The sequence below is a fragment of the Novosphingobium sp. PASSN1 genome (assembly GCF_002278815.1).
Window position 1 is genome coordinate 1 of record NZ_NKIS01000017.1, and the last position, 57,671, is coordinate 57,671.

General features: G+C 65.0%; 44 protein-coding genes, 3 tRNA genes, 1 other RNA gene and 2 pseudogenes (1 of these 50 running past the window's edge). 23 read left to right on the forward strand and 27 right to left on the reverse strand.

Annotated elements, in window-relative coordinates:
• The 5 genes from CFE35_RS20455 to CFE35_RS20475 all read left to right on the forward strand — a co-directional run.
• On the forward strand, positions 1–675 hold a 675-nt coding region (locus CFE35_RS20455; protein WP_292933497.1), incomplete at its 5' end, for a hypothetical protein.
• A 221-nt stretch (positions 676–896) separates the two neighbouring features.
• Positions 897–2,552 (forward strand): M10 family metallopeptidase C-terminal domain-containing protein, encoded by a 1,656-nt coding sequence (locus CFE35_RS20460; protein ID WP_292933498.1) that lies wholly within the window; start codon positions 897–899, stop codon positions 2,550–2,552.
• 122 nt (positions 2,553–2,674) lie between these two features.
• Positions 2,675–2,836: a hypothetical protein gene (locus CFE35_RS20465; protein WP_292933500.1), complete on the forward strand. Its 162-nt coding sequence runs from the start codon at positions 2,675–2,677 to the stop codon at positions 2,834–2,836.
• 146 nt (positions 2,837–2,982) lie between these two features.
• Complete coding sequence (locus CFE35_RS20470; RefSeq protein WP_292933502.1) at positions 2,983–3,888, forward strand: site-specific integrase; 906 nt, start codon at positions 2,983–2,985, stop codon at positions 3,886–3,888.
• Positions 3,889–3,892: 4 nt separating this feature from the next.
• The gene (locus CFE35_RS20475; protein WP_292933504.1) at positions 3,893–5,086 is read left to right on the forward strand and encodes an IS91 family transposase; all 1,194 of its coding nucleotides are present in this window, start codon (positions 3,893–3,895) and stop codon (positions 5,084–5,086) included.
• Positions 5,087–5,642: 556 nt separating this feature from the next.
• Here CFE35_RS20475 and CFE35_RS20480 read toward each other — a convergent pair.
• Positions 5,643–8,717 carry an efflux RND transporter permease subunit gene (locus tag CFE35_RS20480; RefSeq protein WP_292933506.1) on the reverse strand — a complete coding sequence of 1,025 codons (3,075 nt, stop codon included), beginning with the start codon at positions 8,715–8,717 and terminating at the stop codon, positions 5,643–5,645.
• 10 nt (positions 8,718–8,727) lie between these two features.
• Positions 8,728–9,693, reverse strand: coding sequence for an efflux RND transporter periplasmic adaptor subunit (locus CFE35_RS20485; protein ID WP_292933508.1), 966 nt, complete (start codon positions 9,691–9,693; stop codon positions 8,728–8,730).
• 243 nt (positions 9,694–9,936) lie between these two features.
• On the opposite strand from CFE35_RS20485, the pseudogene CFE35_RS20490 reads away from it, so the two are divergent.
• Positions 9,937–10,089 (forward strand): annotated as a pseudogene (locus tag CFE35_RS20490) (IS3 family transposase); the annotation flags it as partial.
• Here CFE35_RS20490 and CFE35_RS20495 read toward each other — a convergent pair.
• The 3 genes and pseudogenes from CFE35_RS20495 to CFE35_RS20505 form a co-directional block, all read right to left on the reverse strand.
• Positions 10,085–10,543: pseudogene (locus CFE35_RS20495) on the reverse strand (IS21 family transposase); the annotation flags it as partial. The pseudogenes CFE35_RS20490 and CFE35_RS20495 sit on opposite strands and share 5 nt — an antisense overlap.
• A gap of 62 nt (positions 10,544–10,605) precedes the next feature.
• Positions 10,606–11,790 (reverse strand): site-specific integrase, encoded by a 1,185-nt coding sequence (locus tag CFE35_RS20500; RefSeq protein WP_292933510.1) that lies wholly within the window; start codon positions 11,788–11,790, stop codon positions 10,606–10,608.
• A 207-nt stretch (positions 11,791–11,997) separates the two neighbouring features.
• Positions 11,998–12,083 (reverse strand) — tRNA-Tyr (locus tag CFE35_RS20505).
• A gap of 198 nt (positions 12,084–12,281) precedes the next feature.
• Between CFE35_RS20505 and rlmB the strand changes: the two genes are divergently transcribed.
• Both rlmB and CFE35_RS20515 read left to right on the forward strand, forming a co-directional pair.
• The gene (gene rlmB / locus CFE35_RS20510) at positions 12,282–13,106 is read left to right on the forward strand and encodes a 23S rRNA (guanosine(2251)-2'-O)-methyltransferase RlmB (RefSeq protein WP_292933512.1); all 825 of its coding nucleotides are present in this window, start codon (positions 12,282–12,284) and stop codon (positions 13,104–13,106) included.
• Positions 13,107–13,145: 39 nt separating this feature from the next.
• On the forward strand, positions 13,146–14,048 hold the full coding sequence (locus tag CFE35_RS20515) for a hypothetical protein (RefSeq protein WP_292933514.1): 903 nt from the start codon (positions 13,146–13,148) through the stop codon (positions 14,046–14,048).
• Positions 14,049–14,145: 97 nt separating this feature from the next.
• Here the strand turns inward: CFE35_RS20515 and CFE35_RS20520 are convergent, their stop codons facing one another.
• From CFE35_RS20520 to CFE35_RS20540, 5 genes are all read right to left on the reverse strand, one after another.
• Positions 14,146–14,418, reverse strand: coding sequence for an HU family DNA-binding protein (locus tag CFE35_RS20520; RefSeq protein WP_292933516.1), 273 nt, complete (start codon positions 14,416–14,418; stop codon positions 14,146–14,148).
• A 259-nt stretch (positions 14,419–14,677) separates the two neighbouring features.
• The gene (lon, locus tag CFE35_RS20525) at positions 14,678–17,083 is read right to left on the reverse strand and encodes an endopeptidase La (protein WP_292933518.1); all 2,406 of its coding nucleotides are present in this window, start codon (positions 17,081–17,083) and stop codon (positions 14,678–14,680) included.
• A 186-nt stretch (positions 17,084–17,269) separates the two neighbouring features.
• Positions 17,270–18,289 carry a VacJ family lipoprotein gene (locus tag CFE35_RS20530; protein WP_292933520.1) on the reverse strand — a complete coding sequence of 340 codons (1,020 nt, stop codon included), beginning with the start codon at positions 18,287–18,289 and terminating at the stop codon, positions 17,270–17,272.
• A gap of 163 nt (positions 18,290–18,452) precedes the next feature.
• The gene (locus tag CFE35_RS20535; RefSeq protein ID WP_292933521.1) at positions 18,453–18,788 is read right to left on the reverse strand and encodes a YbaB/EbfC family nucleoid-associated protein; all 336 of its coding nucleotides are present in this window, start codon (positions 18,786–18,788) and stop codon (positions 18,453–18,455) included.
• Positions 18,785–20,668: a DNA polymerase III subunit gamma/tau gene (locus CFE35_RS20540; RefSeq protein WP_292933522.1), complete on the reverse strand. Its 1,884-nt coding sequence runs from the start codon at positions 20,666–20,668 to the stop codon at positions 18,785–18,787. Before CFE35_RS20540 ends, CFE35_RS20535 begins: the two co-directional genes overlap by 4 nt.
• Positions 20,669–20,764: 96 nt before the next feature.
• On the opposite strand from CFE35_RS20540, the gene CFE35_RS20545 reads away from it, so the two are divergent.
• A complete protein-coding gene (locus CFE35_RS20545) occupies positions 20,765–21,256 on the forward strand; it encodes a DUF4188 domain-containing protein (protein ID WP_292933524.1) in 492 nt (163 codons plus the stop codon).
• Here the strand turns inward: CFE35_RS20545 and ffs are convergent.
• The 3 genes from ffs to hrpB all read right to left on the reverse strand — a co-directional run bounded on the left by ffs (position 21,252) and on the right by hrpB (position 24,299).
• An RNA gene (gene ffs / locus CFE35_RS20550) (signal recognition particle sRNA small type) lies at positions 21,252–21,346 on the reverse strand. The genes CFE35_RS20545 and ffs overlap by 5 nt on opposite strands.
• Before the next feature lie 111 nt (positions 21,347–21,457).
• On the reverse strand, positions 21,458–21,736 hold the full coding sequence (locus CFE35_RS20555; protein WP_292933525.1) for an ETC complex I subunit: 279 nt from the start codon (positions 21,734–21,736) through the stop codon (positions 21,458–21,460).
• A gap of 82 nt (positions 21,737–21,818) precedes the next feature.
• Positions 21,819–24,299 (reverse strand): ATP-dependent helicase HrpB, encoded by a 2,481-nt coding sequence (hrpB, locus tag CFE35_RS20560; RefSeq protein ID WP_292933527.1) that lies wholly within the window; start codon positions 24,297–24,299, stop codon positions 21,819–21,821.
• 70 nt (positions 24,300–24,369) lie between these two features.
• On the opposite strand from hrpB, the gene CFE35_RS20565 reads away from it, so the two are divergent.
• The 3 genes from CFE35_RS20565 to CFE35_RS20575 all read left to right on the forward strand — a co-directional run bounded on the left by CFE35_RS20565 (position 24,370) and on the right by CFE35_RS20575 (position 27,615).
• Positions 24,370–24,522, forward strand: coding sequence for a hypothetical protein (locus CFE35_RS20565; RefSeq protein ID WP_292933528.1), 153 nt, complete (start codon positions 24,370–24,372; stop codon positions 24,520–24,522).
• A 46-nt stretch (positions 24,523–24,568) separates the two neighbouring features.
• Positions 24,569–26,491 carry a DUF4153 domain-containing protein gene (locus CFE35_RS20570; RefSeq protein ID WP_292933529.1) on the forward strand — a complete coding sequence of 641 codons (1,923 nt, stop codon included), beginning with the start codon at positions 24,569–24,571 and terminating at the stop codon, positions 26,489–26,491.
• Between the two features lie 107 nt (positions 26,492–26,598).
• Positions 26,599–27,615: an aldo/keto reductase gene (locus tag CFE35_RS20575; RefSeq protein ID WP_292933530.1), complete on the forward strand. Its 1,017-nt coding sequence runs from the start codon at positions 26,599–26,601 to the stop codon at positions 27,613–27,615.
• A gap of 49 nt (positions 27,616–27,664) precedes the next feature.
• Here CFE35_RS20575 and CFE35_RS20580 read toward each other — a convergent pair whose 3' ends face one another.
• Positions 27,665–28,678, reverse strand: coding sequence for a polyprenyl synthetase family protein (locus CFE35_RS20580; protein WP_292933531.1), 1,014 nt, complete (start codon positions 28,676–28,678; stop codon positions 27,665–27,667).
• Positions 28,679–28,780: 102 nt separating this feature from the next.
• Between CFE35_RS20580 and CFE35_RS20585 the strand changes: the two genes are divergently transcribed.
• Positions 28,781–29,071, forward strand: coding sequence for a chorismate mutase (locus tag CFE35_RS20585; RefSeq protein ID WP_292933533.1), 291 nt, complete (start codon positions 28,781–28,783; stop codon positions 29,069–29,071).
• Positions 29,072–29,073: 2 nt separating this feature from the next.
• Positions 29,074–30,105 (forward strand): aromatic ring-hydroxylating dioxygenase subunit alpha, encoded by a 1,032-nt coding sequence (locus CFE35_RS20590; protein ID WP_292933534.1) that lies wholly within the window; start codon positions 29,074–29,076, stop codon positions 30,103–30,105.
• Between the two features lie 7 nt (positions 30,106–30,112).
• Here CFE35_RS20590 and CFE35_RS20595 read toward each other — a convergent pair whose 3' ends face one another.
• The 5 genes from CFE35_RS20595 to CFE35_RS20615 all read right to left on the reverse strand — a co-directional run bounded on the left by CFE35_RS20595 (position 30,113) and on the right by CFE35_RS20615 (position 38,522).
• Positions 30,113–33,160, reverse strand: a complete 3,048-nt coding sequence (locus CFE35_RS20595; protein WP_292933536.1) for a hypothetical protein — start codon at positions 33,158–33,160, stop codon at positions 30,113–30,115.
• A gap of 217 nt (positions 33,161–33,377) precedes the next feature.
• Positions 33,378–35,066, reverse strand: coding sequence for a calcium-binding protein (locus CFE35_RS20600; RefSeq protein WP_292933538.1), 1,689 nt, complete (start codon positions 35,064–35,066; stop codon positions 33,378–33,380).
• Between the two features lie 106 nt (positions 35,067–35,172).
• A complete protein-coding gene (locus tag CFE35_RS20605; protein ID WP_292933540.1) occupies positions 35,173–37,509 on the reverse strand; it encodes a serine/threonine-protein kinase in 2,337 nt (778 codons plus the stop codon).
• Positions 37,506–38,024, reverse strand: a complete 519-nt coding sequence (locus CFE35_RS20610) for an ECF-type sigma factor (protein ID WP_292933542.1) — start codon at positions 38,022–38,024, stop codon at positions 37,506–37,508. Before CFE35_RS20610 ends, CFE35_RS20605 begins: the two co-directional genes overlap by 4 nt.
• Positions 38,025–38,054: 30 nt before the next feature.
• Complete coding sequence (locus tag CFE35_RS20615) at positions 38,055–38,522, reverse strand: Lrp/AsnC family transcriptional regulator (RefSeq protein ID WP_292933544.1); 468 nt, start codon at positions 38,520–38,522, stop codon at positions 38,055–38,057.
• A gap of 282 nt (positions 38,523–38,804) precedes the next feature.
• On the opposite strand from CFE35_RS20615, the gene CFE35_RS20620 reads away from it, so the two are divergent.
• The 3 genes from CFE35_RS20620 (at position 38,805) to CFE35_RS20630 (ending at position 41,726) form a co-directional block, all read left to right on the forward strand.
• Positions 38,805–40,571: a histidine kinase dimerization/phospho-acceptor domain-containing protein gene (locus CFE35_RS20620; protein WP_292933546.1), complete on the forward strand. Its 1,767-nt coding sequence runs from the start codon at positions 38,805–38,807 to the stop codon at positions 40,569–40,571.
• Between the two features lie 17 nt (positions 40,572–40,588).
• The gene (locus CFE35_RS20625) at positions 40,589–41,602 is read left to right on the forward strand and encodes a polysaccharide deacetylase family protein (protein WP_292933547.1); all 1,014 of its coding nucleotides are present in this window, start codon (positions 40,589–40,591) and stop codon (positions 41,600–41,602) included.
• A gap of 48 nt (positions 41,603–41,650) precedes the next feature.
• Positions 41,651–41,726: transfer RNA gene (locus CFE35_RS20630), tRNA-Ile, on the forward strand.
• Between the two features lie 21 nt (positions 41,727–41,747).
• On the opposite strand, the gene CFE35_RS20635 is transcribed toward CFE35_RS20630, so the two are convergent.
• Both CFE35_RS20635 and CFE35_RS20640 read right to left on the reverse strand, forming a co-directional pair.
• The gene (locus CFE35_RS20635) at positions 41,748–42,605 is read right to left on the reverse strand and encodes a PhzF family phenazine biosynthesis protein (protein WP_292933548.1); all 858 of its coding nucleotides are present in this window, start codon (positions 42,603–42,605) and stop codon (positions 41,748–41,750) included.
• Positions 42,606–42,693: 88 nt separating this feature from the next.
• Entirely contained in the window at positions 42,694–43,761 is a 1,068-nt protein-coding gene (locus CFE35_RS20640) for a carbohydrate porin (protein WP_292933549.1), read from the reverse strand.
• A 442-nt stretch (positions 43,762–44,203) separates the two neighbouring features.
• Between CFE35_RS20640 and CFE35_RS20645 the strand changes: the two genes are divergently transcribed.
• The 4 genes from CFE35_RS20645 (at position 44,204) to katG (ending at position 49,424) form a co-directional block, all read left to right on the forward strand.
• Positions 44,204–44,878 (forward strand): TetR/AcrR family transcriptional regulator, encoded by a 675-nt coding sequence (locus CFE35_RS20645; protein ID WP_292933550.1) that lies wholly within the window; start codon positions 44,204–44,206, stop codon positions 44,876–44,878.
• Positions 44,879–45,094: 216 nt separating this feature from the next.
• The gene (locus CFE35_RS20650) at positions 45,095–45,337 is read left to right on the forward strand and encodes a cytochrome c (RefSeq protein ID WP_292933552.1); all 243 of its coding nucleotides are present in this window, start codon (positions 45,095–45,097) and stop codon (positions 45,335–45,337) included.
• Complete coding sequence (locus tag CFE35_RS20655; RefSeq protein WP_292933554.1) at positions 45,334–46,956, forward strand: FAD-binding oxidoreductase; 1,623 nt, start codon at positions 45,334–45,336, stop codon at positions 46,954–46,956. The genes CFE35_RS20650 and CFE35_RS20655 overlap by 4 nt, the downstream gene beginning before the upstream one ends.
• 302 nt (positions 46,957–47,258) lie before the next feature.
• Entirely contained in the window at positions 47,259–49,424 is a 2,166-nt protein-coding gene (gene katG / locus CFE35_RS20660; RefSeq protein WP_292933574.1) for a catalase/peroxidase HPI, read from the forward strand.
• A gap of 69 nt (positions 49,425–49,493) precedes the next feature.
• Here the strand turns inward: katG and astD are convergent, their stop codons facing one another.
• Both astD and CFE35_RS20670 read right to left on the reverse strand, forming a co-directional pair.
• On the reverse strand, positions 49,494–50,897 hold the full coding sequence (gene astD, locus CFE35_RS20665) for a succinylglutamate-semialdehyde dehydrogenase (protein WP_292933555.1): 1,404 nt from the start codon (positions 50,895–50,897) through the stop codon (positions 49,494–49,496).
• 84 nt (positions 50,898–50,981) lie between these two features.
• The gene (locus CFE35_RS20670) at positions 50,982–51,173 is read right to left on the reverse strand and encodes a hypothetical protein (protein WP_292933557.1); all 192 of its coding nucleotides are present in this window, start codon (positions 51,171–51,173) and stop codon (positions 50,982–50,984) included.
• A 159-nt stretch (positions 51,174–51,332) separates the two neighbouring features.
• On the opposite strand from CFE35_RS20670, the gene CFE35_RS20675 reads away from it, so the two are divergent.
• Positions 51,333–51,409, forward strand: a tRNA-Pro gene (locus tag CFE35_RS20675).
• Positions 51,410–51,611: 202 nt separating this feature from the next.
• Here CFE35_RS20675 and CFE35_RS20680 read toward each other — a convergent pair.
• Positions 51,612–52,712: a glycosyltransferase gene (locus tag CFE35_RS20680; protein ID WP_292933559.1), complete on the reverse strand. Its 1,101-nt coding sequence runs from the start codon at positions 52,710–52,712 to the stop codon at positions 51,612–51,614.
• Entirely contained in the window at positions 52,709–53,800 is a 1,092-nt protein-coding gene (locus CFE35_RS20685; RefSeq protein ID WP_292933560.1) for a glycosyltransferase family A protein, read from the reverse strand. The genes CFE35_RS20680 and CFE35_RS20685 overlap by 4 nt, the downstream gene beginning before the upstream one ends.
• A gap of 226 nt (positions 53,801–54,026) precedes the next feature.
• On the opposite strand from CFE35_RS20685, the gene CFE35_RS20690 reads away from it, so the two are divergent.
• The gene (locus tag CFE35_RS20690; RefSeq protein WP_292933562.1) at positions 54,027–55,187 is read left to right on the forward strand and encodes a hypothetical protein; all 1,161 of its coding nucleotides are present in this window, start codon (positions 54,027–54,029) and stop codon (positions 55,185–55,187) included.
• Here the strand turns inward: CFE35_RS20690 and CFE35_RS20695 are convergent.
• Both CFE35_RS20695 and CFE35_RS20700 read right to left on the reverse strand, forming a co-directional pair.
• Positions 55,172–56,911, reverse strand: coding sequence for an NAD(P)/FAD-dependent oxidoreductase (locus tag CFE35_RS20695; protein ID WP_292933564.1), 1,740 nt, complete (start codon positions 56,909–56,911; stop codon positions 55,172–55,174). The genes CFE35_RS20690 and CFE35_RS20695 overlap by 16 nt on opposite strands.
• Before the next feature lie 36 nt (positions 56,912–56,947).
• Positions 56,948–57,671 carry the 3' portion of a TonB-dependent receptor gene (locus CFE35_RS20700; protein WP_292933566.1) on the reverse strand. Its footprint extends 1,562 nt past the window's final position, so the window shows 724 of its 2,286 coding nt (coding positions 1,563–2,286); its start codon lies beyond the right edge, outside the window; its stop codon occupies positions 56,948–56,950.

Here is a 57,671-nt window from a genome sequence, read left to right on the forward strand (position 1 = left end):
ACGGCGCCGCTCGGGCCCCGAAAATACCGTCACCTGACCCACCGACCGCTCCAAAGCACACTCTTAAGAGCACGCTTAAGAGCGCTCGCTACCTACCCGCGCAAGGCGGCCCCCGCCGGATGGATACCCACCCGGACGACGACGGATGACTGCATCCGCATCGCGCTGCCGGACCTGAAGCGCCTCGACATGATCAAGCGGCACTGCATGAACCGCCGCACCCTGACGTGGACCAGCGACGGGCGCATCGTTGCGCAGCTCACGCTGGTCTCGGATGTGGACTGCCACGAGCCCTACCCATACCTCAAGATCACCGGCCACGCTCACGGCAGCCGGGTCGACTGCCTCGTGTGGCTCGACAACGCCCCCATGCGCTTCGGCGGCGAGCAGTGGTACGCGCTGTGCCCCCACACGGGCAGGCAATGCACCACGCTGGTGCTGCTGCCGGGCAAGACGCACTTCGCGTCCGTGCGCGGCTGGGGCGTGGCCTACGGCTCGCAGCGGGAGTGCGAGGTGCGCCGGGCCTACCGCGCCATCGACAAGGCCTCCCGCCGCCTGCGGGGGCTGTCCAAGTACGCACGCAAGCCGACGCGCGAGCGGCTGAAGGCGAGGCTGTTGGCAAAGCACCTCTTGGTGGAGGATGGGCTGGACCGGCTGGCGCGTGGGATTTGGTGAGCCTGCAACACGCTGCTGCTGTGGCCAGTAAACTCTAACCATGGGCGGCTCGAAAAATGATGCCGCATCACTGCCATCGATTGACGTGCCGGAATGCAGCCATGCCATTCTAAAACATGGTTAATGTAACCAAAGTATCACATCTCTCCTGTTGGTCATGTGCAGAGTGGTTGGTAAGCGTTTGCGAGTCGCGCCCAGCCTTTTTTGCAAGGGCACGGATAATGAGCAATCTCTACAAATTCATCGTCAGCGGTACGGCTATCCAGCAGTTTGAGTTTGACGACGGCACCTGGAAGCCGGAAGATCTGCACCGCAACGAGACGATCACCATCGACCCTGTGACGCTTGATGTCGTTGTGACCTCGACTTTCGAGACCTTTACCAAAGTCGAAACCTACGGCCAAACGCCGGATATGACTGACGACGCATCGGTCTACCTGCGCACCAGCCGAGTGTTTACCTCGCGCGATGGCACGGTCATCCCAAGCAGCTCGGGCGGTAGCGAGAGCGGTGACGACCATGGCGGCGGCAATGGTGGCAACGGCAGCGACGACCTCTACAAGTTCGAGATCAGCGGCACGACCGTGGCGGGTTTCGAGTTCGATGATGGCGCTTGGAAGCCTGAGCATCTGCGCCGCAACCAGACTATCAGCGTTGATCCCGCAACTCAGAACGTCGTGATCACCTCGACCTTTGAAACCTTCATCAAGGTGGAAACCTACAGCCAGACCCCGGACGTTGCTGACGACGCGTCGCTCTATGTGCGCACAAGCCGGGTGTTCACTGCTCTCGATGGCACGGCTCTGCCTACCGACCCGCGCGACAGCAGCCGCGATGAAGCCCGCGACGGAACTAGCGGTAAGGATCGTTTTGACGGCGGTCGTGGCAATGACCGTTTGGACGGCGGTGATGGCAACGACAAAATTGGCGGCGACGAAGGTGATGACGACCTTATTGGCGGCAACGGCAACGACACGATTGCAGGCGGCGCAGGTTTGGATGTGATCACCGGAGATGACGGCAACGACAAGCTCGGCGGCGGCGCGGACGATGATGTGATTGATGGCGGCGCTGGAAAGGATAGCGTAACCGGCGGTACAGGCGATGATACGCTTAACGGCGGGAGTGGTAGCGACGGAATCAAAGGCGGATCCGGTGAGGATGATATCAATGGCGACGACGGCGACGACACTTTGGGCGGCGACGACGGCGACGACACGTTGCTGGGCGGCCTTGGCAACGACAAGCTCGACGGCGGCAAGGGCAACGACCATCTGCTTGCCGGTGAGGATGCTGGCAACGACAAGCTCGGCGGTGGCGCCGGAGAGGACGTAGTTGATTACTCCGCTGCTAGCACCGGCTTGACCATCGATCTCGGCATCGGTGTTGCCTTCGGAACTAGCACTACTGCCGCTTCAGGCGCCGACAAGCTCATGGGCATCGAAGATGTACTTGGCAGCACGTTCGATGACGTGATCATCGGAAGCAAGGACAGCAATAAGCTGGCCGGTGGTGACGGCAACGACACGCTGACCGGCAGCAAGGGTGCGGATACGCTGACCGGCGGCGCAGGCAGCGACGTGTTCGCCTTCACCAGCGTTAAAGACAGTGATCTCAAGAAGACCGACGTGATCACCGACTTCACCGCAGGCGCAGACAGCATTAACTTGTCGGCAATCGACGCTGTAAAGGGCGTGTCCGGCAGCGCTTTCACCTTCTCCAACGCAGCGCCGGTCGAAGGCGAAGCGGCGGGTGTCGTTTGGTTCAATTCCGCGACGCACACGCTGTACGCAAGTATTAACGCCGACGCCAAGGCGGAAATCGCGATCTCCCTTACCGCCGTGGACGCGGTCACCGCTGCCGATCTGGTGCTTTGATCTAAAGTGACGGGGTTTTGTGCCCCGTCACCCTTGCGATCGCGTGACCTGCCACAAAACCTTCTTCCAGCTCTGATTGGGCTCGCTGAGGTTAGAGTTACCACTCGCAGCGGGAGTGTGAGGTGCACCGGGCCTACTGGGCCATCGACAAGGCCACCAGCCGCCTGCGGTGGCTGTTCAAGTACACCCGCAAGCCGACGCGCGAGCGGCTGAAGGCGAGGCTGTTGGCGAAGCACCTCTTGGTGGAGGAGGAGCTGGACCGGCTGGCTCGCCGGAGCTGGTGACCTGCGTTTCGTCTGTAAACGACCAGTGCACGAACCCGCTCCGCGGGAGTGTCGCTTGGGGTGATGTAGCGTAGTATTGTTCAGGCTTTGCGAGCGGCGATGTCGCCTTGCGACCGTGGAGTTCCTTCAACGGAAAGGAACTCACCATGGATGCCATCACTTCCCCGACCCCGAACAATTCTCTGCGCGAGCGTATGTTGCAGGACATGACGATGCGTGGGTTCGGGGAGCACACGCAGAAGGACTACATCCGCCATGTTCGGCGCTTCGCTACCTTTCTCGGCAAGCCCCCTGATTTCGCCACTGTTGAAGACCTCCGGCGCTTTCAGATTGATCAGCATGAACGCGCCGTTGGTCCGGCAACAATCAATGGGGCCGTATCTGCACTGCGTTTCCTGTTCGGTATAACCCTCAAGCGCCCGGAGATGGCGCTGGGGCTTGTCGTCATGCATTACGCGCCCAAGTTGCGGGTGGTTTTGAGCGTCGAGGAGACAGCGCGGCTGCTCGAGGCTGCGCCAGGCATCAAATACAAAGCAGCCCTCAGCGTTGCCTATGGCGCGGGCCTGCGCGTCTCGGAGGTTGCCCACCTCAAGGTCGATGACATCGACAGCACCCGGATGATGATCCGCGTCGAGCAGGGCAAGGGACGCAAGGATCGCAACGCCATGCTCTCACCGCACCTGCTGGACTTGCTTCGTCAATGGTGGCGCGAAGGCAAGCGGCGGGGAGTGATGTTGCCACATGGCTGGCTTTTCCCCGGCCGCAACGGCACGGATCCGGTCTCAGCGCGCCAGTTGCACCGCGTCGTGCAGGAAGCGGCAGAGCGCGCCGAGATCCACAAGCGGGTAAGCCCGCACACATTGCGGCATTCGTTCGCCACTCACCTGCTCGAGCAGGGTGTCGATATCCGCGTCATCCAGGTCCTGCTGGGACACGTGAACATCAACACGACAGGCATCTATACTCAGGTTTCGAGCAAGACCATGCGGGCGGTGGCCAGTCCGCTCGACCAGATCGTTGCCGTGATGGAAGGTAGGGCCCCTCCCGGTTGAACCGGTGGGCACCTCACTCGAGGTCGCCGATATCTTCCGTAGCGCCGGGCCCGCTTACCGTGCGGCCCAGGCCGGGCATCTCAGCCTCGGCCAGCTCAAGGTCATGACGGGCATCGAGAATTGCCGCACAGCTGCGCTGGGCGGTCACGTTGAGGCCTGCGATGACTGCGGGCACTGGCGTATCGCCTACAACTCCTGCCGCAACCGGCATTGTCCCAAGTGCCAGGGCGCCGCCGCACGCACCTGGCTGGCCGCACGCGAGGCCGATCTGTTGCCGGTTGGCTACTTCCACGTCGTCTTCACGCTGCCCGCCGAGATCGCGGATATCGCGTGGCAGAACAAGGCGGTGGTCTATGACCTACTGTTCCGCGCAGCTGCGGACACGATTCTGACCATCGGCGCCGATCCCAAGCACCTCGGTGCGCGGATCGGCATCACCGCTGTCTTGCACACGTGGGGATCGGCACTGACCCACCACCCGCATGTGCACATGATCGTGCCCGGCGGTGGCATCGCGCTGGACGGAACGCGCTGGATCTCGTCTCGCGCAGCCTTCCTGCTGCCGGTGCGCGTGTTGGGCGCGTTGTTCCGTCGGCTGTTCCTCACTCGCCTGTTGGCATCGTTCGATGCCGGCAAGCTGACCTTCTTCAGCACCTTGGCGGGCCTCGCGACACGCAAGGCCTTCCTGCGGCATCTGTCACCGATCCGAAAGAAGCGCTGGGTGGTCTATGCCAAGCCGCCATTCGCTGGGCCGCAGGCGGTGTTGGCCTATCTCTCGCGCTACACGCACCGGGTTGCCATCTCGAACCGGCGGCTTCTCGGCTTCGACGAGGGCGGCGTGACGTTCAGCTACAAGAACTACCGCCGCGATGGTGCTGAACGCCAGCAGGTCATGACGCTGGCGACGAACGAGTTCATCCGCCGCTTCCTGATCCACGTCCTTCCGCGCGGCTTCCACCGCATCCGGCATTATGGCCTGCTCGCCAGTTCAACGCGCAAGGACACCATGGCGCTCGTCCGCAGGCTGCTGGCCGTCGCTGCACCGCTTGAGGAGCCCGAACCCGACGAGCTGCCCGATCATCGCCCGCCATGCCCATGTTGCGGCGGGCACAGGACCATCATCGAAACCTTCGCCCGCTGGTGCCAACCGCGCGCACCACCAGCGCCACCACTATCGGCCCGGAGAAACGCGCCATGATCCGGCATGGCTCGCCCTGTACGACGGTCGGCCTCATATTGTTCCGGCCGATGACCCAGCGCGTGCCCATCCCGGAATTGAACAGGGCGCAGCGCACACTGACACTCAAAACCAATGCCGCTCGTAGTCTGACCCCGCACAAAGTCGCGTTGATCCGGCCAGAGCTGACACTTCCGGATCGGCAGCGCTTACCCGCCAGAACCATCCCAAAGCCTATTTACCCATAGACCAGCGCGTGGGGCCCGCGGGTTCCTGCACTGGAGGCTTTCGTACGCAAGCGCCCGAAACCCTTCACAACTTATGACGTTCCCCGGTCCGTGCGTGAATGGCCTCTCCTGCGAGAACCCGCCATTTCCATTCCATTGGGCGGCCCGGCAGCCGTGCGTCCCAATTGTTGTCGTTTCAAACTCGTGTTGGTGTTCTAAACCTGACTGTCAATTCGCGTGTGAACACGTGATACGCATGACCCTCGCACTACCAAGCCTGCTGGCGTCCAGAAAGTCTGCCTTTGAACTCTTCCCGGATGGTTCGAACGACTGATTTGGTCGGGATCGGCCTAAATAGAGGCGGGCCTTCCCCCGTCGATCACCTTCGACTGCGCTTCTTCGCTGCGCGCCGCGAGCAGATACATCACCGGCGTGATTATCCGGCTGAGCAAGGTGGAACTGACCAGGCCGCCTATGATCACCCATGCAAGCGGTGAGTAAAGCGCGCTGCCGCCGAGCGCGAGCGGCAACAGCCCGCCGATCGCGGTCACCGAGGTCAACAGAACCGGCAGGAAGCGGATTTCGCCCGCTTTCTCGATGGCCTCGCGCAGCGGCAACCCGCGGTTGCGCAATTGCGTGGTGAAATCGACGAGCAGGATCGAATTCTTGATCTCGATCCCGATCAACGCAACGAAGCCGATGATCGCCAGGAACGACATCGAATTGCCGGTCAGCAGCAGCGCGACAAGCCCGCCGAACGTGCCCAGCGGGACGACGCCAGCGACCACGATGGTTTCGCGAAAACGCCCGAATTCGAGGACCAGAACCCCGAAAATGCCGAACACGGCCAGCAAGATAACTGGGCCCAGCCCGGCGAAACTGCGCGTCGCCTGTTCGGCTTCGCCGCCAAGCCCGAACCGGTATCCGCTAGGCAGGGGGATGTTCGCCAGCTGCTTCTGCACATCGGTCGCCAGCGCTGATGCCAGATAGCCGTCCCGATTGTATGCGCGGACGGTGACGGTGCGCTGAAGCTTTAGGCGGGTGATGATTGGGATCGTGCTTTGCAGAGTTGGTTGGGCAATCTGTGCCAAGGGAATACTTCCGCCCGCCATCGTCGGTACATAGACCTGACCGAGCGCCGAGACCAGCTGACCGTTGCCCATCGGCAAGCGCACTACGACCGGCCAACTATCACCCTCTTCATCGCGCAAGGTGCTGGCTTGCTCGCCCGAGATCGCAAGGCGCAGCGCGCGGCGCGGCTCGCCCGGAGCAACGCCAAGCAGCGCCGCCTTGCCTCCATCGAGCCCCAGATTCATGTCGACCCGGTCATAGGCAACCGGATTGTCGATGTCGCGGAGGCCCTCGATCCGGCCGAGTTGCCCGGCGACTTGCGCGGCGAGCGACTTCAGAACGCGCATATCGGGCCCGCTGATCCGCACCGCCAGCGGCGCTTCGACCGGAGGGCCATTCTCGAAGCGGATCACGCTCACCCGCGCATCGGGATAGGCATCCAGCCTTGCGCGCAGCCGCCGGATCATTTCCGGGCTCTTGTGCGTGTCCCACTCCTTCATGTTGACCAACACGTCGCCGTAACGCGGTTCCTCTTCGTGAGGCTGGATATTGTAATAGATCTGCGGGTTGCCGCGTCCGGCATTCTCCATGCGCGCCGTGATCGAGGGTTCGCGCGCCAGGATCGCCGATACGTCGCGCACCGCCTTGTCGGTTGCGGCAATCGTGCTTCCCTCGGGCGTTTCCACACGCACAAGGAAATAGGGCACATCGGCGACGGGGAAGAGGCTGAACCCCAGCAAGGGGATCAAGCCGAACGCTGCCATGCACAGGGCCATCGCGCCCCAGAACCAGCGGCGCGGCTGGTCAAGCGCGCGATGCAGCAGCGGTGCGTAGAAGCTGTTTATCAAGCCGGTCAGCCCGCGCAGAAGCCGGTTGCCCTCTGCCGCGTGGGGGCGCAGCAGCTTGCTGGCGACGAAGGGGATGAGGGTCAGCGACACGATCAGCGAACTGGCTACGGTGAAAATGACCGCGAGCGGCAAAGCGCGCACGAAATCGCCCGAGCCCTCGGGAAGAAAGGCAAGTGGCAGAAAGGCAAAGATCAGCACGCCGGTGGCGCCGGCAACCGCAGATGAAATCTCGCCCGCGCCGATGATGGCGGCGCTTTCTGGGGGATCGCCGTCGCGGATGTGCCGCTCGATGTTTTCGGTGACGACGATCGAATCGTCGACGAGCAGCCCGAGCGATATGATGAACCCTGAAATGCTGATCTGATTGAGCGTGTAGCCGCACAGGGCGAGGAGCAGGATGCCCATTGCCAGCGACAGGGGAATAGAAATCATCACGATCAGCGAGGGGCGCAGGCCCAGCGGAAGAATCGTGATCATCACCAGCGCCAGCGCAATGCCGAAATCGCGTGCCAGTTCACCCAGGCGGTGTGCGATGTCGCGGCTCTGGTCGAATGCCACTTCAAGCTTCATGTCTGGCGGCAAGTCGGCGCGAAAATCATCGACCGCTTTCACCAGGCCTTTGCGCAGCGTCCCGGCATCGACGCTATCCTTCTGGCGGATCGAAACCCACAGCGCGCGGTGCCCGTTGAAGCGCGCTATGTGCGTCTGTTCGGCCTCGGCCCAGCTTACCGTGGCAACATCGCCCACGGTCACGACCTGGCCCCCTACGGCGCGCGCAGGAATGCGCTGGATCGCCTCGATACTGCGATAGGCTCCCCCCGCCTGAATATTGAAGCGCCGACCCGTGGTGCTGACTGATCCTGCGGGCAAATCAATCCCGCCCTGGCGGATGGCGTTGGCGACGGCTGAAGCTGGAATGCGCGCTTCCGCCAACCGCCCGGCGTCAATTGCCACGCGCACTTCGGGCTGGGCCGCGCCATCGACCGCAACCGTGCGCACGCCCGGAACGACGTTCAGCCGTTCACGCAAGTCCTGCGCATATTTGGCCATGCGCCGCCAGGAACCAGTGTCGCTGACCAGTGCGACCTGCAGCACTGCGGCTTCCGTCGGACGCGGACGGCGAAACGCAATGCGGGCAATCCCCTGCGGCAACTGGTCGCGCGCGGACTGGACAACGCGCACGGTGCGATCGAGCGCCTGATCGGCATCGGTGCCGTGTTCGAAGTCGACCACGATGACGGCAATGCCCTCGCTTGAGGTTGAGCGGATCTCGCGGACATGATCGAGACCCTGCAGTGCTTCTTCGAGCGGCTTGGCAATCGTTTCTTCGACATCGGCGGCATCGGCGCCCGGCAGAACAACCGTTGTAACCGTCAGCGAAAAAGGGAAATGGGGATCGACCGAACGCGGAATGCCCAGCAAAGCGGATACACCGAGCACTGCCAGCAAGAGGAATCCGACAAGCGTTGCCTGCCAGCGCCGGACGGCCAAAGCAGTCAGGTTCACGTGCGCATCGTCATTTGGCAGCCCGAAGCGGTGCGATGACCATGCCGTCAGCTAGCCGGTCGATCCGCGAGGTCGCGACCCATTCACCGCGCCGGAGCCCGCCAGTCACGCGGATTGCGGTGTCGCCTGCCTCACCGATGCTGACCCGGCGCAGTTTGACCCGCTTGGTTACGGGGTCGGCGACATAAACAAACGCCTGCCCGGCGCGCGGTGCGAAAATGGCGGCGGGTGGGACGAGCAGCGACATCGTGCCAAGCCCGCTCGCGATGATCGACACCGTACCGATCTGGCCGGCGCGCAGCCGCGCATCGTCGGGCAAGCCGATTTCGACGACGTATGTCCCTGTTGTGCTGTCTGCCTTGCCGCCGATTTCGATCACGGCCCCGGCAAGCTCGACCCCGAGCGCGGAAAGCCGCACGGTTGCAGGAGCACCCACGCGCAACCGGGCTGCGTCGCGGTCGGCGAGCGGTAGGCGCAGCACACGGCCGCCGCTTGCTTCGCCGACGATCAAAACCGGGGTTCCGGCGGCAATGACTTGCCCGGGGTCAGTCAGCCGCGCCAGCACGACACCTGCACCTTGGGACACGATGGCTGCGTTGCGAGATTGAAAGCCGGCGCTGCGCAGGTTGGCTTCGGAAGATGCGAGCGTCGCCCGAGCCGTATCGACTCGCGGCCGTGTGACCCAGCCTTGTTCGAACAGCTTGACGCTGCGCGCATATTCCGCCGCAGCGCGCTCACGCTCAGCACGAGCGGCGGAGACACTTGCGGCTACCGTGGTTGTATCAAGCGCGGCAAGGAGTTGCCTGGGGCGCACGCTGTCCCCCTCGTTGACAGCGATCGTCACAATGCGTCCGGCAGTGGTGAAGCCTAGCGATGTCTCACGCCGCCAAGCAACTGTGCCGCTGGCGATGATTGCATCGGGGGCGGTCGTGCCGCCGACTTGCGCGATCCGGACTTGCGGGACTGCTGGGGTCACGGCTGTCGGTTGTTGTGCGCAGGCGGCGAGCACGCATGTCATCAACACCCCACAAGCGCGCTGCATTGACCTCCCCTTCTGATCGCTAAAGCGGTATCATGCGGGTAGCATTTTGCAACTGGTTCTTGGTTGTGAAGCCTCCACCCGATATCTCGAACTGTCCCCCGTCAGCACCAATGGCACAGATTTGAGGTTGTGATTTAAGGAGTGTTGGGGCTTCGTCGTAGTGACGAAGGAACGAAGATGAAGTCCCAACACTCCTTGAAAAAATCGCCTGCCAAGGCCCCTGCCGAGCGGGTGGTGAAGGACATCCGGCGGCAGACCCGGCGGCACTTCTCTGCCGAGGACAAGATCCGCATCGTGCTCGATGGGCTGACGGGGGACAGGTTGCTGGCTCGCGGTATCGCGCCAGGATGTTGAGGATCACCTCGTCGCTGGCGGCACCGGCATCGAGTGCCTCGCGGATCGCAGCCTCGACCGCTTCCAGGCCATCGGTCAGCACAGCGGCCAGAACGCGCACGAAGCGCCGGTCGGCCTCGTCACCGCTCCCCAGCTTGCGGCGCAGCCGCGTCAGTGCCGGCGGCAAGTCCCAGCCATGGAAGGGGGCACCCTTGCGCCAGGCGCCGGGCTTGTTGGCGAGGACGGGGAGATAATGCCAGGGATAGTAGATCGTCCGGTCACGGCCGAAGTGCCGGGCATGCTCGGCGATAACCTCATCGCCGAGGCGGACGACAATCCGGTCGGCATAGGCACGGACCTGGACGGCACGCCGTGCGGCCTTGGCCATGACAGAATAGCGGTAGCGGTCAAAGCTGATCAGGCAGGTCCCGGTCCGTATGGCGGCATGTTGTCTGCTTCGTTGGCGCAGGAGACTTGGCCCCAAATCGACCTGATGGAAAGCCGGGCCTCATGTTACCTCGCTTCGCTCCTGCAAAAGGCACCCCAGCTCTCCATGAGTTTCACACGCGCACCGGGCTGATCCTTCGTGCCAAGATATGTCGTACGTCGGTACGCCGCTTGCACGGCATCAGGCGTCTTGTGTGCCAACGCTGCCTCAACAACAGCATCTGGAATGCCCTCGTTGGCAGCCCAATCGGTGAACGTAGAGCGGAAGCCGTGGACATGGAGGGGTTCACTCATGTCGCGCAGCACCTTGAGGAGTGACATGTCTGACAATGGCTTTCCGCCAACTCCCGGAAAGACAACGTTGGTACCTGCCTGACGCAAAGCGTTAGCCTTGGCCAGAACCGCCATTGCTTCATCGCAAAGCGGGACCATGTGCGCCTTCGAGCGCTTCATGTGCTCGGCGGGAATGGTCCACAGCTTTCCATCGAGGTCAAACTCATCCCAAGTCGCACGCCGGACTTCCTGGGAGCGGGTTGCCGTAAGGATCAACAACTCCAACGCCAGTCGCCCATAGGTAGGCTTTCGGCGCAGCGCGACGAGGAAACTCGGCAACTCGACATAGGGCATCGCCTTACGATTCTCGCGCTGCTTGATCTGCTTGGGCAGACCGCGTCCTGCTTTGAGGCTGCCACTTCCCGAAGGCGCCTCTGTCGAGCGCCACCCCTTGGCGTGTGCGTAGTCCAGCACGGTACAAATCCTGTTCCGTACGTGTCGGGCTGTATCGGGGATTTCCTGCCAGATCGGGTTCAACACCGAGATGATGTCTGCGGACGTTATGCTGCCAGTCGGTTTCTTACCCAGCTTCGGGAACACGTAGTTTTCGAGGCTCGCTAGCCATTGGCGTTTGTAGATCGCACTCTTCCAAGACGCTTCATTCTCGCGGTGATACTGCAATGCGGCCTCACGGAAGGTCACCTTGGCCGCAGCCTCGTCCTTCTTTTCGGTAAGGATATCGCGCTTGTCGACTTTAGAGACCTTGCGAAGCTCGCTTGCTCGCATGCGAGCCTCTGCGAGCGAAACAAGTTTCGCACTGCCCAGCCCGATGTCCTGACGCTTGCCATCGCGCTGTAGACGCAGAAGCCAATAGGCACCGCCTCGCTTGTCGATCTTCAGAAACAACCCATCGCCGTCCTGGTAGGTTCCCGGAGTCGACATGGCTGCCTTGACCGCAAGAGCTGTGAGATTGCCCACGATTTACCCCCACATTCTCTCCCCACACATCGGGGAAGCAAAAGTGTGGGGGTAAGTCATTCACCCCCACGTTACCCCCACATTACCCCCACACTTGGGCTTGGCTGCACGCAAATAAGTGTGGCGTCATGCGGACGGTAGATGCGAGAATATGCCCAGAATTACTGGACTTCTAGGGCTTTTCGGGGATCTCTGTGGAGAGTCTGGTGGTGGACAGGGGTGGATTCGAACCACCGTACGCTCTCGCGGGCAGATTTACAGTCTGCTGCCATTAACCACTCGGCCACCTGTCCACACCAGTGTTGCCGGTGCGGGGGCGAACCCCCGATTTTGCTGCGCTTCGTTGAAAAAGCACCGCGCCCGGCCGAGTGAGGCGCTCCTTTGGCGAAGCGCTGAGCGCCTGTCAATGGTCCACCTGTCAATAGTCTTGCCTGTCCTCGGGGCGGCTGGCATGGGCCAAGCGACACTTTGCCAGCATGGAAAGCCAAGCGATGCCCAAGCGCGACGAAAATACCGGACGCAGCAAGCCGATGCGCGGCCGCGCGGGGCGAATGCAGGGCGGGCGCGGATCGGGCCGGGCCTCAACCGGCGCGGTGCGGCTCTGGGGCCGCCATGCGGTCGAGGCGGCACTGACCAATCCGGCGCGCGTCGCGAAAAAGCTGTGGGGCACGCGCGAAGCGATTCAGGCGCTGCTGGATGACAACGATGCCGACCTGCCCCCCACGCTGCCGGTCGAATATGCCCAGGCGCTCGATCTGGCACGGCTTGTCGCGCGCGATGCGCCGCATCAGGGCCTGGTGCTGGAATGCCTCGCGCTCGATGATGTCGCCCTGCCCGATATTCTGGAGGAGGCAGAGGGCCGCACGCTGGTGATCCTCGATTCGGTCACCGATCCGCACAATGTCGGTGCCATCCTGCGCAGCTGCGCCGCTTTCGATGTCGCCGCGCTGATCACGCAGGATCGCAATGCTCCGCCCGAATCGGGCACGCTGGCAAAATCCGCCTCGGGCGCGCTCGAAGTCGTGCCGTGGGTGCGGGTCGTCAATCTCGCCCGCGCGCTCGAACAGATCGCGGAAGCCGGATACTGGCGGATCGGCCTCGATGGCGATGGCAGCGCGGTGTTCCCCTCGGCACTCCCCGCCGGCCCGGTCGCGCTCGTACTCGGCGCGGAGGGCGAAGGCCTGCGGCACAACGTGGCGCAGCACTGCGATTCCGTCGCGCGGCTGCCAATTGCTTCGGCCGTGGAAAGCCTGAATGTTTCCAATGCAGCAGCAATTGCACTCTATGCTGTCGCGACTCGGGGCGAGGCCGCCTGACCCAGCCGGCCCACGCCCCCGTGCAAAAGGGGATGGGCCATGATTGCCAACCGCAAGTTTGCCGCCGCGCTCGGTGCCGCCGCCATGCTTCTCGTGCTTGCAGGCTGCATGGTGCTGCCGGGGCGCTTCGCCAGCGATCTGGCGGTTCGCAAGGATGGCACGTTCACCTTCCACTACAAGGGCGAGATCGTGCTCGCCGCGCTGGCGGGCAATGGCTCCTCCGCCCGGACCGAAGACGAAAGCGAAGCGCCGGTTTTCGAACAGCAGCCGTGCACCGATCCCGCGACGGACGAGACGCACGATTGCACGGCCGCTGAAATCGCCCAGCAGCGCGCGAAGTGGAACGACGAGCAGAAGGAACGCAAGGCGACCAAGGCCGCCCAGGACGCCCAGAACCGCAAGATGATGCAATCCATGATGGGCGGCATCGATCCTGATGATCCCAAGGCCGCAGAAGCCTTTGCCCAGCGCCTCGCCCGCCAGCAGGGCTTCGCCTCGGTGGTCAGCAAGGGCAAGGGCAAGTTCGAGGTGGACTATACGATCTCGGGCCGGCTCGACCACGATTTCACCTTCCCCACGATCGAGCGCCTGCCGATGGTCATGCCGTTCGTATCGGTGATCCGCCGCGCGGATGGCTCGGTGCGGGTGGATGCGCCAGCCTTCAGCACGGCGGCGTCCAACCCGGTCATGCCCGGACTTGCCGGGATGGCAGGCGCAATGGGGGGAATGAAGGCCACTTCCAAATCGGGCGCCAAATCCGGCAGCGACGGCCCGCCGATTGCCGAGGGCACCTTCACCGTGCGCACCGACGGCCAGATCCTTGCCAACAACACCGATGAAGGCCCGCAAACCGAAGCGGCCGGGGGCCTCACCCGGCTCGATTGGAAGGTGGACATGCGCACCGCTTCAGCACCCACAGCGCTGATCAAGCTGGCGAAATAGGACGCCAAAACAAAAACGCCGCACCGGTTTCCCGGCGCGGCGTTTTTGGTGCAAGGCGCGCGCAGCCTGCGAAAGGCCCCGCGCTGCTTGTGCTGGTTTAGTTGACCGCGTCCTTCAGGCCCTTGCCGGCCTTGAACTTCGGCTGCGACGAAGCCTTGATCGACATCGGTTCACCGGTGCGCGGGTTGCGTCCGGTAGAAGCCTTGCGCTTGGCGACAGAGAAAGTCCCGAAACCAACGAGGCGCACTTCATCACCCTTGGCCAGCGCACCGGTAACGCTGTCGAACACGGCTTCAACCGCCTTCGTCGCGTCACCCTTCGAAAGGCCGCTTGCATCGGCCACTGCGCTGATCAGATCGTTCTTGTTCATTGCGAAACCCCCATTGGCTTTTATGCAAACATCCGGCTGCCTGAATCGAAATTCTGGTAGCGGAAAGAGAGCCGAGAAAGAATCGGCTGTCAAAGCCAAAAGCGCCCGGAATCACCTTATTTCGCCGGGAATCCGGGCTGGTTGCGGCCGATGTGGGTCGACACCTAACCGTTACATCACGAATGAACCAAACGAACGTTAATGCTGCACCGCGGCAGTGCAGCATTGACGCTCATGCTGCACTGCCGGAGAAGGATGATCAGTGTGCGGTAGGCGTGGCCGCCCCGCCCCCCACTGCAGGCACCGGGCTGGCCGCCAGTTCGTCCGCTTCGGTCCACTCGATCGCCTCGATCGGCGCCGTCAGCGCGCGTGCGAGCACCTCGTCGACATGGCTTACCGGGATGATCTCCAGCCCTTCGCGGATGTTCGCCGGGATCTCGGCCAGATCCTTGCGGTTCTCCTCGGGGATCAGCACCGTCTTGATGCCGCCGCGAAGAGCAGCCAGCAGCTTTTCCTTGAGGCCGCCGATGGCCAGCACCCGCCCGCGCAGCGTGACCTCGCCGGTCATCGCCACATCTGCGCGCACCGGAATGCCGGTCAGCGTGGAGACCATCGCGGTCACCATGCCCACGCCCGCGCTCGGCCCGTCCTTGGGCACGGCGCCTTCGGGCAAGTGGATGTGCAAATCCTTGCGGTTGAAGATCGAAGGCTTGATGCCATAGCTCGGCCCGCGCGCCTTGACGAAGCTGAACGCCATCTGGACGCTCTCGCTCATCACTTCGCCCAGCTTGCCGGTCGTCTTGACCGCGCCCTTGCCGGGCACTGTCACGCTTTCGATCGTCAGCAGTTCGCCGCCGACTTCGGTCCAGGCCAGACCCGTCACCGCGCCGACCTGGTTCTCATCGTCGGACATGCCGTGGCGGAACTTGCGAACGCCAGCGAAGTCAGCGAGGTTTTCAGGGGTCACCGTGACGGCGGTGTCCTTCTTCTCCAGAATCCGCCGCAGCGCCTTGCGCGCCAGCCGCGCGATCTCGCGCTCCAGCGTGCGCACCCCGGCCTCGCGGGTGTAGTACCGGATCAGATCGCGAAGCGCGGCCTGCTCCAGCGTGAACTCGCCCGTCTTCAGCCCGTGCGCCTCGATCTGCTTGGCAATCAGGTGCCGCTCGGCGATCTCGACCTTCTCGTCCTCGGTATAGCCTTCCAGCCGGATGATCTCCATGCGGTCAAGCAGCGCCTGCGGGAGGTTGAGGCTGTTGGCCGTGCACACGAACATCACGTCCGAGAGGTCGATATCGAGTTCGAGGTAGTGATCCTGGAACTTCGAATTCTGCTCGGGATCGAGCACTTCCAGCAGCGCCGAAGCCGGATCGCCGCGGAAGTCCTGACCGAGCTTGTCGATCTCGTCGAGCAGGAACAGGGGGTTCGACGTGCCGGTCTTCTTGAGATTGGTCACGATCTTGCCCGGCAGCGAGCCGATGTAGGTGCGGCGGTGGCCGCGAATCTCGGCCTCGTCGCGCACGCCGCCGAGCGACTGGCGCACGAACTGCCGCCCGGTCGCCTTGGCGATCGACTTGCCGAGGCTGGTCTTGCCCACGCCCGGCGGGCCGACGAGGCACAGGATCGGCCCCTTCAGCTTGTTGGTGCGCGCCTGCACCGCGAGATACTCGATGATGCGGTCCTTGACCTTGTCGAGCGCATAGTGATCGGCATCGAGCACGGCCTGCGCCGCCGCAATGTCCTTCTTGAGCTTCGACTTCTTGCCCCAGGGCAGGCCGAGCAGCACATCGAGGTAATTGCGGATGACAGTCGCTTCCGCGCTCATCGGCTGCATCGTGCGCAGCTTCTTGAGCTCGGCGGTCGCCTTGGTGCGCGCTTCCTTGGAAAGCTTGAGCGTCTCGATCTTCGCGGCCAGCTCGGCCAGCTCGTTACCTTCGCCGTCATCGCCGCCGCCCAGTTCGGACTGGATCGCCTTCAACTGCTCGTTGAGGTAATATTCGCGCTGGGTTTTTTCCATCTGGCGCTTCACGCGGCCACGGATCTTGCGCTCCACTTGCAGCACGCCAAGCTCGCCTTCCATGAAGGAAAGCACCATTTCGAGCCGCTTCATCGGATCGGCTTCACCCAGCAGCGCCTGCTTTTCCGCGACGCGGGCGGCAAGGTTTGCCGCGACGGCATCCGCCAGCTTGCCGGCATCGTCGATATCGCCCAGCTGCGCTCCCGCATCCTGTGGCAGCTTCTTGGAAAGCTTGGCATATTCGCCGAACTGATCGACGACCGAGCGCATCATGCCCGATATTTCCGCGCCGGATGCCACTTCAGGCTCAATCAGCGCGACTTCGGCCAGCACCAGTTCGCCCTCGGTCACCGTCTCGACCGAAAGCGTCTTCAGTTCGGCGCGCTGCTGCCCTTCGACGAGCACGCGCACGGTGCCATCGGGCAGCTTCAGCAGCTGGAGCACCGTGGCGACCACGCCGGTATCATAAAGATCGTCGCGGTCAGGATCGTCGCAGCCCGGATCGAGCTGGGCGAGGAGGAAGATTTCCTTCGAGCCCGCCATCGCGGTTTCCAGCGCGGCAACCGATTTCTCGCGGCCGACAAACAGCGGCACGACCATGCCGGGAAACACGACGATGTCGCGCAAGGGAAGCAGGGGGTATTGAGCCATGTTCACCAGTTCCATTCCCGCTGCGCCGAAAGCCGGATCGCAGCGTCTTGCATTCGAATATGGGTGCCCACCTACCCGTCCGCAATGGCCCCTTGTACCGGGGTTGTGGAGTACCCCTTCGCAGCCGCAACCCCATCAAGCCCTATCGCAAAGAACGCCTGCGAGCCGCTGCGATAAAGCCCCTGATCAGGGGATCGGCTGCACCACCGGCTCCGAAATGAACACGGGCTGCGGCGGTGATGGCGGCGGTGACGGGGGCGGGGGCGATGCAGGCGGCGCCGACTCCGCAACAGGTGCGGGGACTGGCTGGGATGCAGCATCCGGTGTGACAGCCGCATCTGCCGCCTTGTCATCCGCCTCGATCACCCGCGTCTCGGCCGATGAAATGGCCCCGGCTGCATCGCCAATCGGCCGCGCGAACGGCCCGTAGCGCACCTGACCCTTCACCAGCGGCCCGCGCCCGTGGAGCGCCTCGATCTGATCGAAACGCGATTGCAGGTAGACGCGGCGATAGGTCGAATAAGGATCGGCGGCCTTGCGCAAGCGCCGGAAGTCCTCGTCCGCCTCGTTGCGATAATCGAGCGAATCCACAATGTTGATCGGGATCGCGTACCACGCCTTGTTGAACGGCGTGCCCACCGCCAGCGGCAGCGCCAGCCGGTCCACCACCAGACCGAACAAGTCGCGCACCGTCGTTGGCCCCACCAGCGGCAGGAACAGGTAAGGCCCCGGCCCGACGCCGTAATAGCCCAGCACATTGGCCAGGCCGTTCTGGCGATAGGGCAGGTTGAAGGGCTTGCTGCGCGCAACGTCGATCGTGCCAGCGAGACCCACAGTCGAATTGATACCGAAGCGGCCCACGGTCTCGAAGGCCTTGCCCGGCTTGATCTCCAGCAGATAGGCCACGGCGACCACCGGTTCGCGCAAGTTGCGGATGAAATTGCGCAAGGCCATCCGTGCCGGGCGCGGCACCGCCTTCTGATAGCCCTCCGCCACCGGCCCGACGAACGCATCGTCGACCGATTGCAGCACGTCGTAGCTTTTCTCGTTGACCTTCGCGAGCGGGTCTTCGGCTGGCGCCTTGATCAATCCTGACACCACAATCTCGCCCGGCAATGGCGGCAGTGCGTCCTGTGCAGGAGCAGCGGACGCCGCCTCCGGAGCAGCAACGGGAGCCGGACCATCGGCAGGCGGGGCGCTGGCCATCGCGGCGGCAGCAAGCAAGACAAATGCGCTCAGGGGAAAACGACCTTTATGGAGCGCACCGCGCAAGGCAGCCGCTCGTTCAGATTATGTGACGAATTGTTATAGCGCCTGTGTCCCCCGGGCGCCAGACCGCCGCGCGCACTGCGCGCGGCAGAACGCCCGCTCAGAACGGCAGCTTGAAGCCCGGCGGAATGCCTGCCGCCATCTGCACTTTCTGCATTTCCTCTGCGGCAGCGGCATCGGCGCGCTGGCGGCAATCGTTGAACGCGGCGGCGATGAGGTCTTCGAGAATGCCCTTCTCGGCCTTATCGATCAGGCTGTCATCAATCGCCACGCCGATGACGCGGCCTTTGGCCGAGGCCTTGATCCGGACGAGCCCGCCGCCCGCCACGCCTTCAACCTCGATCTGATCGAGCTTGCCTTGCGCGTCTTCCATCTGCTTCTGGATGGTTTGCGCGGCGGCCTGTGCGGCCTGGATCATCTCTTCCATCGACTTCATGCGCGTCTGCTCCAAGGTTTGCGATTCTCGGCCGATATAGTGCTTTCGTCGATCATTTCAGCCCCCGGAAACGCGGCAAAGGCCGCGCGCACCAAAGGGTCCTCGCGCAGCGCTGCTTCCTCACGCGCTGCCGCCGCCGCGCGGGCTTCTTCAAGGCTGGGCATGGCGGCGGCGGAATCGCTGCTGCGCTCCACCTGCCAATGCCCGCCTGTCGCGCCTTCAAGGCCGCGCCGCATGTCCGCCGTCGGATCACCCGCAATGCCCGGCGCAAGCGCATAAACGAGGTGCCCGGGCTTCAGCGAGACCACCTTCACCGAAAGCCGCATGGCTGAGCCGATCAGCGGCGAAATCTGCTCGATCTGCTCGACCAGCCCGGCCCACTGCGCCAGCACGGCCTCCGGGCTGGGCGGTGCGGCGGAAACCGGCGCGGCAGAACCGGCTGGCGCCACTGCCTGCGCCGCTGGCGGGTTGGCCGCAAAGGCCTCCAGCTGCTTGATGAGGCCGCCAGGGTCCGGCAGGTCCGCCGCGTGCATCACGCGCAGCAGCGCCATCTGCGCCGCAACCAGCGGATCGGGCGCGCCGCGCACTTCCTCATAGCCCTTGAGCAGCAGCTGCCACAGCCGGTGCAGCGCCCCGGCACCCAGCTTCTTCGCCCAGCCTTCCAGCGCGTCGCGCTCCTCGGTGGACCGCGCATCCGCCGCGCCCGAAATCTGCGCCACGGTGATCTTGTGCACCAGATCGAGCTGCGCGCGCATCATCGCGGCCGGTTCGATCCCCAGCGCGAACTGGCTCGCCACTTCCTCCAGCACGCCATCACCCTTGCCGCCGATCACCGCGCCAAACAGGCGGCGCTGCATCGTTTTGTCAGCAAGGCCCAGCATTTCGCGGACCTGCTCGGCGGTTACATCCCCGCCAGAATCCCCGTCACTGGCCATATCGGCATGGCTGATCGCCTGATCGAGGATGGAGAGCCCATCGCGCACCGAACCTTCGGCCGCCGCCGCGATCATCGCCAGCGCCTCGTCTTCGGCCTTCACGCCCTCGGCCTCGCACACCGCGGCGAAATGCGCGGCCAGCACCGGCGTCTGGATGCGCCGCAAGTCAAACCGCTGGCAGCGCGAAAGCACCGTGACTGGCAGCTTGTCGACTTCGGTCGTCGCAAACAGGAACTTCACGTGCGCGGGCGGCTCTTCCAGCGTTTTCAGCAGCGCATTGAAGGCGTTGCGCGAAAGCATGTGGACTTCGTCGATGATGTAGATCTTGAAGCGCGCCGAAACCGCCGCATAGCGCACCGCCTCGATGATCTCGCGCACGTCGTCGACGCCGGTGTGGCTTGCCGCGTCCATCTCGATCACGTCGATATGCCGCCCCTCGGCAATCGCGACGCAAGGCTCGCACACTCCGCACGGATCGATCGTCGGCCCGCCCTGCCCGTCCGGCCCGATGCAATTGAGCGCCTTGGAAATCAGGCGCGCGGTGGAAGTCTTGCCCACCCCGCGCACGCCGGTCATCAAAAAGGCATGGGCCAGCCGCCCGCGCCGGATCGCGTTGCCCAGCGTCTGGACCATCGCGTCCTGCCCGATGAGCTGGCCAAACGTCTGCGGGCGGTACTTGCGCGCCAGCACGCGGTAGGGCTGGCCGGAAGGTGCCGGAGCGGGGGCGGGCTCTGCAACCGCGACCGGAGTTGGAGGCGGCGCCCGCTCTTCGCGCACCGCTTCGACCACTGCATCGGCCACTGGGGTCGGCGCAGGTGCGGGATCGCCGAACATCGAGGCCTGCCCCGCCGCTTCAAGCTCCGCCGCCGTAGGGGCTGCTACTTCGGGCGCGCCCGTATCCTCGTCGCCCACGGGATCGCCAAACATGTCGGTGGAATCGGCCATGTCCCCTGATTAGGCGCTCAAGCGCCAATTGTCGAAGCCCTCGGACACAGCTTGCCGGGGATTGACAGACAGGTTGCAGAATGAAACCCTCCTTGCATGAGCAAGATCACCCCCGGCCGCATGACCGCCGCCCATCAGGGCTCCGTCGTCGTCTTCCTGATCGGCATGCGGATCAATCACTTCCACAAGGTGGGCAAGTGGCTCCCCGTGCTGCGCGCGATGGGGCCGATGCTGGAAGAGCTTCACCAAGACCCCGACAGCGGCTTCCTCGGCAGCGAGTTCATGCTGCGCAACCTGCGCACCGTCGTCCTCGTGCAATACTGGCGCGATTTCGACAGTCTGGAGGCTTATGCCCGCGCGCGCGGGCGGAAGCACTGGCCCGCATGGACCGCGTTCAACAAGGCGGTGGGCAACGATGGCACCGTTGGCATTTTCCACGAGACTTACGTCGTGCCCGAACACGGCAGCGAGACGATTTATGCCAACATGGTGCCCTTCGGCCTCGGCAAAGTCAGCGGCACGGTGCCCGCCACGGGATCACGCAACGAGGCGCGCTCGCGGATGAAAGGCATTACCGAAGGGGATTGAAGGAGCCGGGCGACCCGCCGCACATCGTTGTGGCTGCTTCCTTCCGGACCTGACCAGGTTGGCGACAGCAAACGTCCGCCCGACTCCCGCGGCGCATATGGCGAGGCCCGACGGAAAAAGCAATCCTCTCCAGATCCTCCCCGTTTTTGCGAAGCACAAAGGGGGAGGTGGCAGCCCGCAGGGCTGACGGAGGGGTAAGCCCTAGCGAAAATTGTCCGCGTAGCTCTGCAGCTTCAGCCGCTTGGGCGGCACCGGGCTGACATGCGCGGCGATGCCATACTTATCGGCATAGGCCTTGGCCTCGTCTGCCGAAGCGAACGTGAGCACAACCTGCACTTGCGTATCGCCGGAACCGGCCCAGCCCATCAGCGGATCGGGCTTGCGCGCCTCAGCGGGCGCAAATTCGAGCACCCACTGATCGGTGCGGGACTTGCCCGATTGCATGGCGTTCTTCGGGCGCTGATAGATGCGTGCAGTCATGCGTGCCCCATGGCCCCGAATCGGCTTTGAAATCAAGTGCGGGTTGGCGCGAAACAGAGCGCAACAGCGCAGCCCCGGCGATCTACCGCTTCCCGGCCTGAAACGCGTTCTTGGTCCGCAAACTCGCCTCTTCCTCCCACGGCGAGTCCGGCCAGCGGTGCCGGGGGTAGCGGCCCTTCATGTCCTTCACCACATCGCGCCACGATCCGCGCCAGAAGCCCGGCAGGTCCGCCGTTGTCTGGATCGGCTTCTGCCCCGGCGAAGTGAGCGAGAGCAGCAAGGGCCGGGCCGTTCCGCTTTGGAGATCGCCAATCATCGGATGCTTGTCCAAACCGAACAGCGCCTGCACCCGCAGCTCGACCGCCGGGCCGCCCTCGTGCCCATAATCGATGGCATGGTTCGTCCCGGCTGGCGAGGCAAACTCCGCCGGTGCCAGCCGGTCGAGCATGCTCCGCGCATTCCAGTCCAGCCGGGCGAGCAGCGCCTCGTGCAACTTGCCCGCGCCGATCTGGAAATCGCGCCGCCCCGCCATCAGCGGCCCCAGCCAGTCCTCAGCCTCGGCCAGCAAGGCCTCTTCGGACAGTGCGGCCAGCCCGGCGTACCGCGCCCGCTCGATCAGCGCCAAGGCCTTGTCCCCCAGCGGCAGAAGCGCGAGCCCTTCGGCCCGCAGCCGCTCCAGCAGCAAGGCTTCCACCGCCGCAGCAGGGGGCGCAGGATCGGGCACCCGCGCCAGCACCACCGCCCCCAGCCGCCGCTCCAGCCGCGCCTCGACCCGCGCCTCTGCCGCATTCCATGTCAGCGCATGGCGCGCCTCGATCCGGTGCGTCAGGTGCCGCGTCACCTCGACTTCATCCAAAGCCAGCGCCGCCGTGATCCGCGCGCCCTTGGCTTCGCCCTGCGCATCGCCGATGACCAGCCACGCCGAGCGGACCAGCGAACTCGCCGGATCGAGCCGATAGCCGCGCCCGCCGGACGCCAGCCATTCTTCCCCGCTGCTCCCTCGCGCCCGCGCGATCCGGTCCGGGAAAGCCTCCGCCAGCAGCACGCCCAGCGGCACCTCAGGCCCTCGCTCTGCGCCAAGCTCGCGGGCTGCCCGCTCCGCCGCCTTGGCCCAGCGCTCCGCCAGTTTGCGCGAAGCCTCCGCCCGTCCGCCCCGTTCACGCTGCCACCGCTCCAGCCGCGCCGCCAGATCCTCGCCACGCCCACCCAGCCCGCGCTCCTGCAGCAGCAAGGCCAGCCGCGCCGCGTCCTCAGCCTGCCTGCGCGCGGCGGCAAACAGCAGCATATGCGCCAAGGCGGGCTCCATCGGCAGCGATGCCATCGCCTGCCCATGCGCCGTGATCTGGCCCCCAGAGTCATTGGCATCATCGAGCGCCCCCAGCGCCGCCAAGGCCCCCCGCGCCGCCGCCATCGCCGCAGCTGGGGGTGGATCGATCCACGCCATCGCCGCCGGATCGCCAGCGCCCCACTGCGCCAAAGTCAGCGCCAGCGGGGTGAGATCGCTGGTCAGGATTTCCGGCGGATCGAACGCCTCGCGCCCCGGATGCGCCGCCTCTTCCCAAAGGCGATACGCCACGCCCGGCCCCTGCCGCGCCGCCCGGCCCGCGCGCTGAGCCGCCGATGCCTGGCTGGCGCGCACCGTCACCAGCCGCGAAATGCCCGCCGCCTTGTCAAACTCCGACCGCCGCGAAAGCCCCGCGTCGATCACGATCCGCACGCCGTCCAAGGTCAGCGAGGTTTCGGCAATGCTCGTCGCCAGGACCACCCGCCGCCGCCCCCCAGCATCGCGCCGGATCGCCGCGCGCTGGCCCGCAGGCTCCACTTGCCCATGCAGCGGCAGCACCAGCGCCTGCGGCAGGCGCTCTGCGAGGAGATCCGCACACCGCTCGATCTGTGCCACGCCGGGCAGGAACGCGAGAATATCGCCCTCCGCTTCGCCCCATGCCTGCACCACCGCGCTTGCGGCGGCCTGTTCGGGCTTCAGATCGGGCCGCGAACCCAGCCAGCGCAGCGCCAGCGGATGCGCCTTCCCTTCACTCTCCACCACCGGGCAATTCCCCAGCAGCCGGGCAAACCGCGCGCCGTCCAACGTGGCAGACATCACGACCAGCCGCAGATCATCGCGCAGCACGCTCTGCGCCTCGATGGCCAGCGCCAGCGCCAGATCGCTCCCCAGCCCGCGCTCGTGCGCTTCGTCGAACAGCACGGCGGAAATGCCGGAAAGTTCCGGATCGGCGAGCAGTGCGGAAACGAAAATCGCCTCGGTCATCACCACGATGCGCGTGCGCGGGCCGCGCTTGGCATCGAGCCGGGTGACATAGCCCACCGTCTCGCCCGCAGCCTCGCCCAGCAGCTCCGCCATCCGCTCCGCCGCCGCACGCGCCGCCACGCGCCGGGGCGAAAGCACGATCACCTGCCCCGTGCACCAGCCCTCGCCGATCAGCGCCGGTGCCACCGCCGTCGTCTTGCCCGCCCCCGGCGGCGCGATCAGCACGGCGGAAGGCTGCGCGCGCAAGGCAGCCAGCAATTCGGGCAGCACGGCATGGATGGGAAGGTTGCTCACACCTGATGCCCTAAGCACCCTGCGCGAGGGCCGCAATCCATGCTAGGCCCTATTCCATGAGAACACGCGGATGAGGACCAGCATCGAAATTGTCGTGGCGCTCCTCACCAGCCTGCTGGCCAGCGGCTTTGCCATCGCCGGGCTCATCGCCGTCGCCGCACTTCTGGCTGCCAGCGCTGTGTGGTGGCTGGTCCGACGCCACAACGGAGCCGATAGCCCCTAGCCAGCCATCCTCGCGCGCCATAGTCTGTGCGCAGGGAGACCAGGGCTTGAACGACGAGATCACCACCGAACCGGCACTTGCGGCCAAGACAGGCCCCGTGCGTCTCGCCATAGGCTTTGCGCAAGGGCTCGCCGCGTGGTTGCTGCTGGAACTCGTCTGGTCGGGTTTCTCGGAATTTACCGGCCCCAGAAAGGCCGAGCTCGAGATGTACTGGAGCGCGCGCCACCCCATCGCCTTCGCCGCACTTACGCTGGTAACCGCCTTCATTCCCGTCATTGCGCTCGCCGAAATCGGCCGCATGCCGTGGCGCCGTCTCGGGCTCTATCTCGCCGCGACCACGGGGGCGCTTATCCTGCTCACCGTCTACGACATCACCCGCGATCCAATCGAGAACGGCGGCCTGATCCCCCGCATCTGGCCTTCCGCCACGCTGATCTTCTGCGGCGGAATCATGCTGTTTATCGTCAACCAGTTGCTGGAATTCCGCGAGACCGGCGCGCGGTTCTACACGCACTACAGCCTGCATTTCGAAGAGAGCTGGATGCGCGCATTCCAGTTCATGCTCTCGCTCGTGTTCGTCGGCCTCGTCTGGGCGGTCCTGCTGCTCGGCGCGGCATTGTTTGATCTCATCCACATTTCCGCGCTCAGTACACTGCTGGAGAAGAACTGGTTCCGCTGCCCCGTGCTCGGCATGGCGTTTGCTGCCTCGGTCCATATCACCGATGTGCGCCCCCCCCTGCTGCGCGGGATGCGTAATCTTGGCCTCACCTTGCTCGGCTGGCTGCTGCCGCTCGTCACGGTGCTCGCCGCCGCGTTCCTCCTCGCGCTGCTGGTAGTCGGGGTCGAACCCCTGTGGAGCACGCGCCGCGCCGCCTCGCTCCTGCTCACCGCTGCGTCCGTGATCCTCGTGCTGCTCAATGCCGCATACAAGGATGGCGACCCGGCCCACGCCCCGCCTGCAGTGCTGCGCTGGGCAGGCCGCCTTGCCGGGCCGGTCATGCTCGCGCTCGCGCTCCTCGCGTCATGGGCCATCCTGCTGCGTATCGGCCAATATGGCTGGACGGCGCAGCGCGTGCAGTCCGCCGCCACCGCTGCGATAGCCTTGCTTTATGGCGCGGGCTATGCGTGGGCGAGTGCCGACCGGACCACGTGGCTAAAGCGCCTCGAACGCGTCAACGTCACTGCCAGCTTCGCCATGCTTGCGGTGCTGGGCGCGCTGCTCACCCCGCTGGCCGATCCGGACCGCATCGCCGTCACCAGCCAGGTCGCCCGCCTCCACGCCGGCAAGGTCACGCCGGAAAAGTTCGATTACGCGCTCCTGCGCTTCCAGACCGGCCGCGTCGGCACCGAAGCCCTCGCCGCGCTTGCCAAGGATTCCAACCCCGAAATCGCCGCCCGCGCCAAGCGCGCGCAGGCCAGCAAGGACCGCTACAACTACGGCGGAGAACCCGATCCCGCCATTACCGAAGTGCCCTTCAGCCACGCCGCCATCTATCCCAAAGGCGCGGCCTTGCCGCAGGACTTCCGCGTGAAGGACTGGCAGGAAACCGCCAGTTTCGATGCGCCCTGCATGGAAAACGGCACCCCCTGCGATATCTTCGTCCTGCCCGGCAAGCCTGCGCCCACGCTGGTCATCCACCGCACCAATGCGCCATCCGGCGAAGACAGCGCCCCCGTCTACACCCGCGACGCGTCAGGCGATTGGCACCGCACAGGCACGCTCAACAACTTGCGTTGCCCTGCCGTCATCGCCGCACTGCGCGAAGGCAAAGCGGCACCGGTCCGCCCTCCATACGATGACCTGATGGCCGCTGGCATCCGGCTCGAGATGACGCCCGAACGCGGCTTCGGCCCCGATCCCTGCCCCGAACCACAGCCCAAGCCGCAGCCCGCACCCACGCCCAAGCCATCGGACGCCAACGCCCCCGCCCGCATGGGCCCCGCCTTCGGCAATCCCGGCCCGGGCTGAACGCGTCCCCACTTTCGCTAGCGGGACCTTCGTTTCAGTGGGCCACGCTTGACCACCCCGCGCGGGCGCGCCACCTTGCCGCCAAACCTCATCGGAGCAGACCACACATGCAGCACCGCCGCCTCGGCACTTCCGCCATCGTTGTTTCCGATATCTGCATGGGCACGATGACCTTCGGCAGCCAGGCCGACGAAGCCACATCCTTGCGCATCCTCGACATGAGCTATGATGCCGGGATCAACTTCTTCGATACGGCGGAAGGCTATCCCGTGCCGCCCGACGCCAAATGGGTCGGCAGGACCGAAGAAATCGTCGGCAAGTGGCTGAAAACCAAGCCGCGCGATGCGATCATCCTCGCCACCAAAGTCTCTGGCCCCAGCCATGTCTGGTTCAAGAGCCCCAAGCGCAACGGCATGACCGCGCTAGACCGGCACAATATCATCAAGGCGGTGGAGGAAAGCCTCCAGAAGCTCGGCACCGATTACATCGATCTCTACCAAACCCACTGGTCCGATCACGACACTGCCTATGAAGAGACGATGGAAACGCTCGACGAGCTGGTCCGCGTGGGCAAAGTGCGCATTCTCGGCTGCTCGAACGAAACGTCGTGGGGCCTGATGAAGTCGATCGAAGCCGCCAAGGCCATTGGCGGTGCCCGCTATCACACGATCCAGAACAACTTCAGCCTCAACAACCGCCGCTTCGAGGATGAACTGGCGCAAGTCTGCCGCAAGGAAGGCGTGAGCCTGATCCCCTATTCGCCCATCGGCGGCGGCGTGCTGGCCTGCAAGTACAGCGACGGCGCCCGCCCCGAAGGCGCGCGCTTCTCCAAATACCTTGAAATGGGTGGCCGCCAAGCCAGCATGGCGCGCCGCTTCGTCAACGAAAAGTCCATCGAATCCGCCGAACGCTTCGCCAAGATCGCAGCCGAACATGGCCTCGATCCCGTGACCTTTGCGGTCGCATGGTCGAAGCAGCACGATTTCGTCGCCTCGACCATCGTCGGCGTGACGACCGAAGAACAATGCGCGCCGATCTTCGCGGCGGCCGATGTGGTGCTTTCGGACGAAGCGATGAAGGCGGTGAACGCGGTCAGCCGCGAAATCATGTACCCGATGGGGTAATTCCGGCACCGGCGGGCAAAGGCAATAGCCCTTGCCCGCCGGAGGCCCATCAGTACCGCCGCGCCACCGCGAACTCAGCCGCCTCGGACATCGCCGCCTTGGCCGCGCTGGCCGGGAAGGCCGCAATCGCGTCGATCGCGCGCTGGGCGTAGTGCCGCGCGCGTTCGCGGGTGGCGTTTACGGCTTCGTGCTTGCGGATGAGAGACACGGCGTGGGCGAGATCGGCATCGCTGTTGCGGTCTCCAGCGATAGCTTCCTGCCAGAACGTGCGCTCTTCCGCCGAGCCGCGCGCGTAGGCGAGGATCACGGGGAGGGTCATCTTGCCCTCGCGGAAATCGTCGCCCTGGTCCTTGCCCATTTCGGAGGCATCCGAATCGTAATCGATGGCATCGTCGGCCAACTGGAACGCGATGCCGAGGTTGCGGCCATACGAATCGAGCGCAAGCTCGTCCGCCTCGCTGCGCTCTGCCACCACGGCGGCAATGCGGCAGGCGGCGGCAAACAGCGCTGCCGTTTTGGCATTGATAATGGCGAGGTAGCGTTCCTCGCTCGTATCGACCTGCCGCTGCGCCACAAGCTGATCGACCTCGCCCTCGGCAATCACGGCGGAGGCATTGGAGAGGATTTTCAGCACCTTGAGGCTGCCATCCTCGACCATCAGTTCGAAGCTGCGGCTGAACAGGAAATCGCCGACGAGCACCGTGGCGGGGTTGCCATAAATGATGTTGGCGGCCTGCTTGCCGCGCCGCATGCCCGATCCATCGACCACATCATCGTGCAGCAACGTGGCGGTGTGGATGAACTCCACCGTGGCGGCCAGCTTGTAATGGCGGCTGCCGCCATAGCCCAGCAGCGAAGCGCTCGCCAAAGTCAGCATCGGGCGCATGCGCTTGCCACCGCCGGCGATGAGGTGGCCAGCGAGTGCCGGGATCAGCGGGATGCGCGATTGCATCCGGCCGAGGATCACTTCGTTGACACTGTTCATGCCATCGGCCACGAGCGCCATGAGCGGCTGCAGCGAAGGCTCGGCGCGGCGGGGGAGAGTGTGGATGGTCGCGGTCATCGTCCATTCGCTTGGCCTGCCCACCGGCGCTTGGCAAGATGCAACTTGCGTCAGAGTGGGCGGCATGCCCCTCAAGGCGGGATGGATGGACGGAGAACAGGCATGAGCGAGGATCCGGTGCTGGCAGGCTATCGCCAGAGCATCGACAACATCGACGCGGCGATGATCCATATCCTCGCCGAACGGTTTCGCATCACGCAGGCAGTCGGCGCGCACAAGGCCGCGCATCAGCTTCCCGCCAGCGATCCGGGGCGCGAGGAGCGCCAGATTGCCCGCCTGCGCGCGCTGGCGACGGATGCCAAGCTCGATCCCGAATTCAGCGAAAAGTTCCTGCGCTTCATCATCGAGGAAGTGATCCGCCACCACGAACAGGCGGCGGAAGCGAAAGCCTGATCATGGGCCTCGGCGCGGAAGGCTACCTCAGAAACGCGTGGTATGTCGCGGAGTGGGCCGACGCGGTCACCGAAGCGCTGACGGCGCTGGAGATTCTGGGCGAGCGGATTGTGCTGCTGCGCGCCGCCGATGGCAGGCCCGTCGCGCTCGAAGATGCCTGCCCGCACCGCAAGCTGCCGCTCTCGCTGGGGCGGCGCGAGGGCGATACCATCGTCTGCGGCTACCACGGCCTCACCTTCGATACCTCGGGCACATGCATTGCCGCGCCCACGCAGGCGACGCCGCCCAAGGCCTGCGTGCGCAGCTATCCGCTGGCCGAGCGCTACGGCCTCGTGTGGATCTGGATGGGCGATCCGGCGCAGGCAGACCCGGCGAAGATCATCGACATTCCGCAGTGGGGCTCACCCGATTGGGGCTATAATCGCGGCCCGGTGATGCAGGTCGATTGCCACTATCTCTACGTGGTGGACAATCTGCTCGATCCCACCCACGTCACCTGGGTCCACCCCGGCTCGTTCGGTGATGCCTCCTGCGCCGCCGTGCCGATCGAGACCCTTTCCGCTCCCGAAGGCGTCACCGCCGCGCGCTGGCTGATGGATACCGAGCCTGCGCCGTTCTACGCCAAGTTCCTGAAATTCTCCGGGCGGGCAGACCGCTATCAGCACTACGAGATGCGCTATCCGTCCAACGCGGTGATCAAGGCGGTGTTTGTGCCCGCAGGCACTGGCGGCCACGGGAGTGCGCTCCACGCCGATGCCTTCTGCATGGACAGCTTCAATTTCCTGACGCCGGTCAATGCGAAGCAGATGCGCTATTTCTGGTTCCAGCTCAGGAACTTCGCGCCCGATGATGCGGCTGTCTCTGCGGAATTCACCGAAGACGTCCGCCACGCCTTCGAGGAAGACCGCGTGATCCTGAATGCGGTGCAGATCGGCATGGATACCAGCCCCACGCCGAGCATCGACCTCAAGAACGACCTCGCCTCGTTCCGCTTTCGTGCAGCCCTCGCCCGGATGATCGCGGCTGAGGGCTGAACCGGCGTCAGGCGATGATCTGGAAGTCCGTATAGGCCAGCGCCGGGTGCCCCGTCAGCGTTGCCACCTGCACCGCTGCTGCCGAACCTGTCCCGTCGCGGTCGTACCACAGCACGCCGGTCGAGGTGTTGTAGATCAACCGGTCGGTCGCATCGTGCGCCGCGTTCACGCCCGCGCCCGACCAGTACGCATCCGCGCTCATCGCCCCCGTTGCGGCAAAGCCGGTGAACACCGCGCGGCTGAAAGCCAGCTTGTCGGTTCCCGTTACAAAATCCTGCAGCGTATCGTAGTTGGTGGAGAGATTTGCGGCTGTATCGAACACGAACGTATCCGCCCCCGCCCCTCCGTTCAGCACGTCATTGCCGTTGCCGCCGGTCAACCGGTCCGTACCGATCCCGCCCTGCAACGTGTCATTCCCCAGTCCGCCCGTCAGCGTATCGCTGCCATCCAGCCCAGCAAGGACATTGGCGGCGCTGTTGCCGGTGATGACATTGGCCTCGGCGTTGCCGGTCCCGTTGATCGCCGCCGTGCCGGAAAGCGTGAGGTTCTCAATGTTGGCTGACAGCGTGTAGCTGGCAGAGGCGGTGACGAGATCAGTGCCCTGCCCGGCCAGTTCGGTCACCACATCGCCGCTCACGTCAATCACATAGCTGTCGTTGCCCAGCCCGCCGATCAGCGTATCCGTCCCCGCGCCGCCATTCAGCGTATCATTGCCCGCGTTGCCGGTGATGACGTTGTTCAGCCCATTGCCCGTGCCGCTGTGCGCGGAGGCATTGGTGAAGGTCAGGTTCTCGACATTTGCCGCAAGGGTATGGCTCGAAAGCGTGGTCTGCACCGTATCGGTGCCCTGCCCTGCCAGTTCGGTCACGACGTCGCCGCTGGCATCGACGACATACGTATCGTCGTCCAGGCCGCCGATCATCGTGTCGTTGCCCGATCCGCCATTCAGCGTATCGTTGCCGCCAAGCCCGGTGAGCACGTTGGCGCCCGAATTGCCGGTGAGCACATTGGCATTGCCGTTGCCGGTACCGGCAACGGAGGCGCTGCCGGAAAGCGTCAGGTTCTCGAAGTTCGCGGTCAGCGTCCAGGCAATCGAAGCTGTCACCAGATCGGTGCCCTGCCCGGCGAGTTCGGTCAGCACGTCGCCCGCGTTGTCCACCACATAGCTGTCATCGCCCAGCCCGCCGATCATGGCATCCGCGCCCGTGCCCCCATTCAGGGTGTCGTTCCCGCCCAGCCCGGTGAGGGTGTTCGCGCCCGAATTGCCGGTAAGCACATTGGCATCGCCATTGCCGGTGCCGCTGATCGCGCTGCTGCCGGAAAGCGTGAGGTTCTCGACATAAGCCGCCAGCGTCCAGCTGATCGAGGACGTGACGGTGTCGGTTCCAGCGCTCGCTGCCTCGATCGTGGTGTCTCCGGCATTGTCGACGACATAGCTGTCGTTGCCCAGCCCGCCGATCATGCGGTCCGCCCCGCTTGCGCCATTGAGCACATCGTTGCCGCCGCCGCCGGTCAGCGTGTTGTTCAGCGTGTTGCCCGTGCCGGTGTGTGCGGCGCTGTCGGTGAAGGTCAGGTTCTCGACATTGCTGCCCAGCGTATAGCTGGCGCGCGTGGTCAGCACCGTATCGGTGCCCTGCCCCGCTGCTTCGCTCACCACGTCGCTCGCCGAATCGACCACATAGGTATCATCGCCCAGACCGCCGACCATCGTGTCGTTGCCGAGGCCGCCATCGAGCCGGTCGTTACCGCCAAGGCCGGTCAGCGTATCGTTGCCGGCAAGCCCCATGATGTGGTCGGCGCCGTTCGTGCCGGTCAGCGCGTTCACGGCGGCCGTCCCCACGATCAGGTTGTAGGACCCGTAGCTGAACACTTGCGCCTTGATGCTGGTACCGTCGCTATCCCCGCCAAGACCGCTGCCATCACCCCAAGCGATGACAAAGCCCCCGCCGAGCAGGCTGCTGACCACCGGGCGTTCCTGATAGCTCGAAGTCACCGTGTTGACGGTAATCTCGCTGCCCACCTTGGCGCCTGCGCCATCATAGAACTGCGCCTTGATCTCGCTGTTCGTGGCGGTCACGAAATGCTGCCAGGTCACCACGAAGCCGCCATCGGGCAAGCTGGTGATCGCGGGGAAATCCCGCTCGCCTGCGCCAGTGCCGCTCACCACCAGCGTGGTGCCCACCTTGGCGCCTGCGCCATCGAACATCTGCGCCCGGATCAGCGTATCGGGCTCGCCCGTCGCCGGACTGGAATCCTGCCATGCCACGACAAAGCCGCCGCCGGAAAGCCCGGTCACCACCGGCAAGGCCTGATCGCTCTGCGCTTCGGCATCGACGATGAACTCGCCGCCCGCCTTCGCCCCCGCCGCGTCGAACAGCTGCGCCTTCAGCACCGTGCCGGATGCGCCGCCATCCATCCACGTCACGACAAAGCCGCCGCTCGCAAGGCTGGTGACCATTGGCTGAGTCTGATCGCCGGTGGTCTGCGTATTCACCCGCACCGCGCTGCCCGAAGGCACGCCCGCCGCATTATAGACTTGCGCGAGCACGCCTGCGCCGCTCGCATCGCCGGCGGTTCCGGCATAGTCCTGCCACGTCACCACAAAGCCGCCGCCGGCAAGGCCGGTGATCGTGGGGTTGTGGTTGCCGGGCAGGTTGTTGCCGCCCTGCTGCGTCCACGTCAGCGGATTGACGAGAAACGCCGGGGTCACCACCGCCCCTGCCGCGCTATAGACTTGCGCCTTGATCTTGTAGTCCGATTGGATGCCCGCCTCGGTCCAGGTTACCACGAAGCCGCCGTTCGCCAGGCTAGCCACAGTGGGGAACGACTGATCGGTGCTCGCACCGCTCGCCAGGGCAAATTCGCCGCCCACTTTCACGCCAGCCGCGTTGTAGATCTGCGCCTTGGCGACGCCGAGGCCGCTCGGCGCGGAATAATCCACCCATGTCGCGACAAAACCGCCGCCGGCGAGGCCCGTGATCGAGGGCAGGTCCTGAAAGCTCGCAGTCTGGCTATTGACCAGCAGTTCGCTTCCGACCTTGACGATATCTACCATTCCGGGCTCCCGCGTGCACCATGCCGATGCCTCCCGCGCAAAGCGGCAGGCGTTCGGCACCCGGTGCAGTTCTATCCGTACCCCGGCGGACTAGCGGAAAACCGTTAACAATCTGCGTTCCCCAGCGCAGCGCGGCAGCACGCCGGATTGGCGCTTGGCCCAGCATTTCCGGGCGGTCCACAGCCATTGGCGGTAAGCTGCAGACCACCCCTTTGCCTTATGCCACGATCAGGATATCCACGTAAGAGAGGCGCGGATGGCTCGCATCGCCCAGCGTCGCGATCAGTTGCGCCACCGCCGCCCCGGTGCCGTCGGCATCATAGCGCAGTTCGCCGGTCGTGGTGTTGTAGAGGATGCGGTCGCTCGCATCGTGCGCGGCATCCACGCCCGCGCCGGAATGGAACGCAGCTTCGGTCAACCGGCCCGTGGCGGCAAACGCGGTGAAGGCGGCTTTCGAAAGAAGGATGCGGTCATCCTCGGTGCGGTTGAAATCGGTGATCGCATCGCCATCGGGCGCAGTGGTGAACCAGAACGAATCGCGCCCGGCCCCGCCTGTCAGCGTATCGGCTCCGGTTTCGCCAATCAGCCAGTCATTGCCGCCGCCGCCGCGCAGAATGTCGTTGTCCGCCCCCCCATAGAGGCGGTCGTTCGCGCCGTCGTCCTGCACCGTCTCGTCAAGCGTGTCGCTGCCTGCGCCGCCATAGCTCTTGTCCGCGCCATTGCCGCCCTGGAGAGTGTCGGCACCGGCATCGCCATAAAGCAGGTCGTTCCCCGCGCTGCCCCCCATGGTATCGTCACCCGCGCCGCCGTAGAGCTTGTCGTTGCCTTCGGCCGTGTTGATGAAGTCGTTGCCGTCTCCGCCTTTGGCGATGTCGCGGTCGGCACCGCCGAACAGGCTGTCATCCCCCGCATTTCCGTAAAGCGTGTTCGCCCCGCCGCCGCCGTAGATCTGATCGTTATCAGCACCGCCATAGATGGTGTCGTTACCCTCTTCGCCGGACAGGAAATCCCTGCCCGCGCCGCCGGAAACGAAGTCGTTGCCGTTCTGGGCCTGAACACTGTCATCCCCGGCATCGCCGTAGAGCTGATCGTTGCCGCCATTGCCGATGATCGTATCTTTGCCATTGCCGCCGCGGATCAAATCATTGCCGAAGCTGTTGTAGAAGTTCCCGGCGGCAAGATAGTCGTCCCCATTGTTGCCAAGGATCGTGTCGCTCCCCGCTCCGCCATTGATCTGGTCGGCAGATGCGCCGCCGGAGATGTAGTCATCCCCGCCATTCCCATCGATCAACGGTGCATCGAACGCGCGGCCCGTGGCCGGATTGATCGGGGCAACATATTCACCCACGTAGATGGTATCGTTGCCCGCACCGCCGCTGATGGCGTTCAGAAGCTCGAACCCCTTCACGGTCGCCGTATCGACAAGGCCGGTGCCGCCCCGCCACATCCCGCGCAGATCGATCACCTTGTTGTAAAGGATCAGCTGGTTCTGCGCATCATAGCGGCCCTCGAAACTGATGCTGAGCGTATCGCGACCTGCTCCGCCATTGGCGCTGTGCGCCACGGATGCGCCGCCCAGAATGAACTGGATGGAATCGTTCCCCCCATCGCCAAACACGCTGTCGGCCAGCAAGTCGAAGTTGGCCGGATTGGCGCTGTCACCGCTCTCGTTATAGATCTGGATGTAGTCGTTACCGTTGTTGCCATGGACCAGATTGCCGCCCCTGGCACCGGCGAGAGAATCGTTCCCCTCACCGCCATTGATCGTGTCATTGAAATTACCGCCGACTATGTTGTCGTTGCCGCCCAGAGCATTGACGACATAAGGCCCCGGATCGTCCGAAGGGTACCGAACCGGGTCGAAGCCGAGGATGTCGTCGTTTTCGGTCAGCGTGTATGTGCCCATGGCCCAAATCCCTTCATCGCGTGGTGCTTCAAAAGGAAATGCGTGAAGGCCGCGCAAATCGGACAGGCAGGGTGGCAGTTTTCGCAAGAGAACAGTCCGGATCGGACTATCGGCAGAGTTTTTCCTGCGTTTTCAGGATATTGTCCAGCTGATCGCTGCGGTCCTGTGCGGTCAGCCGCCTGGCCTTGTCCATCAGCTCGAACACCCGCCGCGCCTCGGCATAGCTGGCGCAGGCCGCCGCGATGCGGCCGGTCTGTGCCTGCAGATCGGCCAGCGGCTTCATCTCCACGGCGTAGTCGCGCATCCGCCGTGCCTCACCCGGGTGGGCTTGCCAGATCGCCTTGCGCTCGGCAGCGGTGGCCGCGAGGAGCGCCAGCCCCTCGTCCACCTTGCCCGCCTGCACCAGAATGCCCCCGCGCGCGTTCTCGCTGATGTGGAGGTGGCGGCGGGCATCGTCATCGGCAGCATCGAACGCGACCACGCGCCGCAGATCGGCGCTCGAACGCTCGATCTCGCGCAGGCCTTCACGCACCGCGCCGCTATCCGCCAGCGCCGAGGCCAGCGCCCAGCGCGCATGGCCCAGCCGCCGCAGCGCATGCATGCTGCCGGCATAGCGCCGCACCGCGTCTTCCAGCACGGTCACCGCCTGCCGATAGGCTGGCACCGCGCCGCGCGTATCCCCGCCATACCATATCACGTCCCCGCGCGCTTCGGCGGCTCGCGCCATAAGGATCAGCGCCGGGAGCGAGGCATCGCCTGCCAATGCCTGTTCTGCGCGGTCCGCATCGGCCAGAGCGGGCCGATAGTGCTTGTCCCACTGATCGATGATCGCCTTCAGCACAAACCCGGCCGCGCGCTGCCGATTACCCTCAGCAGAACCGGGTTCAGCCGCGTTGAACGAGAGCGCCAAGTCCCGCTGCGCCCGCGCGGTGTTTTCCTCCACCATTTCGGCCAGCCACGCGCTATCGAGCCGCGCTTGCGCCACCAGCATGCGCGGCGCGGCAGGCCCTGCTGCCTCGAGCAGTCCCAGCACCCGGTCGATATTCGCGCGCGCCCGCTCCGGCTGGCCCAGATTGGCGCCCAGCGGGCTGCCCTGCACTTCAGCGAGGCGCAACAGGCCCTCCGCCGCCTCGATCCGCACGGCGGGGCCAGCCCATGTGCTCTCCGCCAGCCGGTCCAGGTAATGCTGCGCGGTCTGCGCCACCTCGCGCCGCAGCTCCAGCGATCCGGGCTGCCGTTCCAACTGATCATACAGCGTGTAGAGCAGATAGCGCGAAGTGCCCCGCGCGTCGTCGAACCGGGCCTCCGCCTCGATCTTCTGCCGCTCGGCCAGCAGCAGCCCCGCGCCCGCAGCCCCCGCCAGCAGGGCCAGCGCTCCGCCCGCCGCGAGCGCCTTCCACCGCCGCCGCACAAACAACCGCGCGCGATAGCGCCAGTCAGGGCCGCCGCGTCCGGTTCTGGCCGCGAGCGGAAAATGCCCCTCGCGCCGCGCCAGATCGGCGAGCAATTCTGGCACCCCGCCATAACGCACAGCCTCCTCGGCCGCGCAGGCCTTGGCGATGATGGCAGCAAGCTCTGCATCAAGATCCGGCCCCGCGATCCGCGCCAGCAGCCGCCCCAGCGCAAACACATCGTCCGCCACCGAAGGCAGGGCGCCCGCCAGCCGCGCCGGGCTGGCAAAGGCGCTCGTAACCGCGCCTGAAAGCAGCAGCGCATCGGCCTCATCCCCCAGCAGCCGCGCAATGCCGAAATCGAGCAGCCGCACGCGGCCTTCGCGGTCCACGAGAATGTTGGAAGGTTTGAGATCGCCATGAGCCACCAGCCGGCTATGCGCATAATGCACCGCCCGCGCCGCATCGCCAAAGCGCCGCAGCCGCTCGGCCAGCGCCCCGCCCTCACTCGCCCCGCCCTCACTCGCCCCGCCCTCACCCGCTTCATCAATCGGCGCGCCATCGACGTATTCCATCACGAGGCAGGGCCGTCCGTCCGCCGTCATCCCGCCATCGATCAGCCGGGCGATGCCGGGATGCTCCAGCCGCGCCAGAATGCGGCGCTCGGCGGCAAAGGCCTCGGCCGCGCGCACTTGCAGGCGCGGCTGGATCAGCTTGATCGCCACGCGCTGTTCAAACAGGCCGTCGTCGCGCAGCCCCTCCCACACCTCGCCCATCCCGCCCGCACCGATGCGCTGGACGAAAGCAAACGGGCCAAACCGCTCGGGCGGCGGCAGCAGCGCCGCATCGAAACCGCCAGGCAGTTCGGTCGGCATCGAGCCTGTGGCCGCGCCCGCCCGCTCCAGCGCCGCGATCCGTGCCAGCACTGCCGCGCTTTCGTTCTTCAGCAGCCTTGCCCGGAACCGCGCATTGCCGGGATGCGCCACCAGCCGCTCCATCAGCGCCAGCACCCGGCGTTCGATGATGCTTTCGCTGGCGGCGTCCTCGCTCAAGCCGCCTCCAGCCGTTCCAGCAGCCACAGCCGCGCCGCGTTCCATCGCCGCAGCACGGTACGGTGCGAAAGCCCGGTCGCAGCCGCCGTCTCCTCCACGCTCAGCCCCAGCATGAAGCGCAGCTCCACGATCCGCGCATGGTCCGCAGAATAGCTGGCCAGCTCCGCCAGCACGCGATCAAGCTCCTCGATATTGACCAGTCCGTGCGCCGGATCGTCTGGAAACACGGTCATCATCTCCACCGCCTGCCGCTTTTTCGCGCCCTGCTTGCGCGCCTCGTCGATCAGCACTTGCCGCATCGTCCGCGCGGCATAGGCCAGCATGTGCCCCGCGCCGGTCACGCCGGAAAGGTTGGATCGCAGCAGGCGGATCGCGGCTTCGTTGGCCAGTTCGGTGGGCTGGATCACCGCGCCCGCGCCATCCCCCACCAGAATGCGCCGGGCCATGCGCCGCATATCGCCATAGCAAGCATTGAGGAGATGTTCGGGGGGCAGCGTTTCCGGAATCTGGTTCAAACCGGCTGCTCCACCCGCAAGGTCAGTTGCTCAATCGTCCAGCGGCACGCCGGGCAATTGCTTGGCGGTGCGGATCGTCAGCGAAGTCTTCACGCTCGCCACGTTGGGCGCCGGAGTCAGCTTGCTGGTCAGGAATTCCTGAAAGCTCTGCAGATCGCGGCTCACGATCTTGAGGATGAAATCGATCTCGCCGTTCAGCATGTGGCATTCGCGCACATCGGGCAGGGTCCGCATGTGCTCTTCGAACTGGCGCAACGATTCCTCGGCCTGGCTCTTGAGGCTGACGAGCGCGAAGACGGTGATCGCAAAGCCCAGCTTCGAAGGGTCGAGCTCGGCATGATAGCCGCGGATCACGCCTGCTTCCTCCAGCGCGCGAACCCGGCGCAGACAGGGCGGCGCAGTCAGGCCCACGCGCTGCGCCAGCTCGACATTGGTCACGCGCCCTTCATCCTGCAGTTCGGCGAGGAGGCGCCGATCAATCCCGTCGAGTGTTGCCATGGTTCTGTTTATGCCCTGCTGGATTGCCATGCTCGCCGATTGGTTAACGGCCACCCGGTTCTTGCCAGCCCACGCGGCGACAAGGAGGGGGCGATCCGGCCAATCTTGGTAACTTTCCACACCTTGTGCGGCTTTGAACGATAATTTTGTTGTTTAATATCGCAATCGTCCCACAATGCAACGAGGTCTACAGACCCCTTCCCGCGCCCTCGCTTTTTGTTAGGGTCCCGGTAACCAGTCCCGGGCGCGTCGCTGCGCGCGTCGGCGCCTCTCGGAGAACGCATGATTGTCGACGATCGCCTCGAAACCGTGCTGCGCACCGTCGCGGCCGGACCGGGTGCGGTCGCCACGCAAATGCGGCAATTGCTGGACCTTCTCGGCCGCACCCCGCCCGAACACTGGACGAGGGCCCACACCGGCGCACTCACCCGGCTCGATTCGCTCGCCGCCATGCTGGGCGATACTGCGAGTGCCTCCCTGATGGCCTCGGCAGGCCTGCGTTCACCAATCCTGGTCGAACATTTCGCCGAGGCCGGTCCCAAAGTGGCACTCGCCGCGATCACCTCTGCGCGGCTTGGCGAGCGTGACTGGCTGGCGATCATCCCCGATCTTCCGGTGCAGGCGCGCGGCTTTCTGCGCCATCGCCGCGATCTGGGCCCGCAGGTCGAAGCCCTGCTCGCCCGGTTCGGGATCACCGATTTTGCGCTGCCACTGCCGCCGCATTTCGAAGCGGAAAGCGCGGTGGTCGCGCAGCCAGAGCCAGTGCATGAACCGGTGCCTGAGCCTGAGCTTGCGCCCGCGGGCGAAGACCTCGCCCCGGCGGGCGAGGGCATCGGCGCGATCATTGCCCGGATCGAAGCGTTCCGCCGCGCGCGCGCAGTCCCCGAAGGCGATGCGCAGGCGGCTGCCAGCCAGACCCGCCTGCCCTTCACCGATGAACCGCCGCCCGCCCCGCCTGCGATCAACGCAGTCGATCTCGCGCTCGATGCCGAAGGCACGGTGATCGCCGCCGATACTGCGCTGGCCGCAGCGTTCATCGGTCTCAAACCCTTTGCCGCCGATCCCGATGCGCCCGCCACGTGCGATCCCGCCACGATCACCGCCGCCCGCGCGCGGCTCCCCGTCGCGGCCGGCAGGCTCGAACTCGAAGGCCCAGCGGCGGCTGCCGGTCCTTGGCGGATCGATGCGGTGCCCGGCTTTGCGCCCGATACCGGCCACTTCACCGGCTGGCACGCCCGCCTGCGCCGCCCGCCCGCCCCGCCGGTAGCCGCCAGCCCCGCCGCCAATGATGATAGCCGCGCCCGCAGCGCCGATCGGCTGCGCCAGATGCTCCACGAACTGCGCACGCCGATCAACGCGATCCAAGGCTTTGCCGAACTGATCCAGCAGCAGATGCTCGGCCCCACGCCGCACCAGTACCGCAGCCTCGCCGCCGGAATCGCTTCCGATGCCGCGCGGATGCTCGCCGGGTTCGAAGATGTCGAGCGCCTCGCCCTGCTCGAATCCGCGCCTGCGCCGGATGCCGCGGCGGCCCCGACTGGCGGCATGCAGGGCGATACCGATCTTACCGCGCTGCTCACGCGCCTGTTTGCGCAGCTTGAACCGCTGCTCGCCCCGCGCGAAATAATGCTGACGCACGATCTGCCCGAAGGCCCGCTCCCCGTCGCAATCGCACCCGATGATCTGGAACGCACACTCTGGCGGCTGCTCTCGCTCGTAGCCAGCGCTGCAACGCCGGGCGAGCAACTGGCCCTTACCACACGCGTCGGCGCTGGCCCGCGCGGCTACGGCGTGCGCATCACCCTGCCGCTCCCTGATGCACTCGCGCAGGCGTTGGACGAAGCGGCACCGTCTCTTGTCGATAGCATCGCCTCACCGGGCGGGATGCTCGGCAGCGGCTTTGCGCTCAGGCTCAGCGCAGCCGAAGTGCGCGCCGCCGGCGGGTTGTTCCAGCGCGAAGGGTCAAGCCTCCTAGTCACTTTGCCACTCTTGACCGCCGCACGCCAGACACCTAGCCAAAGAGGCATAGTGGGCGGACAGGCCGGCTAAGGGGACACTTCAAGCGCGTGGCACAGCCGACTATTCTCGACGTGCCGGGCGCAGGGCAGCACGTGCAGTTTGCCCCGGGCTTCGGGCAACGCTTCATCGTCACCGTCGATACCGAAGAGGAGTTCGACTGGACCCAGCCGCTCGGCCGCACCGGGCACGGCCTCAGCCACGTCCCGCGCCTCGCCCGCTTCCAGCAGTTCTGCGAAGGGCTGGGCGTCGCGCCGATCTACCTGATCGACTATCCGATCGCCACCGATCCTGCCGCAGTCGCGGCTCTGGGCGATGCCGTGGCGGCCGGACGCGCCGAAATCGGTGTGCAGCTTCACCCTTGGGTCAGCCCGCCGCACGATGAAGAGGTCAACGGCTTCAACAGCTATGCGGGCAATCTGCCGCCCGCGCTTGAAGCGGCCAAGTTCAATACCCTGAAGGAAACGATCGAGCGCGCCTTTGGCAAATCCCCGCTGATCTACCGCGCCGGGCGCTACGGTGTCGGACCCGCAAGCGCACAGATCCTGTCAAACGCCGGGATCGCCATCGACACCTCGGTGCGCGCGCGCTTCGATTACAGTTCCACCGGCGGCCCCAATTTCCGGGATCATCCCGTCGCTCCCTGGTGGATCGACAAGCCTGGCGGCCTCATGGAACTGCCACTCACCACGGTGTTCTGGGGCATGCTGCGCCAGCAGGGTCCGGTGCTCTATCCGCTGCTCTGGCGCATGCCCAAGCTGCGCGGCCTGCTTGCTCGCATCGCGATGCTCGAACGCATCCCGCTTACCCCCGAAGGTGTCAGCAGCGAAGAAGCGATCAAGGGCATCGACATCGCGCTCGACGACGGCCTGCCCGTGCTCGTCTTCTCGTTCCACAGCCCCTCGCTGCGCCCCGGCCTGACGCCTTATGTGCGCGATGAGGATGACCTCGACCAGCTCTATGATTGGTGGCGCACGGTCTTCGCTTATCTCGCCAAGCGGGGGGTCCGCCCTGCTGCCATCGCCGATATCATGGCCGCAACGCATGTCAGCAGTGAGGCCTGAGCAGCGCTTGCCAAGCTCGCACCGCCGCACTAACCCACGCCGCAAGGTGGGCCTGTAGCTCAGCGGTTAGAGCTGGCCGCTCATAACGGCTAGGTCGCGGGTTCGAATCCTGCCGGGCCCACCAATCCAATCCGGCAGGACGTGCTCAGCACAGCACTGGCTCCCGGGTGGTTCCGGCAAACAGCGTGGCCGTGCGTCCCCCCACCCAGATCGTGCCGGTATCGTCCTGTTCGATGCGGATGCGCCCCGATCGGCCGAGGCGGGTGCCCTGGGTCGCGCCATAAGGTGCGGTGACATGGCCTTCGCGCAGCATCCATGCCGCGGCGGATGCGTTAAGGCTCCCGGTGACGGGATCTTCGATCAGGCCGCCATAAGGATCACTGAAGATCGCGCGCACTTCATAAGCTTGGGGGCTGCCGGGCGGGTGCAGGCCGACAAGGCCGATATCGATGCGCGCGTCGTGCGAACGGGCGGGTTCGACCGCGATCACTGCGGCGGCGTCGCGCAGCTGGATGCCCAGCCAGCCCGGACCGTTGTCGATCCATTCGGCCGCAACAACATCGCTTTCGCCAATCCCGAGGACGGCGCAGGCTTCGGCAAGCTTTGCCGGTTCGATCGGCCCGGAGCGGATCAGCGGCGGCGCGGCAAAGGCGAGGCTTTCGGTGCCGCGCCGAACAGCGATCAGCCCGGCGCCGCATTCCTGCACCACCTTGTCCGGATGGTGCGGCGTGCCGCCCAGCGCCAGCCACGCGTGGCACGAGCCGAGCGTGGGGTGACCTGCGAAGGGCAATTCGCGGTCCAGCGTGAAGATGCGCACCCGGTAGTCCGCGTCTGGCGATCTGGACGGCAGCAGGAACGCCGTTTCTGAAAGATTGAGCCAGCGCGTGATCGCCTGCAATTGCGCGGTATCCTGATCCGCTTCGAGCGCAATCACCGCAAGCGGATTGCCGGTGAACGGCGCTTCACCGAACACATCGACGAGCTGAAACGGGTAGTGCGGCATGGCGTGAAAGGCTCCGCGCCGGGGATCGGCGCGGGCACGAGATTCCCGGCATTGCGTGCCTTTGCAAGACGCAAAAATTCAGGCGCGATCAGCCATCGGGAATGGCGAGGCTGAACCGCAAGCCCGCGACCAGCGTGTTGTGCAAGGCGTGGTCCCAGCCGGGATGGATGACATATTGCAGATCGGGCTGGATATTGAGCCAGGGGGTTACGGGCCGCTGCGCCGTGAGTTCGATCACGGTTTCCCCGCTGCGCGCCCATTGGGGAGCCAGCAGCGTGGCCCGCGCAGACTTGCCGAGCCGGGCATGCGCGGCGGCAAGGCCAAGGCGCCATTCGCCGAGCGTGGCGACCGCGCCGCCGCCAAGATACGTCGCCACCGGATTGGCGCGCGCATCCGCCGTGCCGACGCGGACCCATGCGCTAAGCCCCCGCGTGACCGCGCCTTCGAGCATCGCATAGCCGCCGCGCGAAAGGGCGCGAGGCTTGGCAGCATCCAGCGCATCAAAGCGGGTGGTGTAATGCCAGCCGCCGAACTGCAGCAGCCATGCGCCGACCGGCAGGCGCGCCTCCGCGATCAGCAGTGCGCCGGTCGTGCCGGGCAGGCGCAAGGCAACCTTGCGCGGATCGTGCCGTGCCCCGGCCAGCGCATCGAACGCGCCGAGCGCAAGGCCTTTGCGGCCATTCTGCAGGCGCAGCACCACCGCATTGCTGGTCATCGGGAAGATCGATGGGCCGGCAGGCCCGCTTTGCGAGATATCGGGGCCAATGCCGAAGGCGCTGTTCACGAACAGGGCGCCGGTGTTCTGGATATCGAATTCGGCGTTGAGATCGATCAGGCCCGCCTTTGCCGAAACAAACGGGCTGGGCCGCCACTGCGCCCACGCCTCGTAAATGTGCGGAAGGGTCTCGGCTTCAAGGCTGCTGATCGTCTGGTACACGCCCACGCGCCGACCGGAGAAATCGGGGCCGTGGGCAGCCATGAAATCGACATGGGCCGTGAGCGAATCGAGGCCGATCACCGGCCCCTTGAAATCGAGCCAGGCATCGGCGCGGCCGACCACTGCACTGCCGCGATCCGGGCTGCCGCTGGTGGCGGTAAGCATGTCGCCCGTATATGACGCGCCGAATTCGACCACCGCCTGGGCGGCGGCCGGCATGGGTAGCGAAACCGCAAGCGGCAGAGCGGCGAGCGCAAGGCGGGAAAGGCGGGGAATGGAGCGCATTGCAGCCTGCCTAGTGCTGGTCCAGCTAATTTCCCCCTCTGCGCGCCATCAGGGAAACGGCGCAGCACAGCCGCAGCATTCCTTCAGGATTTCGGGGACCAATGCAGGTGCGCCAGCCCTGCATTAAATGTCAGCTTGCGCTTGCCATGTGCCGCGCAATTTCATGATGACACCGCTGCGCCGATGCGGTACTTCGCCCCTCACAACACAAGTCGTTCACCCGGCGCGGCCTTGGGAGAGGATGCGTAAAAATTGCACCGCGCCGGGTGTCCAGATTTCCCCACAGCCTTGATCGAATATGCGCGGTGTTCCCGCAGCATGTGGCGCGCTGTGCGCGGCGTAGGAATGAGCCGCGCTGTGCGCGGCGGGGGGCAAAGTGGCTGATCGCAGATCCGACAAGGCCCGGCGCATGGAACTGGGCGCCCAGCGCCGCGCGCGGACACGGGCGCGGATCATCGCCGCTGCGTTCGAAATGTTTGGCGAGGAAGAAGGCCTCTACGCGCGGATCGAGGATGTGGTGCAGCGCGCCGGGATCACCCGCACGACATTCTACGATCACTTTTCCGGCATGGGCGAACTGCGCGAAGCGGTCAGCTATGAAGTGACCCACGATTTCCTGACTGCCGTGAACGAGGCGGTCTCCCGGCTGGACGATGCGCGCGAGCGGGCGGCGGCGGCGATCCGGTTCTATCTCCATCGTGTGCGCGATGTGCCGGGCTGGGGCCGCTCGATGATCAACCTCAGCGCGAGCGGGATCATCTTTGGCGCGGAAACCTATCGCCAGGCCGAGCAGACCGTGGCCGAAGGCATGGCCGCCGGGCAGTTTGCCATTAGCGAAAGCACGCTCGGCCGCGATGCCGTGCTCGGCACCACGATTGCCGCCATCGCCACGATGCTGCGCGAGGCGAAGGCCGAGGACTACCCCGAGGCCGTGGCCGAAATCATCCTGCGCGGGCTGGGCGTGGAGGCGGCGGCGGCCCGCGGCGTTGCGCGGCGGGCACTGCCGCCGCTGGTCCCGTCCGCGCCGGGGGTTGACGGTTTGTCAGGTTGATTTGCGCCCCAAGTTCAATCTTGCAAAATGTTCGTTTGATTTTTCCCAACTGATCTTGCAGGATCGGGCAGGATAACCGGCCCGGACGAGGTCGTCTGATCGGGGGAAACTGACATGGCTTTGCCAGCATCGTTGCGGCGTGTGGGTGCCACCTTTTTCGCGCTCCTGGCGCTTGGGGCCGTTCCAGCCAAGGCAACGGAGCCTGCACCCCGCCCCGTGCCGCCGCCGCGCGCGCCTGAAGCGGTCTATGCAAAAACCTGCGGCTATTGCCACGGCCAGCATGTCGCCCCGATCATTCGCGGGCGCGGCCTCCCCCCCGAACTCATCGCGCAATACGTCAGGCGCGGGCAGCGCGCGATGCCGGCCTTCCGCCCGACCGAAATCAGCGACGGCGAACTGGCCGCGCTGGCAAAGTGGAGCAATGCCTCGAAGGCTGACCCCAAGGAGTATGGCCAATGACCGGAATCAGACGCCGCGATGTGATCCGCACTGGCGCAGTGGGCGCCGCGCTGATCGGTGTGCGCGCCGCCTTGGCCTCGCCGCTCGATGGTCCGCGCCAGCTGCCCGCACACCTTGATGCCGGGGCCTTTGCGGCTGCGGTGAAGGAACTGCGCGCGGTGGTGGGGGCCGAATGGGTCTTCGCCGATCCCGAAAGCACTTTGCCTTATGCCAAGAGCTTCACCCCCGATCCGCGCCACGAACACGTGCCATCGGGCGCGGTGGCGCCCGCTTCGGTGGAGGAAGTGCAGGCCATCCTCAAGATCGCCAACCGCTACAAGCTGCCGCTGTGGACGGTCTCCACGGGCAAGAACATGGGCTATGGCTGCGCCACGCCTGCCAGCAGCGGGCAGATGATCCTCGATATGAAGCGGATGAACCGGATCATCGCGATCGATGCCGAGCTTGGCACCGCGCTGGTCGAGCCGGGCGTGACCTATCAGGATCTGCACGACTATCTGGAGGCGAACAACCTGCCCTACTGGCTGGATGTGCCCACCGTCGGCCCGATCGTTTCACCGGTGGGCAACACGCTGGAGCGCGGCGTGGGCTACACCCCTTATGGTGATCACTTCTTCATGCAGTGCGGCATGGAAGTGGTGCTGGCCGATGGCACGGTGGTGCGCACCGGCATGGGCAGTGTGCAGAATTCGACCACGTGGCAGGCGTTCAAATGGGGCTACGGCCCTTATGTGGACGGCATTTTCACGCAGTCGAACTTCGGCGTGGTAACGAAAATGGGCTTCTGGCTGATGCCGAAGCCGCCCGCGTTCAAGCCGTTCATGGTGCGGCACAATGAAATGGCGGACGTGGCCAAGATCGTCGATGCGATGCGCCCGTTCCGCATGAACAACCTCATCCCCAATGTCGTGCTGATGATGGGCGCGGCCTACCAGATCGCGATGTTCCACCGGCGCGAGGAGCTGTGGGACAAGCCGGAGAGCATTCCCGAGGATGTCGTGCGCGATTTCGCGAAGCGCCAGGGCCTCGGCATGTGGAACACCTACTTCGCGCTCTATGGCACCGACGAGATCATTGCCGCCATCGAACCCATTGTGCGCCGCGCCTTCGAGGCATCGGGCGGCGAAGTGCTGACCGAGGCGGAGATGGGCGGCAACAAGTGGTTCAACCACCACAAGAACCTCATGAGCGGCAAGCTCACGCTGGAAGAAAAGGGCATCATGCGCTGGCGCGGCGGAGGCATGTGCTGCTTCGCGCCGGTGGCTCCGGCCAAGGGGATCGAAACCCAGCAGCAGACCGAACTAGCGAAGGAAATCCTCGGGCGGTACGGCTTCGATTATTCGGTCGCTTACGCCATCGGCGGGCGCGAGCTGCACCACCTGATCTTCATCCAGTATGACAAGGACGATCCGGCGGAGGAGAAGAAAGCGGACGACTGCATCCGCGAGATGATCACTCGCTTCGGCGCACGCGGCTGGGCAAGCTATCGCACCGGGGTGAACACCATGGACCTCGTCGCGCAGCAATATGGCGAGGCTAACCGCGACCTCAATGCCCGGCTCAAGCAGGCGCTCGATCCCAACCACATCCTCTCGCCGGGCAAGCAGGGGATTGCCTGAGGGCGTGTGAGCTATGATCGAGAAGGTCGATCATAGTAAGCGGACAAATCAACTGGCCTGATCAGGCCGCTCTGCGTCACAAGGTGCATGCCTGCTGGCCTCCCGTTGAGGCCCGGGCATGCAGATCAACCCAGAGCGGCATCCGGCCGGGCAGTACGCGCCTTCATGCAAGGTTGGCGGCTGGTTCCCTGCACGCGGATGCCGCCAGCAGAGAGGAACCGACCATGCGTGCTTCGCTTTCGACTTTGGCCGTCGCGCTGCTTGCCGCGATGCCAATGCCCGGCCACGCCGCCGAAACGGCCATGGCCCAGCCGGCTGCCGCCGCTGCCGAAAAGCCCACCACCAACAAGGACTGGTGGCCCGATCAGCTCGATCTCACGCCGCTGCGCCAGAACGAGAACACCGCCGCCAGCCCCTATGGCGCGGACTTCGATTACACCAAGGCGTTCCTCAGCCTCGACCTCAAGGCGGTGAAGGCGGATATCGCCAAAGTGCTGACGACCTCGCAGCCGTGGTGGCCCGCAGACTATGGCAACTACGGCCCGTTCTTCATCCGCATGGCCTGGCACAGCACCGGCACTTATCGCACGCTGGATGGGCGCGGCGGCGGTGCGGGTGGCGAGCAGCGGTTCGAGCCGCTCAATTCGTGGCCTGACAACGCCAACCTCGACAAGGCGCGGCGGCTGCTGTGGCCGATCAAGCAGAAGTATGGCCGGGGGCTCTCGTGGGGCGACCTGATGGTCCTCACCGGCAATGTCTCGCTTGAGCAGATGGGCTTCAAGACGCTGGGCTTCGGCGGCGGCCGCGCGGATACGTGGCAGCCCGATGCGGTCTACTGGGGCACCGAGAAGAAGTGGCTGGAAGCCAATGGCAACCGCTGGAACGAGAAGCGCCAGCTGAAGGGCCCGCTTGCAGCGGTGCAGATGGGGCTGATCTATGTGAACCCCGAAGGCCCGAACGCGAACGGCGATCCGATTTCCGCCGCGCATGATATCCGCCAGTCGTTCGGCCGCATGGCGATGACCGACGAGGAAATCGTCGCGCTGATCGCGGGCGGCCACACCTTCGGCAAGGCACACGGCGCGCACGCCGCAACGTGCGTGGGCGCGGCCCCGGCGGGCGAAGGCATCGAAGCGCAGGGCACCGGCTGGAAGAACAGCTGCGGCACCGGCATGGGCAAGGATACCGTGACGAGCGGCCTCGAAGGGGCATGGTCGGCCAACCCCATCGCGTGGACGAGCCAGTACCTCGACAACCTGTTCGGCTTCGAATGGGTCAAGGTGAAGAGCCCGGCCGGCGCAACGCAGTGGCAGCCGGCGAATGCGGCGGATGTCCAGATCGTGCCGGACGCGCATGAGGCGGGCAAGACCCACGCACCGATCATGTTCACCACCGACATGGCGATCAAGCAGGACCCGGCGTTCCGCGCCATCGCGCTGCGCTTCAAGGCGAAGCCTGAGCTCTATGCCGATGCCTTCGCCCGCGCGTGGTTCAAGCTGACCCACCGCGATATGGGGCCGAAGAGCCACTATATCGGCGCAGACGTCCCGGCGCAGACCTTCACGTGGCAGGATCCGCTGCCGGTGGAGAGCCACCCCCTGATCGGCGCGGCGGAAATCAGCGCGCTCAAGGGCAAGGTTCTCAGCGCAGGCCTCACCCCGGCGCAGCTGGTGCGCACGGCGTGGGCTTCGGCCTCGACCTTCCGCGCTTCGGACCTGCGCGGCGGTGCCAATGGTGCGCGCATCCGGCTTGCGCCGCAGAAGGACTGGGCGGTGAACGATCCGGCGGAACTGGCCAAGGTGCTGGCGGCGCTGGAAAAGGTCCGCGCCGATTACAACCGTTCCGCGCCGGGTGGCCGCACGGTGAGCATGGCGGACCTGATCGTGCTGGCGGGCAATGCCGCGGTCGAGCAGGCGGCAAGCAAGGCGGGCGTTTCGCTCGAACTGCCGTTCACGCCGGGGCGTGTCGATGCCACGCAGGAGCAGACCGATCCCGCCGCGTTCGCTCCGATGGAGCCCAAGTCCGATGGCTTCCGCAACTTCCATGCGGCGGACGCGTGGCAGGGTCCGGCTGAAGCGCTGGTCGACAAGGCGAGCCTGCTGGGGCTGAGCGTGCCGGAAATGACCGTGCTGGTCGGCGGCCTGCGCGTGCTCGATGCCAATGCGGCGGGATCGAACGCGGGTGAGTTCACCGCCCGGCTCGGCACGCTATCGAACGACTTCTTCGTGAACCTGCTGAGCATGGACACGGTGTGGAGCAAGTCGGCGGCAGGCGGCATGGCCTATGAAGGCCGCGACCGGGCGAGCGGCGCGGTGAAGTGGACCGCAACGCCTGCGGACCTGATCTTCGGATCGAACTCCGAACTGCGCGCGGTCGCCGAAGCCTATGCAAGCGACGATGCGCGCGAGCAGTTCGTGCGCGATTTCGCCAAGGCGTGGACCAAGGTGATGAACGCCGACCGTTCGTAACCCAGCGCACGCAAGCAAAGGGCCGGGGCGCGCGTGCGTCCCGGCCCTTTCTCATGCTTCCAAAGCGCCTTACGCGCGCAGCCCGGTCAGCGCTGCTGCCGCAATTGCCGGGCTTTCGAGGCTCGCCACCGGCCACGCGCAGTAATCCGCCGCGTAATAAGCGCTCGGGCGGTGGTTGCCCGAAATGCCCACCCCGCCAAACGGCGCAGACGAAGCCGCGCCGTTGGTCGGGCGGTTCCAGTTGACCACGCCTGCGCGGCTGGCGGCCCAGAACCGGCGATAAAGCGCCTCGTCCCCGCCGATCAGGCTGGCGGAAAGGCCAAACCGCGTGGCATTGGCAGCCTCCAGCGCCGCCGCGAAATCGGGCACGCGGATCACTTGCAGCACGGGGCCGAAAATCTCCTCGTCAGGCACGGCAAGCCCGGTCACGTCGATGATCGCGGGCGAAAGCAGCGGCGTGCCTTCGCGCAGCCGGGTCAGCGGGCGAACGACCTTGCCCCCCTGCGCCACCAGCGCCTGCCATGCCGCTTCCACTTTGCCCGCCGCATTCAGATCGATCACCGGCCCCATGAACGGCGCGGGCTGTGCAAACGGCCCGTCCGCGATGATCCGGCCCGCGAGCGCGTCCACCGCCGCCACCAGCGCAGCGCCATCCGGCCCCACGATCAGCCGCCGCGCGCAGGTGCAGCGCTGCCCCGCCGAAAGAAACGCCGATTGCACCACGAGCGAGGCCGCCGCCTCCACGTCAGCTTCGGCAATATCCCATGCAATCAGCGGATTGTTGCCGCCTGTCTCGATCGCCAGAATCCGGTCTGGCCGCGCGGCAAACGCCTGATGCAGCGCAAGGCCGGTGTTCGAAGATCCGGTAAACAGCAGGCCGTCCAAGCCGGGATGCGCCGCCAGCGCGCGGCCGGTATCGGCGCGGCCCTGCGCCACCACCAGCACGTCCTCGGGCAGCCCGGCCTGCGTCCACAAGTCGGCCATGAACGCGCCCGAAGCCGGGGTCAGTTCGGAAGGCTTGAACACCACCGTATTGCCCGCCAGCAGCGCTGGCACGATATGGCCGTTGGGCAAGTGCGCGGGGAAATTGTAGGGCCCCAGCACGGCCAGCACCCCGTGCGGCTTGTGCCGCAGCGCCTGCGGCACGCCCGCCGCCTCGCCAAACCGCTCGCCGGCGCGTTCGGCCTGGGCGGTGATCGAAATGCCGACTTTGGCCGCCACCGTGCCCACTTCGGTGCGCGCTTCCCACAGTGGCTTGCCTGTTTCGCGCGCGATCAACGCGGCAAAATCCTCGGCGTTTGCCTTCACCACTTCGGCATAGCGCTCGGCAATCGCGATCCGCTCGGCCAGCGGGCGTAGCGCCCAATCGCCTTGCGCGCCGCGTGCTGCTGCCACTGCCGCATCGACATCCGCGTCCGGGCCCTGCCACAGCACATCGCCGGTCATGGGATCGGTGGAAGTCCAGTTGGTCATGGTCGCTCCTTGAGGGTGCCGCATCAGCGGAAATACGAGCCGCTCAGTTGAGCGCGCCCCGCCCGAAGGTCAACCGCCTCTGGCTCAATCCTCGCGAAAGGAGCCACCCTCGGCGCCAACCTTGCGCACCACCCAGCGGCCGTCGTTGCGCTTCTCCAGTTCGGTGCCGCAGTGCTTGCACGGGCCGGTCTTGAGGTGTCCCTTATACTGCACTGCGCGGCGCGAAGGCGAATGCCGACCGACCACGCACCCCAAACGCTTGAACAACCCGACCATGCCCCACTGCGCTCCTTCACTTCTGTCACGATACTCCCGACAGAAAGTTACTCCAGTATGGCAGGAATAAGTATTTTTACCATGCTTAGAAATGCAAGCCACCCTAATCGCGATTGCACCTTGCCCCGCGGCCCCTGCTTGCTTTAGGGCAGCCGCAGTCGGGGAGTAGCGCAGCCTGGTAGCGCATCTGCTTTGGGAGCAGAGGGTCGCAAGTTCGAATCTTGTCTCCCCGACCATAGTCCCCGCGGAAAACCGGGCTTCTGCACAAAGCGCAGGATATGCAATCGCCGATAGCCGGGCCAGCCGCGCTGGCTGGCTTGCCGAGCATCCTTGGCAATCCTCGATCTGCTTTCTGCAGACTGGCGCACCACCGAGCGCTCACCATCCTGGTCTCACCGGCTGGAGAGGCCCATCCTTGCTACGCGGACGGGACAGTCATCACGGGTGCTGCTGGCCGGAAAATGCTTGGACCCGAGGATTGACCAGCCATCGCAGCAGGGTTTCAACGCGCTTCTCGATCGTGAATTGTACCATGTGTGCATGAAATTTCGACCAATCGCCGTTGTCATACGGCTGGTCCAGATCGATCGACTGATCGTCGGAATGGCGCAATACTCGGCCAAAATGCGCTATGGTGTCGCGCAATCCTCCCACATTACTGTGGATGACTTCACAACCCAATGCCAAGGCCTCGAGTGCGCCAACACCAAAGCCTTCATAATCTGACAGCTGGAGGTAGTATCGTGTATTCCTCAGCAGATCGTACTTGGCTTCATCCGATACAAAGCCCTTCAGCGTCACGGCGTCTTCGCACTCCAGTTCCTTGGCATAATCCCTGGCCAAATCGCCAAATGCGTCGCGGCCCACGATCAGTAGGTGTGCATTCGGCTCGATTTCGCGGGTGTTCGCCAGCAACTTGATCGCTCGCAGGACGCCCTTGCGAACCAGGTTGCTTTCCGTGTCCATTCCGCAAATGGTGACCATGCTGGCCCGCGGGCGTGCGCGCCGGAAATCGGCCTGGTCAAGGCGGCTCGACGCCACGGTTCCATGGAATGAGAGTCCGATGGCAGAACGCTTGAAAAACGCCACACGGCGCATCTTTTCAAGGTCACTGCTCGATGCGGCCAATATCTTGGAGCACCAAAACAGCGTGAGGAAAAATCGGAACATCCGGATCAGGTAACGCCAGGTGCTCGGTGCCATTTCCCGCAAAATCTGTTCTGCGCCTCCGACGATGACGGCGCGCTTTCCGCGCAACCGGGCAAGCATCGCCACGATTGCGGAATAAGAATAGAAATAGGAAATGACTGCGTCGTAGTCCTGCGTCCAGGCATCGGTCAGGCGGTTCGTTGCATGAACGCTTGATACCAAGGCATTGGATCGCAGAGCCGCGACCTCCTCACCGAAGAACCCCTGCTCCAGGCGAGTTCTGTCGTTCGCCGAAATGTAATAGAGCAGGCGAATTTGGCGGCTCCCGTCGATGGGCGTCCCTGCGGCCGGACTGTCAGCGTGATCGGCGTTCGCCAGTACCTGAATCAAATGGCGGCCCAATCGCTTTGCTGTGCAAATCCACGCAACCAATTCAGTCCGTTGCGAACCGCCCTGAGCGCTAACAGAACGGACACGGCAATCCAGTAAAAGGACTTTGCCCGCGGCGCTATAAGGAGCAATCCTGCCTGAGCAGCCAACCGCGAATGCACACGCAATCTGAGGATGACCGCGCGTGCTGCAGGAACCTGCGTCCGGTCATCCAGTGTGCCAAGTTTCAACGACGAGATCACGATTGAACGGATCAAGAAGCGAGCGGTCCCTTTATCCAGCGCCCCGCGCGCAAGCATCCACCCTGCGAAATGAAACAAGACTTCGCTTGTCTGGCGATAAACATCCAGCCACGAGCGGTTTACGGAAAGGTGGCCTTGATCATGAATGCGGCGCAGGCCGATGAACTTGTGCAGGATATGGCCCGCGCCGTTGGTGGCCACGATGCGCCAGTGAAATTCGGAATCTTCGCCAATGCCCAGCGCATGTCCGAAGGGGCCCGCTCGCCTGATTGCGCTGCGATGGTACAGGGCGGCATGGATCATCCATCGGCTTCTCAAGACTGTATCGGGATCAACGCAGGGGATCCCCTCCCAATCCAGTGGCAGCGGAGAGCCCTTCACGTCAGCGTTGCGGATACCCCCCAGACAATAGGAACGCCCGCTTTGCGACAAGGCTGCCACCAGTTCCTCGAGCGCCGTCGGGAAAATCAAATCATCGGAGTCGATGAAATACAGATATTCTCCGCGAGCCTGTTGAAGTCCCAGGTTACGCGCCGCCGCAGGGCCTGCATTGTCTTGTCGAAAGATCCGAACGGGTATCGTTTGCGCCGCTACCCATGCGCGAAGACGATGATCGGTGTCATCTGTGGAGCCATCGTCAACAATGACCAATTCGATCAGCTTATGGGTCTGGACAGAGAGCGCCGCCAGCAAGTCCATCAACAAGATCGAGCGGTTGTAAGTCGGAATGATAATTGAAACGAGATCAGGCGTATAGTTATCTGTTAGCCACGTACTCTCGTTTATAAACGAAAACAGACATTGCCCCGCGTCGAAAGCATCTGTTTTAGATGTAATACTCGCCAACCCAGCTATCATGAAACCTTTTACCTCGCCATTCTGGCTCCCGCAACCGCCTCAAGCGCCTTTCCACAGCAGCTGAACACGGGGGGATTGAGGGGCAGTGGCGCAATACCCTTGCACCTGAGCCTACCTCGACTTCGGCGCCTTGCCGGCCTCCCGCAGCCACTCGCGCTTGACTTGCGCTTTTTCGCGCTCGATAAACCGAATAAATATCGGATCATCGGGGGCCATGGCAGTGCAGCACGAACCAACCGCCCCCGGCGAGACCCGCGCTGCGCTCGGTGCCTCCCTTCTGATCGGTGCCGCCGGATTGCTCGTGCTGGGGGTCCAGCCGCTGATCTATGGCGGCTATGTCCACGAAGGCCGTATCGGGGAGGCCGCGCTGGGGCTTCTCGCCGCGATCGAGATTGCCGCCATCGCGCTGGGCAGTGCAGGCGGCATCGCGCTGCTCAAGCACTGGCCTGCCCGCGCGGTCGCGCTGGCCGGGATTACCCTGACCATTGCCGCCAACCTGCTCCCTGCCGCAATACCGCTGCTGCTGGCGCGCGCGCTGTCCGGTGCGGGCGGCGGCTTGCTCGTCGGCGTCGCGGCGGGGGCTATCGCGCGATCTAGGGGCCTCAATGCCGCTGCCGCCGCGTTCCTGTTCCTGCAGGCCGCCAGCCAGTATGCCATCCTGCAATGGTTCGCGAGCGCCGCTGCGCCCGGCTCCTCGGCCGATGTCCAGCATGCTCTTGCCGTGATCGCCGCGCTCACCGCGCTAGCCCTACCGCTGGTTCCCGCCAGCCTCGCGCCCGCAGCCCACGCCGATACCACGCAGGCGAGCGGCGCAATCCCCCTCTCCGGGTGGATCGGCCTTGCCGCCTCGGCCCTGCTCGTCGGCGCAGTCGTGGGGATCTGGGCCTACATGGGCCTCTGGCTTGAGGCGCGGGGCATTCCGGCCGCGCGGGTCGCGCCGATGCTCACCGCATCGATGGTCGGCCAGATGGCGGGCGCGCTCACGGCGATCACGATCGGCGAGCGCGGCCATGCCGGTGCGCGCGCTGGGCTGACCGGCCTCGCCCTCGTCGCCATCGTCGCGCTGCTGTTTGTGCGCGGCGCGGATGGCGTGGCAGGCTGGGGACTGATCATCGGCTACGGGTTCGTGTGGATGGTGCTCACCCCCGCACTGACGGGCTTCCTGCTCGAAGCCGATCCATCGCGCCGCAGCCTGCCCTTCAGCGCCTCGGCCCAGTTGATGGGCGCGGCGATCCTGCCCACGGCGGCAGGCCTGCTGATCGAAGTGCAGGGCCTCGATACCGTGCTGATCGCCTGCTCGGCCGCCGTCATCCTCGGCCTTGCCTTGCTGGCGGCCGCGCTTGCCGCACGGCCGCGCCTTCAGGCAGGCTTGTAAGGCTCCACTGGCAGACCTTCAAACCGCGCCTTGAGCTGTAGCCCGAGGTACTGCGAATAACTGCGCGCCATCGCCAGATTGCCCGCCATGAACCACAGCCCCGGCTCCGCCGTCGGCTTCCACAGGTTTTTCATCTCGCCTTCCCACGGCCCTTCATCGCCGGGGAAGCCGGAGCCATAGCCCCAGGTCTTGCCGATGCGCTCGGCCACTTCGGGGTTGATCAGGCGCGAAACCCACTGCTTCATGTCGCCAAAGCCGGTGGCGTAGATGATCCTATCGCCCGCCACATGGCTGCCATCCGAAAGCACCATGCCGTCCTCGACGATCCGCTCGATGCTCACGCCCGAACGCACCTTGATGCGCCCGTCCGCCACCATTTCCGAAGCGCCGACATCGACATAGTAGCCCGAGGAGGTGCGCTGGAACTTCATCGCGATGCCGGTGCCGTCCGGCCCGAAATCGACCTGAAATCCTGCGTCGGCGAGCCGCTGGTAGAACGGTGCTTCGGCCACGCGGATCTGGTCCCACGTCTGCTTGTTGACCTTTTCGGCAAGGCGCAGCGGCACCGAGGCACCCAGCAAGTCCGCCTTTTCCGTCGTCAGCCCGGCATCGAACACTTCCTGCGAATAGGCCCCGCCCAGCATCTTTTCCATGTTGGTCTGCCGCACGATCAGCGTGGAAGAACGCTGGATCATGATTGGTTCGGCCCCGTGGCTGACGAGATCGGCGCAGATATCGTGCGCGGAATTGTTCGCGCCGACCACGATGACCTTCTTGCCCGCCAGCCCCTCGCCGCCCGGATGCGCGCTGGAATGGCACTGGTGGCCCTTGAAACTGGCCTTGCCCGGAAAATCAGGCTCCACCGCGAACCCTGCATTGCCCACCGCCATCACCACATGTTCGGGGCGAAGCGTTACCGGCTTGCCGTCACGCTCCAGCGCGACCTGCCATTTGCCGCTGGCGGGATCGCGCGAAATGCCTTTGCATTCGGTGCTGGTCCACACGCCCAGTTCCATGATCCCGGCATAGTATTCCAGCCAGTCGCCCATTTTTTGCTTGGGCGTGTAGACCGGCCAGTGATCGGGAAACGGCACGTAAGGCATGTGATCGTACCACACCGGATCGTGCAGCAGCAGCGACTTGTAGCGCGAACGCCATTGATCGCCCACGCGCGGATACTTGTCGATCAGCAGGCACGGCACGCCGAGCATCTTGAGCCGCGCGCCCAGCGCAAGGCCGCCCTGCCCCGCGCCGATCACCAGCACATAAGGCGGATTGCTCTCGGTCCACTGCTCCACATCGTCATGGCGCACGTCTTCCCACGTGCGCGCGCCGGTCTCGTCGACCACGCCCGTGGCGCGCCGCCCGCGCAGCGGTTCCTCGAAGCCTTTCAGTTCCTTGAGCGCGGTCAGCAGCGTCAGGCAATGCTCGCCCGCCAGCCGCACATAGCCCTCGCCGCGCCCTTGCGCGGTCTCGAAGGTGATGAAGCCCTCACTTGCCCCCGGCGCGGCATCGCTGGCAAAGCTGCCGATGCCCGAACCCGGCGTGCGCGCGCTGGCGAAGGCGGCAATCGCGTCCGTCCCCTCGTGCGTCGCCAGCGTCCAGCCCAGCGCGAGGTAATCGCGCCACAGTCCGTCCGGCAGAAACAGCGACGCGGTTGCCGCGCCGTCTCCGGCCGTCAGTGCCGCGCCGAACTTCTCAAGCCAGCCATGTACATCAAGCATCAGGAATTGCCGCCTTTTCCAGTTTCCCCGCGCGCCTCAGAAGTGCGCGACCAATTGCACGCCGAAGGTGCGCGGATCGTTGTAGTTGATCTGGTCCTGCGTGATCACTGGCGCAATTGAGGATATCACCCGCGCCGAATTGAGGTTCTTCACCCACAGCGCCGCTTCCCAGATCTTCGATGGTGCCTGATAGGCCAGCCGCGCGTTGATCCGCCCGTTGCCCTTCACTTCGGTGCTGATGGCGTTATCCGGAAACAGCGCGATCGAGGAGACATACGTGCCGTCCACCCGGGCCTTGATCGCTGCCCCGCTGGCGAGCGGCACCGTCCAGTTGATCCCGCCAGAAGCGGCAAACTTGGGCGCATTCACCAGCCGGTTACCCGAATAGCTCACCCCGCCCAGCGCAGCGAACTTCTTGTATTCGCTGTGCATCAGCGTGACCGCGCCGAACAGGTCCAGATTGCGCGTCGGCCGCACGGTCAGCTCCGCCTCCAGCCCGTAGATCTCGGCATTGCCCGCATTGAGCTTGCGCTGCACCGGCACCGGGCCGCTGAGATCGAACACGAAGACCTGCAATTCGCGGTAGTCGTAATAGAACGCAGAGGTGTTGAACCGCACCTTGCGGTCCATGAACTCGGTCTTCAGCCCCACTTCATAGGCATAGAGCTTTTCCGAATTGAAGGGCGCGAGCTGCAACGCATCGGTCGAAGCCCCGCCGGCAAACCCGCCGCTGTTGTAGCCCTTCGAAAACGAGGCATAG

Bases quoted from the DNA above. Each gene is read 5' to 3' on its own strand.
- lon (WP_292933518.1), bottom strand. From the start codon at position 17,083: ATGGCTCAATACCCCCTGCTTCCCTTGCGCGACATCGTCGTGTTTCCC.
- CFE35_RS20620 (WP_292933546.1), top strand. From the start codon at position 38,805: ATGATTGTCGACGATCGCCTCGAAACCGTGCTGCGCACCGTCGCGGCC.
- CFE35_RS20535 (WP_292933521.1), bottom strand. From the start codon at position 18,788: ATGAAGTCGATGGAAGAGATGATCCAGGCCGCACAGGCCGCCGCGCAA.
- CFE35_RS20515 (WP_292933514.1), top strand. From the start codon at position 13,146: ATGATTGCCAACCGCAAGTTTGCCGCCGCGCTCGGTGCCGCCGCCATG.
- CFE35_RS20695 (WP_292933564.1), bottom strand. From the start codon at position 56,911: ATGCTTGATGTACATGGCTGGCTTGAGAAGTTCGGCGCGGCACTGACG.
- CFE35_RS20520 (WP_292933516.1), bottom strand. From the start codon at position 14,418: ATGAACAAGAACGATCTGATCAGCGCAGTGGCCGATGCAAGCGGCCTT.
- CFE35_RS20540 (WP_292933522.1), bottom strand. From the start codon at position 20,668: ATGGCCGATTCCACCGACATGTTTGGCGATCCCGTGGGCGACGAGGAT.
- CFE35_RS20615 (WP_292933544.1), bottom strand. From the start codon at position 38,522: ATGGCAACACTCGACGGGATTGATCGGCGCCTCCTCGCCGAACTGCAG.
- katG (WP_292933574.1), top strand. From the start codon at position 47,259: ATGGCCCAGCCGGCTGCCGCCGCTGCCGAAAAGCCCACCACCAACAAG.
- CFE35_RS20580 (WP_292933531.1), bottom strand. From the start codon at position 28,678: ATGACCGCGACCATCCACACTCTCCCCCGCCGCGCCGAGCCTTCGCTG.
- CFE35_RS20690 (WP_292933562.1), top strand. From the start codon at position 54,027: ATGGCAGTGCAGCACGAACCAACCGCCCCCGGCGAGACCCGCGCTGCG.
- CFE35_RS20575 (WP_292933530.1), top strand. From the start codon at position 26,599: ATGCAGCACCGCCGCCTCGGCACTTCCGCCATCGTTGTTTCCGATATC.
- CFE35_RS20600 (WP_292933538.1), bottom strand. From the start codon at position 35,066: ATGGGCACATACACGCTGACCGAAAACGACGACATCCTCGGCTTCGAC.
- CFE35_RS20460 (WP_292933498.1), top strand. From the start codon at position 897: ATGAGCAATCTCTACAAATTCATCGTCAGCGGTACGGCTATCCAGCAG.
- astD (WP_292933555.1), bottom strand. From the start codon at position 50,897: ATGACCAACTGGACTTCCACCGATCCCATGACCGGCGATGTGCTGTGG.
- CFE35_RS20555 (WP_292933525.1), bottom strand. From the start codon at position 21,736: ATGACTGCACGCATCTATCAGCGCCCGAAGAACGCCATGCAATCGGGC.
- CFE35_RS20530 (WP_292933520.1), bottom strand. From the start codon at position 18,289: ATGGCCAGCGCCCCGCCTGCCGATGGTCCGGCTCCCGTTGCTGCTCCG.
- CFE35_RS20585 (WP_292933533.1), top strand. From the start codon at position 28,781: ATGAGCGAGGATCCGGTGCTGGCAGGCTATCGCCAGAGCATCGACAAC.
- CFE35_RS20655 (WP_292933554.1), top strand. From the start codon at position 45,334: ATGACCGGAATCAGACGCCGCGATGTGATCCGCACTGGCGCAGTGGGC.
- CFE35_RS20640 (WP_292933549.1), bottom strand. From the start codon at position 43,761: ATGCCGGCCGCCGCCCAGGCGGTGGTCGAATTCGGCGCGTCATATACG.
- CFE35_RS20595 (WP_292933536.1), bottom strand. From the start codon at position 33,160: ATGGTAGATATCGTCAAGGTCGGAAGCGAACTGCTGGTCAATAGCCAG.
- CFE35_RS20635 (WP_292933548.1), bottom strand. From the start codon at position 42,605: ATGCCGCACTACCCGTTTCAGCTCGTCGATGTGTTCGGTGAAGCGCCG.
- CFE35_RS20590 (WP_292933534.1), top strand. From the start codon at position 29,074: ATGGGCCTCGGCGCGGAAGGCTACCTCAGAAACGCGTGGTATGTCGCG.
- rlmB (WP_292933512.1), top strand. From the start codon at position 12,282: ATGCCCAAGCGCGACGAAAATACCGGACGCAGCAAGCCGATGCGCGGC.
- CFE35_RS20545 (WP_292933524.1), top strand. From the start codon at position 20,765: ATGAGCAAGATCACCCCCGGCCGCATGACCGCCGCCCATCAGGGCTCC.
- CFE35_RS20470 (WP_292933502.1), top strand. From the start codon at position 2,983: ATGGATGCCATCACTTCCCCGACCCCGAACAATTCTCTGCGCGAGCGT.
- CFE35_RS20565 (WP_292933528.1), top strand. From the start codon at position 24,370: ATGAGGACCAGCATCGAAATTGTCGTGGCGCTCCTCACCAGCCTGCTG.
- CFE35_RS20670 (WP_292933557.1), bottom strand. From the start codon at position 51,173: ATGGTCGGGTTGTTCAAGCGTTTGGGGTGCGTGGTCGGTCGGCATTCG.